Here is a 56,959-nt window from a genome sequence, read left to right on the forward strand (position 1 = left end):
CCCAGGTCGTTTAGCTCAGCTGGGAGAGCACCTCCCTTACAAGGAGGGGGTCACTGGTTCGATCCCAGTAACGACCACCAGATTGAAAAAGCCCGCAGCAATGCGGGCTTTTTTTATGGCCGCTCGGCATCAGGTTCTCAGCCGCTCGAGCTGGGTGGCCAGTGCCGTGGCTGCCTGCTCCAGCTGCTCGCTCAGGTGATGGCTGGCGTTGGCTTCCTGCCCCAGGGTGGTGGCGGCGTCGCCGATCCGCATCAGATTCTGGTTGATGGTGTCGCTGACGGCGCTCTGCTGCTCGGCCGCCGTGGCCACCTGGCTGATGTGATCGTGGATCTGCTGGATCTGGGTGACCACCTGATTGAGGGCCTCAAAGGCCTGCTCCGTCCCTTCCACCGTGCTGGCCGAGCGAGTGATGCCGGTACTCATCAACTGCTGGCTGCTGTTGACCTCGGTCTGCAGGCTGCCGATGAGCTGACCTATCTCGTCGGTGGACTCCCGGGTCTTGTTGGCCAGCGCCCGCACTTCGTCTGCTACCACGGCAAAGCCGCGCCCCATGTCGCCGGCCCGCGCCGCCTCGATGGCCGCATTGAGCGCCAGCAGGTTGGTCTGCTCGGCAATGGCTCTGATCACGTCGAGAATGCGGCTGATGTTGGTGCTGCGCTGGGCCACCTGGGCGACGGCCTTGTCGGCGAGGTGCATGTCTTCAACCAGGGTGTGGATCTCGGTGCGGGCCCGGCTCAGGGTCTGCTGGGCCGTGCTGATGTGATGGGTGGCCGTCTCCGATTCCTGGGCTGCCTGCTCGGCATAGCCCGCCACGCTGACCGCCGTGGTGCTCATCTGATGCATGGCACTGACCACGCTCTCCAGCTCCAGGCTCTGCTCGTCCAGACTGCTGCGCATGGTGTCGGCCGTCTGCTTCATGCCCTGGGCCTGCTGGTGTACCTGCTGGCCGATCTGCTTGCTGCCTTGCACCATGCCGCGCAACTTGCCGAGGAAGGCATTGAGGTGGCCGCCCAGCTCGATCAGCTCCTGGTGGGTGTCTATCCTCATCTGCTGGGTCAGGTCCCCCTCGTTGCTGGAGAGGTGGGATACATGGCGACTGATGAGGGAGAGGGGAGCCGTGATGGTCTGGATGAACCAGATGAGCAGCGCCAGCGCCAGCAGGGTGATGACGACGATGGCAATCAGCTGTTGCTGCTGGGTGGCCTGCAGCAAGTCGCCAAGCTGGTTGCTGATGGTGTTGGCCTGGCTGAGTGCCAGCGCCTTGGGCACCTTGAGCATCAGCCACCACTGGGTGTCGGCTGCGTCGATCCTGACCGGTTGTTGCAGGATGAAGTCGGTCTCGGTGTCCTGCTCCTGGCCGGTGGGGGCGGTGAGGCCGGCTTCCGTCAGCGGCCGCCCCAGCTTGTCGGCGTGACGGTTGCTGCCGACGATGAGGCCCATTTTGCTGACCAGAGTGACCTCGGCCTGGTTGTCATACAGGCTCTTGCCGAGGTTCTCGGCCAGTTGCTGGAAGATGGGCAGGTTCATGTCGACGCCGGTGATGCCGACAAACTTGCCGGCTTTCAGAACGGGCACCGTCAGGCTGGTCATCAGCATCTTGTTGCCGGGGCTTATCTCGTAGAGGTAGGGCTCCATCAGACAGGGGCGCAGGGTGTCGCGGCCGCACAGGTACCATTCGCTGTTGCGGATGCCGAACTCGTTGACCGAGGTGTCGTATTTGGCGGCACTGGTGGCGGCATCCACCGGCTGCTGGCTGATCTGGCCGCCCTGGTCGCGAGTGAAATAAATTTCCAGGCTGCCCTTGCCGGCGACGGAGTGGGAGGCGCCGGCTTGCCAGCTGGCATCCTGGCCGTCGTACCCGTCGGGTTCAAACTGGGCATAGATGGAACTGATGCCGCCCGCTTGTTGCAGTCGACTGTGAAGCAGCGTCTCGACCTGGGGGCGGCTCAGCAGCCTGTCCGGCTGCGCCATGCTGCCCTCCAGCTGGGCCGCCATGCCCAGCGGCACCTGATAGGACTGCTGCAGCAGGTCGGCGATCTGCACCGCATAGCGTTCGGCCTGGAACTGCAGGGTACGGGAGACTTCCTGCTCCAGCGCCTGGCGGGTCTGGCTGACGATGTTGCTGCGCAGGGTGTTCAGCGAGGAGGACTGCATCAGGGTCATGGCGAGACCGCTGGCGAGAAACAGCCCCATGGTGAGCAGTAGCAGCTTGGTTTTGAGGGAACGTTGTTTCATTCGACAACTCCTTTGGCAAGAATGACAACGAATTACTTGAGTATATTCGGACACTTGCGCAGCACCGGATTTGTTGATGGGTTTGTGCGCGGCTTCTGGTTATAATTTTTGCCTTTCCAAGCGTTGATGGAACAGTCGCAATGAGCAATGCACTGAACAATGTCCCGCCGGTAGTCGAGATGGACTATCCGTTTCCGGCCAAGCCCCTTCCCCTGAGTTCCGAGCAGAAGACGACCCTGATCGCAGACATCAAGGCACTGCTCAAGGAGCGCAAGGCGGTGCTGGTCGCCCACTACTACACGGATCCCGAGATCCAGGCGCTGGCGGAGGAGACCGGTGGTTTCGTCGGCGACTCCCTCGAGATGGCCCGCTTTGGCCGTGATCACGCCGCACAGACCCTGATCGTCGCCGGGGTGCGCTTCATGGGAGAGACCTCCAAGATCCTGAGCCCCCACAAGCGAGTCCTGATGCCGACGCTGGAGGCCGAGTGCTCGCTTGATCTGGGCTGCCCCATCGAGCAGTTCTCCGCCTTCTGCGACGCCCATCCCGACCATATCGTGGTGGTCTATGCCAATACTTCGGCGGCGGTGAAGGCGCGGGCGGACTGGGTGGTGACCTCCAGCATCGCGCTGGAGATCGTCGAACATCTGGACAGCCAGGGTCACAAGATCATCTGGGGCCCGGACCGTCACCTCGGTGCCTACATCGAGAAGAAGACTGGCGCCGAGATGTTGCGCTGGCAGGGCCACTGCATCGTCCACGACGAGTTCAAGGCCCGCGCCCTGCGTGAGCTGAAGGAGCAGAATCCGGATGCCGCCGTGCTAGTCCACCCGGAGTCCCCTGCCTCGGTGATCGAGCTGGCCGATGCGGTGGGCTCTACCAGCCAGCTGATCAAGGCGGCCAAGGAGCTGCCCCAGCAGAAGCTGATCGTGGCGACTGATCGCGGCATCTTCTACAAGATGCAGCAGGCCTGCCCGGAGAAAGAGATGGTGGAGGCGCCGACCGGTGGCGATGGTGCGACCTGCCGCAGTTGCGCCCACTGCCCCTGGATGGCGATGAACGGCCTGGTGGCCATCAAGGAGGCCCTCACCGATGGCGCCGAGCGTCACGAGATCCTGGTGGACGAGGATCTGCGGGTGAAGGCCTTGATCCCGCTCGACCGCATGCTCAACTTCGCCGCCGAGCTCAGGCTCAAGACCCAGGGCAATGCCTGATCACCAAGACAAAGAGATGCAAAGAGGGCTCCCGCGGGAGCCCTCTTTATTTATCTGAACCTCATCCAGCTCAGATGATCACGGTGGAGAAGCTGTGCTCTTCATCCGGTGCGACGGTCACGCCTGCCTCGCTGGCGATGGCGGCTTCGACGCAGAGCATGGTGCGATAACCATCATCGCTCATGTCGGCCATGGCGCGGGCACCTTCCAGCCAGGGAGTCCAGACCACCACGCTGTCGTGGTTGCCGCTGACCACCCGGGTCTCGCGTTCGCCATCCTGGATGCTGACGTGGGCCGCAGGCTGCCAATAGACCCGATCCAGCGGTCCGTTCAGGGTCAGAGGGCCCTGCTGCTGGCCATTCTGGCCGGTCAGTTTGTCGGCATAGGGCTCGCCAAGGCCGCTGACGCTCACTGACTCCGGTGAACTTATCTGCAGGTAGGTGTGCAGGGCGCCGCTGTAGACGAGCGGCGCTTTGCCGGTGTTGCGGGTGGTCAGTACCAGAGCCAGCTCCTTGCCGACCAGCACGTCCAGCTCCAGCTCGAAGGCATGAGGCCAGAGCTGACGGGTTGCCTCGTTGTCACGCAGGGATAGGTGTACCAACGTTCCGTCTCCGTGATCGGAGACACCGTCCAGCGTCCACAGGCTGGTGCGGGCAAAGCCGTGGGAGGGCTTGCCGCTGCCGACGCGGGCAGGGGCCGGGCCGAACCAGGGCCAGCAGAGGGGAATGCCGCCACGGATGGGTTTGCTGCCATCCAGCACCGCCTTGTCGCTGAGCCAGATGGAGGCGGGTTCGTCGTGACGCTGGTAGCTCAGCACGTGGGCGCCAAACAGGCTGATTTCTGCCTTGGCGTAACCGTTGTTGACGGTCAGCAGGGGTTGGCCAGCCGGGTGGTGGCTGAGGGTACAGTGGGCAGTCAGAGAGCGTGTCGGTTGCATGAGGGCTCCTGTGCTCGCGCACATTCAGAAGAGAGGGTTGGAAAAATCCCGGTCCAGAATACAAAAAGGCGGCCCATGGCCGCCTTTTTCAAGCTACTTGATTGCGTATCCCAAATTACTTGGAGATGTGAGCGATCAGGTCCAGAACTTTGCTGGAGTAGCCCATTTCGTTGTCGTACCAGGATACAACTTTAACGAATTTGTCGTTCAGCTGGATACCAGCTTTGGCGTCGAATACGGAGGTCTGACGCTCACCCAGGAAGTCGGTAGATACAACTTCGTCTTCGGTGTAGCCCAGAACGCCCTTCATGGCGCCTTCGGAAGCAGCTTTCATCGCTTCGCAGATTTCTGCGTAGGTGGCAGCTTTCTTCAGGTTGACGGTCAGGTCAACAACAGACACGTCCGGAGTCGGAACGCGGAAAGCCATACCGGTCAGCAGGCCTTTCAGTTCCGGGATAACCACGCCAACAGCCTTGGCAGCACCGGTAGAGGACGGGATGATGTTCTGAGCCGCACCGCGGCCACCGCGCCAGTCTTTGGCAGACGGACCATCAACGGTCTTCTGGGTAGCAGTGGTAGCGTGAACGGTGGTCATCAGGCCGGACTCGATACCGAAGGTATCGTTCAGAACCTTGGCGATCGGAGCCAGGCAGTTGGTGGTGCAGGAAGCGTTGGAAACGATGTCCTGGCCAGCATAGGTAGCGTCGTTAACGCCCATTACGAACATCGGGGTAGCGTCTTTGGACGGACCGGTCAGAACGACTTTTTTGGCGCCGGCAGCGATGTGCTTGCGAGCGGTCTCGTCGGTCAGGAACAGACCGGTAGCTTCGGCAACAACGTCAACACCGATTTCGCCCCATTTCAGGTTGGCCGGGTCACGCTCAGCGGTAACACGTACGGTTTTGCCGTTGACAACCAGATTGCCGTCTTTGACTTCAACGGTGCCCTTGAAGCGGCCGTGAGTGGAGTCGTACTTCAGCATGTAGGCCATGTAGTCAACGTCGATCAGATCGTTGATACCAACCACTTCGATGTCAGAACGCTCAGCGGCCAGACGGAAGACGAAACGGCCGATGCGGCCAAAACCGTTAATACCTACTTTGATAGTCATAATTGGTTACCTAACTGTTCAGTAGTCAAAGAAAATTCCGTTTGTAAATTTACTAGAACTCCCCCGTGAGTCAACTAACAATCTGTCTGAAATTGCGCTATATCATGAAAAACTGTGAAATTTATTTTCTGTTTATGTAACTGACTACCAGCTTTTGTCGAAATAACTATCTATCTCCTGGCGGTGCGGTTATCAACAATAGTGCCTGCTCGGTCACACAACCAGCCAGGCAGATGTGTAAAAATGTGCGCGGTTTAGCATGGCCCATAGAGCCACTGTTCAAGTACCACCCATAAAAATTAATCAAAATAGTATAGATAGAATCCACAGCGGGAATTCTCAAACTATGACCACCCTGATTGAACAGCTGGCTGCCGCCAAAGGTATCGCCAGCGAGTATGTTGATGCCTGGGGCCACCCGGCTCAGGTATCCGAAGAGAGCAAGGCCGCCATGCTGGGCGCCATGGGTTACCGCGTCGATGACGAGGCCGCCCTGACCGAGCAGCTTGAGCAGGAGCACCGCCAGCACTGGTTGCGTGCACTGGATCCCGTGATGGTGGTCCGCAGCGGCGAGCCCATTACCCTCGAAGTCCGTCTGCCCATCGAATTCGTCAACGACGCCCTCAGCTGGCAGCTCAAGCTGGAGCAGGGCGGCCTGTTGTCCGGTCAGCTCACCCCCATCGACGGCGAGCTGGTCGGCGTGGCCGAATTCGAAGAGATGGAGTGCCAGGCCTATCGCGTGGCTCTGGATGTGCAGCCCGAGCTGGGTTATCACGATCTGATCCTGCTGGAAGAGGGCAATGACGAGCCGCTCGCCAGCATGCGCCTCATCGTCGCGCCCAAGGCGTGCTACAAGCAGCCTCCCATCGCCAATGGCCGCAAGGTGTGGGGTCCGAGTGTGCAGCTCTACTGCCTGCGCAGCCGCCACAACTGGGGCATCGGCGATTTCAGCGATCTGGGCCAGCTGGTCGAGAAGATGGCTACCTGGGGCGCTCACTTCGTCGGTCTCAACCCGATTCATGCCCTCTATCCGGCCAACCCGGAGAGCGCCAGCCCCTACAGCCCCTCATCCCGGCGCTGGCTCAACGTGGCCTACATCGATGTGGAAGCCGTGCCCGAATTTCTGGCCAATGCCAGGCTCAAGGCCGAGGTGGCGAACCCCGCCTTCCAACAGCACCTGAGCGAGCTGCGTGCCAAGGGCAACGTGGATTACACCGGCGTCATCGAGACCAAGCTCGGCATGCTGCGTCAGGTGTTTGACCAGGCCAGCCTGAGCGCCGAGCGCCAGGCCGCCTTCGATGCCTTCGTTGCCGCCGGCGGCGACAGCCTGCAGCAACAGGCCGCCTTCGATGCCCTGCAAGCCCACTTCTACGCCAAAGGCGAGAATGCTTGGGGCTGGCCGGTGTGGCCGGAGCCGTTCCGTGACTACCACAATCCCGAAGTGGCGGCCTGGATGGCCGAGCACCGCCAGGATGTGAATTTCTACCTCTATCTGCAGTTCCTGGCCGACGAGCAGCTGGCCCGGGCCGACGCCCGTGCCAAGGCGGCCGGCATGGTGATGGGGATCTACCGCGATCTGGCGGTGGGCGTCTCCGAAGGCTCCACCGAGATCTGGGCCAACCGGGATCTCTACTGCCCGAAAGCCTCGGTCGGTGCGCCGCCCGATATTCTGGGTCCGCTCGGCCAGAACTGGGGCCTGCCCCCCATGAACCCGAACCAGCTGTTCGAGGCGGCCTACCAGCCGATGGTGGATCTGTTCCGTGCCAACATGCGCTCCTGCGGCGCGCTGCGCATCGACCACGTGATGGCCTTGCTGCGCCTGTGGTGGGTGCCGCCTGGAGAGTCTGCCGCCAAGGGCGCCTACATCTATTACCCGGTCAACGACCTGCTCGGCATCCTGGCCCTCGAGTCCCACCGCAATCAGTGTCTGCTGATCGGCGAGGATCTCGGTACCGTGCCGGAGGGGATCGACGTGACCCTGAAAGAGAACGGCGTCCACTCCTACAAGGTGTTCTTCTTCGAGCGCTCCAAGGCCGATGGCGGCTTCATCTCTCCGGCTCACTACGCCGAGCAGGCGATGTCGGCGCTGACCACCCACGACATGCCGACCCTCAAGGGCTTTTGGCATTGCGACGATCTGGCGCTGGGACGCGAGCTGGGCTTGTATCCGGATGAAGACGTACTCAAGACCCTGTATGCTGATCGCCACCAGGCCAAGCAGCGGATCCTCGACAGCCTGCACGGCCACGGGGTGATCTCCGGCAACATCAGCCACGACGTGAACTGGGTCGGCATGAACACCGAGCTCAACCACGGTCTGCAACTGCACATGTCTCGTGGCAGCTGCGCCCTGTTCAGCACCCAGCTGGAGGATTGGCTGGAGATGGACAAGCCGGTCAACGTGCCGGGCACCAGTTACGAGTACCCGAACTGGCGCCGCAAGCTGTCTACCGATCTGGAGGATATTTTTGCCAATGAGGCGCTCAAGGCGCTGGCAGGCAAGATGAGCCAGGCCCGTGACGAGGCCAGTCGTTGAGCCACTGCCGACAAAACGTGACTCACTTACATCCGCTTCGGCCCAGGCCGGAGCGGATGCTCAGCTATGAAAGGAAATCTCGATGCTCGTTGAACGTTTGGTTGCAGCCCGCTGTTCCGATCCCTTCTCCCACTTAGGCCTGCAGGCCAATCCGGATGGGCCCGGCCTCAAGCTGACCGTCTGGTTACCCGATGCCCAGGCCGTACGGGTCAGGGATCTCAAGTCGGGCAAGATTGTTGCCACCCTGGCGCCCACCGATGATTCGGGCCTCTTTGAAACTGTTTTCACCCGCCGTAAAAATCCCTTCCCCTACCAGTTGCTTGCCGACTACCCAGATGCCACCGTCGAGGTCATCGATCCCTACCAGTTCCAGGATGCGGGCTGGGCCGGGTTGGCGGAACTCACCTACCAGCCGGAAAACCTCTACCACACGCTGGGTGCTCAGCTGCGTACCGTGGAGCATCTGGACCAGCAAGTGGAGGGGGTGCGTTTTGCGGTCTATGCACCGAGCGCCACCGCGGTGAGCCTCATCGGCGATTTCAACTTCTGGGATGGCCGTCGCTACCCGATGCAGCGCAGCCAGTGCGGTCACTGGGTGCTGTTCGTACCGGGCCTCAAGGCCGGGGATCGCTACAAGTTTGAACTCAAAGACCCGGCGGGTAACCGGCTGCCGCACAAGAGCGACCCGGTCGGTTTCTATTGCGAGCAGTACCCCTCGTTCGCCTCCGTGGTCTATGACCACGACCAGTACCAGTGGCAGGATGCCGCCTGGCGCGAGAGCCAGCTCAACGACAAACGCGAGCAGCCGCTCTCCATCTACGAGCTGCACGTGGGCTCCTGGAAGCGTCACCCCAACGGTGACAGCCTGAGCTGGCGCGAACTGGCGGTGGAGCTGGTGGATTACGTCAAGGGGATGGAGTACACCCACATCGAGTTGCTGCCGGTCTCCGAGCACCCGTTCAGCGGCTCCTGGGGCTACCAGCCGGTGGGCATGTTCTCGCCCACCAGCCGCTACGGCACGGCTGATGATTTCAAATACTTCGTGGACCAGTGCCACCAGGCCGGCATTGGCGTCATCCTCGACTGGGTGCCTGCCCATTTCCCGTCCGATGCCCACGGGCTGGCCCGCTTCGACGGCACCCCGCTCTACGAGTACGAGGATCCGCGCCGTGGCTGGCACCCGGACTGGAACTCCTACATCTACGACTTCGGCCGCAATACGGTGCGCCAGTTCCTGGTGGCCAGCGCCCTGTTCTGGCTCGACAAGTTCCACGTCGACGGCCTGCGGGTGGATGCGGTCGCCTCCATGCTCTATCTGGACTATTCGCGCAACGCCGGCGAGTGGGTGCCCAACGTCGATGGCGGCAACCACAACTACGAGGCGATCAGCCTGTTGAAGTGGACCAACGAGGAGGTGTACGGCAAGTACCCCCACGCCATGACCATCGCCGAGGAGTCCACCGCCTTCGCCGGGGTCTCCCGTCCCACCTTCCTGGGCGGCCTGGGTTTTGGCTTCAAGTGGAATATGGGCTGGATGCACGACACCCTCACCTACATGCAGAAAGAGCCCATTCACCGTCGCTACCACCACAACGACATGACCTTCTCCATGGTGTACCACTATGACGAGAACTTCATTCTGTCGCTCTCCCACGACGAGGTGGTGCACGGCAAGCACTCCATGCTCTACAAGATGCCGGGTGACGAGTGGCAGCAGGCGGCCAACCTGCGCGCCTACATGGGCTTCATGTATGCCCACCCCGGCAAGAAGCTCAACTTCATGGGCACCGAGATCGCCCAGAGCAACGAGTGGAATCACGATGCCCAGCTGCCCTGGCACCTGCTGCAGTATCCCAAGCACGGTGGCCAGCAGCGGCTGATCCACGATCTCAACCATCTCTACCGTCATGAGCCTGCCTTGTATCAGGCGGATTATGAGCAAAACGGCTTCCGCTGGCTGGATCACAACGACGCCGACAACAGCATCTTTGCCTGGCTGCGGGCCGACAAGCAGGGGGCCAACCCGCTGGTGGTAGCCTGCAACTTCACGCCGGTGCCGCGGCTTGCCTATCGGCTCGGGGTGCCGGCGGCCGGTCACTACCGGGTGGTGCTCAACACCGACAGCGAGCATTACTGGGGCAGCAACTATGATGTGGGTCTGGTCTTCGTCGCCGAGCCGACCCCGTGGCAGGGGATGGCGCACAGCATAGTGCTGGATCTGCCGCCGCTCGCGACCTTGTTCATCAAACAGGAGTCTTGATGTTCGTAATGGAAAAGGGGCAGGACCATCCGCTGGGGGCCCTGCTCGACGAGACGGGTTGTCACTTCTGCGTCTGGGCACCGCAATCGGACAAGGTGGAGCTCTGCCTGTTCGACGAGCAGGAGCGGGAGCTGGCTCGCCTCGAGCTGCCTGGCCGGCGCGGCCAGTACCGCTTCGGCCATGTGCGCGGCGTCAAGGCCGGTCAGCGCTACGGTTATCGGGTGCACGGCACGCCCCAGGAGGGGATGCTGTTCGACCCGGACAAGCTGTTGATCGACCCCTACGCCAAGGCGCTCAGTCGCCCGACCCACTGGGATGACGCCCTCTATCAAGGGGACAGTGCGGCCATGGTGGCCAAATCCGTGGTGGTGGATGACACCTTCGACTGGCAGGGAGTGGGCAAGCCCGCCATCGAGCCGGCCCGCACCGTCATCTATGAAACCCACGTCAAGGGTTTCACCCGCCAGCATCAGGGGGTGCCGAGCGAGCTGCGTGGCACCTATCTGGGCATCTGCCACCCGCTCATCATCGAGCATCTCAAGTCCATCGGCATCACTTCGGTGCAGTTGATGCCGGTGGCGGCCTTCATGTCCGAGCCCAGGCTCGAGCAGCTGGGGCTGACCAACTACTGGGGCTACAACCCCATCGCCTTCTTCGCTCCCGAGCCGCGCTATGCGGTGCAGGAGGCGGTGACCGAGTTCAAGACCATGGTGCGCGAGCTGCACAAGGCCGGGCTCGAGGTGATCCTGGATGTGGTCTACAACCACACCGCGGAGTCTGGCTTTGATGGCCCCATGCTCTCCTTCAAGGGCTTTGACAACGCCGGTTACTACGCCTTCGAGGCGGGGGCGCACGGCCCCGATTACACTCGCCACGCCAACGTCACCGGCTGTGGCAACAGTGTCAATCTGGATCACCCCAACAGCCTGCGGCTGGTGCTCGACGCCTTGCGCTACTGGGTCACCGAGATGCAGGTGGATGGTTTTCGCTTCGATCTGGCGGTCACCCTGGCGCGCGAGGCGGGCGAGTTCGACCCCATGGGGGCCTTCTTCAAGGCCATGATGGCGGACCCCGTGCTGGCACGGGTCAAGCTCATCGCCGAGCCTTGGGATATCGGCCCGTTCGGCTATCGGCTCGGCCAGTTCCCGAGCCAGTGGCTGGAGATCAACGACCGCTACCGCGACACGGTGCGCGCCTTCTGGCGCGGCGATGCGGGCAAGATGGGGGACTTTGCCACCCGGCTGGTCGGCTCACGGGATCTGTTCCCGAAGAACTGGCGCTCTCCCCATACCAGCGTCAACTACCTCTGCTATCACGACGGCTTCACCCTGGAGGATCTGGTCTCTTACAACCAGCGCCACAACCAGGCCAACGGCGAGGACAACCGGGACGGCCACGGCAACAACCTCTCCAACAACCACGGGGTGGAAGGGCCGACCCTGGATCCGCGGGTCAACAACCTGCGCCAGCAGCAGAAGCGCAACCTGATCGCCACCCTGCTGCTGTCGCAAGGCACCCCGCACTTCCTCGCCGGCGACGAGATGGGCCGCAGCCAGCTCGGCAACAACAACGCCTACTGCCAGGACAACCAGATCAGCTGGGTCAACTGGCAGTGGCGGCCGGAGGACGAGCGGCTGCTCGCCTTCACCCAGCAGATGCTGGCGCTGCGGGCGGAGTCCACCGTCTTCTCCAACCTGCAACTGAGCGACGACAGCTGGAACGGCGCCCCCAGCAGCTGCCATCAGGTCAACTGGTATCACCCGGACGGCCATCAGCTCACCGATCAGGACTGGCACGCCCCCATGGGGCAGGCGTTCGCCATGGACATCGGCATGCTCGGCTGCGGCGGGGAGCGCTGGTACGTGCTGTTCAACGCCAGCGACTACGACATCCAGTTCCGTCTGCCGCCGCCGGGGGAGGGGCTGGAGTGGATCCAGACCATCGACACCGCCACCAACGACGGGCTGCCGTTCCTGCCTGACGACATCAAGCGGCAGGTGGCGGTGGGCCGGGCTCACTCCCTCAAGCTGCTGGAGCGGGTCGCCCTGAGTGCGGTGGCGCTGGCCGAGGAGGGGGTGGTCGCCACCCCGGATGTTGCCGTCGTGTTGCCAACCGGATCACAGTTCCCGCTGGCGGGGTAGAGCGCGGCGCCCTGACTGGGTATGCTGGGCACCGATATTCACGGCAAGGAGTCAGTATGAGCGGCAACACCCCCAACCCCGAGCAGTGGCGCCGGCAGTTGAGCGCCGAGCAGTATCACGTCTGCTGGGAGAAGGGCACGGAGCGTCCCTACAGCGGCGCCCTGCTCCACAACCGCAAGAGCGGCGACTACCTGTGCGTCTGCTGCAAGCAGGTGCTGTTCCACTCGGATGCCAAGTTTGACTCGGGCTGCGGCTGGCCCTCGTTCGATCGGGCCATCGAGGGGACCGTGACCTACACCGAGGATGGCAGCCACGGCATGAAGCGGGTGGAGATCACCTGCAGTCAGTGCGGCTCCCACCTCGGCCACGTCTTCCCGGACGGGCCGACCGAAACCGGTCAGCGCTACTGCGTCAACAGCCTGAGCCTGGATTTCGATCCCGAGCCCTGAGTCTGGCGCCCGGCATCCATGCAAAAACGGCCCCCTGCCTTGGCAGGGGGCCGTTTCTTTGTGGCCGCAGCCCGGGCCTATCAGGTCAGCAGCAGGGTGGCGACCACCAGCAGGGTGGCCAGCGCCAGAATCGGCAGCTTGAGTCCCCGCAGCAAGTAGAAGCCGATGGCGGCCAGTGCCAGGTCGGTGGGGGCCAGCACGGCGCTCTGCCAGACCGGCTGATAGAGCGCCGCCAGCAGCAGACCCACCACGGCGGCGTTGATGCCGGCGACGGCGCCGGCGAGGCGAGGGCGGGCCAGCCAACTCTGCCAGCAGGGGCCCATGGCCCACAGCAGCAAAAAGCCGGGCAGGAACAGCGCCAGGGTCGCCAACAGGGCGCCGCCTACCGGGGTGGTCGGCAGCAACTGGGCGCCGAGATAGGTCGCCAGGGTGAACATGGGGCCGGGCACCAGCTGGGCCAGGCTGTAGCCGGTCAGAAACTGCTGCTGATTGAGGCTGTGGCCCACGCTCTCCGCCAGCAGGGGCAGCACCACGTGGCCGCCGCCAAACACCAGGCTGCCGGCCCGATAGAAGTCGGCGACCAGCTGGCCGACGGGGCTCCCCAGCAGTGGCAGGCCGACAAACAGCAGGGCAAACAGCAGCAGGGTGGGCCAGTGGGGTTGGCGCACAGGGATGGACTGAGCGGGTGAGGGCTGTGGGCCCGGAGTTTGCGGCGCGCCGGTGCGGGCACAGAGCAGGGCGGCACCCGTCAGCATGACGAGCTGGGTCAGCAGGCCGGGCTGCCACCAGAGGGCGGCCGCGGTGGCGACCATGATCCCCTGATTGCGCGTCGTCTTGCAGAACTGGCGGCTCATGGTGAGCACCGCATCGGCGACCACCACCAGCGCCAGCAGCTTGAGGCCGTGCAGGGCGGCATCGAGCCAGACATTGTTGCCGAGCTGGCCCAGACCGATGGCGGCGGCCAGCAACAGCAGGAAGGAGGGGAGGGTGAAACCGGCAAAGGCGGCCAGTGCCCCACCGAGCCCGGCCCGCTGGCGGCCGATGGCAAAGCCGAGCTGGCTGGAGGCGGGGCCCGGCAGCAGCTGGCAGAGGGCCAGCAACTGGGCGAATTCGGCCTGGGTCAGCCAGCCCAGCCGCTCGACGAAAGTGCGCTGGAAGTAGCCGATATGGGCTGCGGGTCCGCCGAAGCTGACACAGCCCAACCATAAAAACTGAATAAACACCTGCCCCACGTCCTCACTCCCTCGTTGTCATCATCGACCCCGATGATATGACAAAGCGGTGACTTTTTTATGACAAATCAGGGGGCTACTGGCAGGTAGCCGCACCTTGTCAGCCGCAGGTCACTCCATCGGCTGGCCTGGTTGTGGCAGATAGCAACGGCCAGCAAGCCAGCAGGCGATGGCTTATGGGGCCGGCTGGCTTGAGGTCGGCAGATAGCAACGATTCGCCAGCCAGCAGGTGATGGTCTATGGGGTGGGCTGGTGTGGCATCGGCAGATAGCAACGGCCAGCAAGCCAGCAGGCAATGGACTGGCGGCTGGCATCGAAGTGGGGCTCGGGCAGATTGCGCGGGTCGCACCAGATCCAGCCTTCGCATTTCTCCGGCTCCAGCAGCTGGGGCTCTCCCTCTACCTCGGCCAGCAGGGTGACCGAGACATAGTGCAGGCCACTCTCACGCCAGGTCTCCAGGTTGTTGGTGACGGCGATGACGCTGGGGTTGCTGATCTGAAAACTCGTCTCCTCGGCCACTTCCCGGATCGCTGCCGATTCGAACGTCTCTCCCAGTTCCAGATGACCGCCGGCGATGGACCAGTAGGGGGCGTGGCTCCCCTTGCGCTTGCCAAGCAGCACCTGGCCCTGGCGGTTGGTGAGGATTACGCCGACACCGACGCGGGGATAGGGGGTAGACATAAGAAGGACTCCTTGCTGGGATGACGCGAGACAAGCAGGGAACCCATGAGCGGCTCCTTGCACAAACTGCGAATTGCACCATAAAAAACGGGCCCACCTTAGGGCGGATGGGCCCGTCATGCAAGCAGTCTGCGGCGTCAGGCGCCAGTGCTGCGGATCACGCCAGCTTGACCAGCATCTTGCCGGTGTTGCGCCCCTCGAACAGCCCGATGAAGGCCTGCGGCATGCTGGCGAGCCCCTGATAGACGGTCTCTTCGGCCTGCAGGGTGCCGGCGTCGAAGGCCGGGGTCACTTCGGCCAGAAACTCGCCGTAGTGCTGCCAGTGATCGAACACGATCAGCCCCTGCATGGTGAGGCGCTTGCGGATCACCTGGGAGAGATTGCGCGGGCCGCTCGCCTCGCTCTGGCCGTTGTACTGCTCGATGAGGCCGCACATCACAATGCGACCGTGCACCACCATGTGGTTGAGGGCGGCGTCCAGCATGGCGCCCCCCACGTTCTCGAAGTAGACGTGGATCCCGTCCGGTACCAGCCGGGCCAGCTCGGCATCGAGATCCGGGGTCTCACGGTAGTTGATCACCTCGTCGGCCCCCAGGCTCTTGAGGTAGGCCACCTTGTCGGCCGACCCGGTGGAGCCGATGACGCGGGCCCCCGCCCGTTTGGCAAGCTGCACCACCATAGAACCGACGGCGCCGGAGGCGGCCGACACCAGCACGGTTTCACCGGCCTGCAGTTTGGCTATGCGGTTGAGCCCGGTCCAGGCGGTCATGCCCGGCATGCCGAGGGCACCGAGAAAGAGCTGGGGTGGCAGGCGGGTGTCGGGCAGTCTGGTCAGCTGGGCGCCATTGGCGACGAAGCGATCGCGCCAACCCAGCATGCTGCTCACCCGGTCGCCCACTGCGAAGTCCGGGTGACGGGAGGCTTCCACCACGCCGATGGCGCCGCCATCGAGGGGGCCGTTGAGGGGGAAGGGGGGCACATAGCTCTTGGCTTCGCTCATGCGACCGCGCATGTAGGGATCCACCGATAGCCACTGGTTGGCGACCCGCACCTCTCCTTCTTGCAGCTCGGGCAGAGCCACCTCGGTCAGGGTGAAATCGGCCAGGCTGGGCAGGCCGACCGGGCGACGCAGCAGCTGGATCTGATGGCTGGACTGATTCATGGTTTTTTCTCCAGTGTGAGGGGGGTTGGCAACCTGCGAGTCGCCTGCATGGCTATTTCCAAGGGGTTGAGGCTGAACGGGTTCACGCCGTCTCATCCAGCGGGGCGCCGTTGAGCAGCAGCCGGGTGACCACATTGCCCCGCATGGCGTTGGAGAAGGGGCAGGTCTGGTGGGCCAGCCGCACTATCTGCTCGGCCTGCGCCGCCTGTTCAGGTTGGGTCGCGGCGAGCGCGACGTCCAGCGTGATGGCGAAGTTGAAGCGGCCATCGTCCAGTGCCAGCAACTCGACCCCGGTGGTGACGGGAGCACTGGAGAGGGGCGCTCCCAGTTTGTGGGCCACGTGGATCAGCGCATTGGAGAAGCAGGCTGCATAACCGGCGGCCAGCAGCTGCTCCGGGTTGTTGCCCTTGCCATTACCGCCGAGGGCGGTCGGCAGGGCCAGTGCCAGCTGCAGGCTGTTGTCCAGGGTGTGAACCTCACCGTTACGGCCGGCCTGGGCGATGGCTTGAGTGCGATAGAGCGTCTTCATGTCAGGGTCTCTGATTTTATTTGTGTGCAAAGTAAATCCAGACTAATCCCGAAAATACGGGCTGACAACTATTTTGTGTGCAAATTATTCGACCCCCGATTTTCCTAGGGTATACTGGCCCCAGTCGTCAGCGAGGTGCCCCATGAGTGAATTGAAAAAGCAGGTCTGTTTTGCCCTCTACAGCGCCTCCAATGCGGTGATGCGGGCCTATCGGCCGCTGCTGGACAAGCTGGATCTCACCTACACCCAGTATCTGGTGATGCTGTCGCTGTGGGCGCGGGACGAGGTCAGCCTCAAGGAGATAGGTCAGGAGACCGGGCTGGATGCGGGCACTCTGACCCCCATCGTCAAGCGGCTGGAGAGCAAGGGCTGGTTGACCCGCACCGTCTCCAGCGAGGATGAGCGGCAAAAATGCATCGGCCTGACCGAGGCGGGGCGTCAGCTGCAGCAGGAGGTGAGGGAATGCTGTCTGGCGGACAACTTGCGCAATCAGGTGGATCTGGCCGATGCTGAACTGGCCCAGCTCAAGCAGCTCTGCGATCGCATCTCGGCGCAACTGGGGCGCTGAGTGCGGCCCATCCATCCAGCCTGAGGATCCACCCCATGAAACTCCTGTTGCCCCTGTTTGCCCTGTTGCTGACCGCCTGCAGTTCTGGCCCCCATGCCCCTTCGATGGCCATCGACGATGCCGATGCCTGGCAGGCTGTCTGCAAGGACGGTACCCGGGTGCGGGCCGTGGTGGAGGAGGGGATCTGCGCGGATCATCGCGGTGTTGCCATGTGGACGAATAAGCCAAGAGCCGCACGGATGGCAGAGGAAGCCGCCAAATAGTGTGATCCAGGCGCCATAAAATGACACAACCGGCCGACTGGCCGGTTTTTTTCGCGATCCCGTCGGCACTTTGCCATCTTGTTCATGGTGCGCTCAGTTTTCTCTTCCCATACTGGCCCTACAGTTCCAAAAGAGGAGAGACGAGATGCAATCATCGTTGGTTGGGCTCTCCATTCTGTGGGGGCTGGCCAGTTTTGGTGTTCAGGGGGATTTCATCGAGAGCCGTGATTCCGTTGCGCCATCCTGGCAAGCCGAGTCCAGAGTGGAGATGGAAGGTTATCTGATCGAGTCGCTGGGTGAAGATCGCTGGCTGTTCGACAACGGCAGCGAGAGCCTGCTGGTCTCCCTGCCCCAGGGGCAGTGGGTGCCGACCGGCGAGCGGCTGCGGGTCAGCGGCGAGCCCCAGCAGGAGCAGGCCGGCTGGCTGTTGCAGGTACAGGATGTCAGCCAGGTAGCGGTCTGAGTACAGGTCGCTGACTGCAGATATAAAGAAGAGGAGGCCACTGGCCTCCTCTTCTTTTATCCGCCCTGATCCGATGATCAGGGCCGGCGGTCAGCCCAGATGGTTGAGTGGCAGCGCCGTCTTGTGCTTGATCCGGCGCAGCACGAAGCTGGAGCGCACCCCGGTCACCCCCGGAATGTGGGTCAGCTTGTCCAGCAGGAAGTGCTGGTAGTGTTCCATGTCCCGCACCACCACCTTGAGCTGGTAGTCGGCGTCGTTGCCGGTGATAAGGTCACACTCCAGCACTTCGGGCAGCTCACTAATGGCGCGGTCAAAATTTTCGAACCGCTCCGGGGTGTGCCGGTCCATGGAGATGTGAATGTAGGCGGTGAGGGTCAGCCCCAGTTGGCGGGCGTTGAGCAGGGTGACGTGGGTGTCGATGAGACCGGCATCCTCCAGCGCCTTGACCCGGCGGGAGCAGGGGGAGGGGGAGAGCCCGACCAGCTCGGCCAGCTCCAGGTTGCTGATGCGGCCATTCTCCTGCATCAACTCCAGAATATGCCTGTCTATGCGATCAAGTTTCAGCATTCTCCGTTCCTCGTTGCAATTACTAATTCACTTTTCCTAGATTAAGGGTGAACTATTGCAAAAACAACTGAAAATACATGCTACTTCGCAACCACTCACCGGGCCGGCAGGGATACCATGGTTACATCTTCCGGTGGCAAGACAGAAACCCAACCCGGTCTCTGTGGTGAAGGACCTTACCGGGTCAACAACCCCATCAGCCGTCTCACCTTATCGGGCAACGACGGGCTGGAACGAGAGCATCCCCTCCCCGAAGGCAACAAAGCAGGCATCCCGGCGCCTGCTTTGTTGTTTTTGGCGTTTGCGGATCAGGGCTGCGGCCTGATGCGATAGAGGCAGCGGTGATCCCCCTCCAGCAGATACTGCTCCCGCTCCACCCCGGCCGGCGCCAGCAAGCGGCGAAACATCTCCAGCTCACTACGACAAAAGCCCCGGCAGGCCCGCGCCGCCGCACAGATGGGGCAGTGGCTCTCCCACAGCAGCCAGCTGCCATCCTCCTCCTGGCGAAAATCCGCCATATAGCCCTCTCGCGTGCGCTGTGCCGTCAGTGCCGCCAGCCTGTCGGCCAGCGCCGGCTGGGTCAGCTCGGCCTGATAGCGGGCCAGCTGCTGCTGCTCTCGCTGGGCGATCAGCCGCTCCATGCCCACCTCGCCAAACAGCTGCTGGATGTTGTCGATAAGCTGTAGCGTCAGTTCGCTGTGACTGTCGGGGAAGCGTTGCCAGGCCTGCTCGGTCAGATGCCACAACCGTACCGGTCGACCGCGCCCGCGGGCCTCGTCGTTGAAACTCACCCAGCCGTCGGCCTCCAGCGTCATCAGGTGCTGGCGGGCACCCATGGAGGTCATCTGCAACTGCTCTCCCAGCTCGGCGGCGCTCTGTGGCCCGTGGCTCTTGAGCAGAAATAGTATCTTGTCGGTGCTGGCGTTCATGGCAAGGCTCTCATCGTCGGCAGGTGCGACCGCTTGCGCGGCAGCGGTTCTGGCATGGATAAGAGCATTATGGGGAGGGGGATTTTTTAAATCAACAATTCGCTTTACTTAATCAGGATTGATTGCCAACATAAATAAACCAATAGCTTTATTTAATGGGGCAAACATGGAAGGGATCAAGGGGCAGGCCAGCCTGTGGGTATTGGTGATGACGGTGACGCTGGCGGTGGCGGGCTTCAGTCTGCCGTCTCCGGTGCTGGCGCCGCTGATGCTGGATCCGGCTCAGGGCATGCTGACGCCGGCAGCGTCGGACTGGAGCCGCAAGGTGTGGCTGGGGGTCATCATGGGGCTCTACCCACTGTTTCAACTGGTAGGGGCCCCCTGGCTCGGCAAGCTCTCCGATCGTCATGGCCGCAAGCCGGTGCTGACCCTCTGTCTGGTGGGCGTGCTGGTGGGCTACGCCCTGATGGCGCTGGGGATCGCCTGGCGATCCTTGCCGCTGCTGTTGCTGAGCCGGGTGGTTGAGGGCTTCTTCAACGGTGACATCGCCATCGTGCAGGCCATGGCGGCCGACATGAGCACCGCCAAAACCAAGACGCGCAGCTTCGCCTGGATCAACATCGGCATGAACCTGGGCTGGGTGGTAGGCCCCATGATCGGCGGCTATGCCGCCGTGGTGTCCGGCGATTACAGCCTGGCGGCCTGGCTGGCGGTGGCCATGACCCTGGTCAACCTGCTGCTGGTGCTCTGGCTGCTGCCCAATCGGCCGGCGGCGGCCCGCAGTGAGCAGCCACCACCGGCCCTCTCTTCCCGCCAGTTGCTGCTGCAACCGGCGCTGCTGCCCTACTTCGTGCTGACCCTGCTCAGCTACGGCGCGGTGCAGCTCTACTTCACCTACTTCAACGTCTGGCTGGTGGAGCGGCTGGCCTGGGATCCGGTGCAGCTGGCGCAGGCCGCCGTGCTGGTGAGCGTGCCCATGATCCTGGGATCCTGGCTGGGCTCCCGCCTGGCTCGCCATTGGCGCGGCAGCAGTCTGGGGGTGGTCGGTCATCTGGTGATGGCGGCGGGCATGCTGATGTTCGTGCTGCCCGGCCACTGGTGGGGGCTGGCTCTCACCTTTATTCCCACCGGTATCGGCATGAGTCTGGGGGAGCTGGCGACCTCGGTGGCGGTCTCCAACCGCAGCCATGCCGAGCAGCAGGGGCAGGCGATGGGGCTCTATCGCGGGCTGGCGGTGGGCAGCGAGATCCTGGCGGTGGTGGTCGGCAGTCTGGTGCTGCTGGCGGGCACCGAGTGGCCCTTCTATCTGGCTGCGCTGTGCAGCTTGCTCTGTGCCATCGGCTTCTATGGTCTGCGCCGGGCGGCGGATCGGCGGCAGCGGCTCGACGTCCAGATGGAAGCCGGCTGACGGGATCACAGTTCGGCGACGGGATGGCGGGCCGGACTTGCATCGTGGCGCCGACTCTGGGACGGTATGGCTCTTTGCTTCGTTTGCCCGATCGCCCATAGCTCCCCGTTATGCTCAGCCTTTGGCGATGGCGTGAATCGTTATCAGGCCATGGCGTTGAAATCGGGTTGGTATGGCGCTGCATTCATTCGTTTCGACATTTTGGAGGTGATATGAGTCGTTTTCAGGCCATTGCGTTGGATATGGACGGTACCCTGCTGACCCGGGATCACAAGATCTCGTCCGCCACCCGGGCCGCGCTGGCCCAGGCCCGCGCCCACGGCATCAAGGTGCTGCTGGTGACGGGGCGCCACTTCATGACGGCCCGTCCTTTCCATCACGAGCTGGCCCTCGACACCCCCATCATCTGCAGCAACGGTGCCTACCTCTATGATCCGGTGCAGGAGCAGATCCAGGTCGGGGATCCGCTGGCGGTGGCTCCCCTCAGCCGGCTGCTGGCAGAGGTGCAGGCGCACCAGATGGGGGCCCTGTTCCACCTCGACGAGGGGATCGGCTACCTCGGCTGCGAGGAGCATGTGACCCGGATGCGCCATTGGTCGGCGACTCAGCCGGATCATCTCAAGATCTCCCTGCTGCCGGCGGAGGATCTGGCGAGCTGGCTCAGTCGGCCGGTCTGGAAGCTGGAGCTGTTCAACCAGGATCCCGCCCTGCTCCATCACTTCATGGCTGAGGTGGTCGAACAGTTGCCCTTTACCCGTGACTGGGCGGCGCCCTATGCGGTGGAGCTGGTGCAACCCGGCTGCAGCAAGGGCAACCGGCTGGCCCAGTGGGCGGCGAGCGAGGGGATCGCGATGGAGAACGTGGTGGCGTTTGGCGACAACAACAACGACATCAGCATGTTCGAGCAGGTGGGGCTGGCGGTGGCCATGGGCAACGCGGCGTCACAGATCCAGGCGCTGGCGGATCGGGTCACCGCCGATCACAACGAAGATGGCATCGCGCTGGCGCTGCAGCGCTGGGTCCTGCCCGCCTGAGGGACAGCAACAGAAACAGAAAGGGGCCATGTCGGCCCCTTTTTCGTTTGTCAGTTCCCGAAGGAGAACTGGATCACCCGATCCGGGAAACGGATCCGGTTGTAGTCACGGCGTAGCCCCTCGTAGTGACGGATGGCGCGCTCGCGCTGGGCGCGGTAGTAGTCGCGCTGCTTGCTGTCGTTCTCGTTGCGGATCTGGTGCTCCAGCGTCTCGATGTCGCGCTCGGTCCGCTCCATGTCACTCTTGAGGTCGCTGAGCTGTTTCTCCACCAGGTACTCCTGGCGGCCGCGATCGTATTGGGTCAGGAAGCTGGCATCGTTGGGACAGACGCCCTGATACTCGGCGCCGGATTTGCCCTTGCTGTAGGCGAGCTCCGGAATGCAGTAGAGCTCCAGCCCCTTGGCATAACCCCGTTTCCACTCCGCTTCGTCCACCTTGAGGCCGTATTCGCCGCAGGTCGAGACGTAGTCACGGGTGGCGGCCCGGGTCTTGCCCTGCTCGCCGTCCTGATAACCCAGGTTGTACCAGCTCATGGTGCGGCACTCTTCTTCCGACAGCGAGCTGCAACCGGCGAGCAGGAAAGGCAGGGTCAGCAACAGGATCTTGGGGGACATGGACGACGGGCTCCGAGAGGGATGATGGGGGCATTCTAGAGAGGATGCCGGGGCAGGACAAGGGATGAAAAACGGTGCTGGTCGGCGCCGTTTTTTGAGCGGTTTGTCACTATTTGCGCGGGCTGGCGGCGTGGCGACCCGCGCCCTTTCCTTGTTGCCGGTCACGGGGTAAACTGCGCCATCTTTTAACTGGCGCGTAACAAAAATAATGAAAGTCCTGACCGTCGATTACCGCTCGCCCGATGCGGCGCAGCGCTTCACCGAATCCCTGCGGACCACCGGCTTCGGGGTACTGACCAATCACCCCATCCCGAAAGAGCTGGTGCAGTCCATCTATGACAACTGGTATCGCTTCTTCATGAGCGAGCAGAAGCAGGATTTCCTGTTCAATCGCGAGACCCAGGACGGCTACTTCCCGCCCTCCGTGTCCGAGGTGGCCAAGGGCCACAGCCAGAAGGACATCAAGGAGTACTTCCACCTCTACCCCTGGGGCCAGATGCCGGCGGAGCTGAAAGAGCAGGCGATGGAGTACTACCGCCTCGCCAACAACCTGGCGGCCGAGCTGCTGGGCTGGGTCGAGCAGTACACCCCGAGCGACATCGCCGCCCACTACAGCTGCCCGCTCTCCTCCATGATCGAAGAAAGCCAGAAGACCCTGCTGCGGGTGCTGCACTACCCGCCGTTCGACGGCACCGAGGAGCCGGGTGCCATCCGCGCCGCCGCTCATGAAGACATCAACCTGCTGACCATACTGCCTGCCGCCAACGAGCCGGGCCTGCAGGTGAAGGGTTCCGATGGCGAGTGGATGGACGTGCCGTGCGATTTTGGCACCCTGATCATCAACATCGGTGACATGTTGCAAGAGGCCTCCCACGGCTATTACCCCTCCACCACCCACAGGGTCATCAACCCGACCGGTGGCAGCGCCGCTAAGTCCCGCATCTCCCTGCCGCTGTTCCTCCATCCGCGCCCGGACGTGGTGCTCTCCGAGCGTCACACCGCCCACAGCTACCTGATGGAACGGCTGCGGGAGCTGGGGGTGATCTAGTCCCCGAACCAGACTCATCACCCTGTAAAACCGGAGCAAAATTGCTCCGGTTTTTATTTGTTGGCATGATTGCGCGTTAAATGGAATTTAATTAGGCAATGATGCCAATAATGCGCGTTTTATCCAGATAAGCGGCGTTGTGATTGCGCAGCCCCCCCCGTACTCTGAGCGTCATTTTGGGCCCCTTGTGGCGGGCCCCACGGTTGGAGTTCTTATGAAGCAGTCCCAATGGTCATCCCGGCTCGGTTATATCCTGGCCGCCGCCGGTTCCGCAGTCGGTCTCGGCGCTATCTGGAAGTTCCCCTATGTGACGGCCGCCAACGGCGGCGGCGCCTTCCTGCTGGTGTTTCTGCTGTTCAGCTTCACCCTGGGGGTGGCGGTGCTGATGGGGGAGACCTTGCTCGGCAGCCTGAGCCGGCGCGGGGTGGTGGGGGCCTTCGGTGAACTGATGGGCAAACGCTGGCGCTGGGTCGGCGCCATGGGGCTGCTCAGCAGCCTGCTCATCTACAGCTTTTACAGCGTGGTGGGTGGCTGGACCCTGGGCTACACCGGCATGGCGCTGGCGGGCAGTCTGCAGCACGGAGACGGCGCGGCCCTCACCGCCCGCTTCAACGACTATGTGGGGGATCCGCTCTGGCCGGTGCTGACCCACCTGCTGTTTGCCGGGCTCACCTGGTGGTTCGTGCAAGGAGGCGTGCAGAAGGGGGTGGAGCGCACCCTGCGCTGGATGATGCCTGCCCTGTTCATCATGATCCTGATGCTGGTGGCCTTCGGTCTTACCTTGCCCAACGCCATGGCGGGGGTACGCCACTTCCTGATGCCGGACTTCAGCAAGCTCGGCATGTCCGGCGTGCTCGACGCCATGGGGCTGGCGTTCTTCTCCCTCTCCATCGGCCTTGGCATTCACACCACCTATGGCGCCTACCTGCCCTCCAGTGACGGGGTCGGCCGCTCCAGCCTCTGGGTGGTGCTGCTGGCAAGCCTCATCGCCGTGCTGGCGGGCTTGATGATCTTCCCGGTGCTGGCGGCGACCGGCATCGATCCTGCCTCCGGTCCGGGGCTCACCTTCATGACCATGCCGGCGGTATTCCAGCAGCTGCCGTTCGGCCAGGGGCTGGCGGTGGTGTTCTTCGCCTTGCTGGTGGTGGCGGCGCTGTCGTCGGCCATCTCGCTGCTGGAACACCTGCAGTGCTTCGTTAGCGAGAGCCTGGGCTGGTCACGGCGGGCCGCCTGCGGCCTCATCACCGCGCTGGTGATGGCGGGCGGCATTCCGGTCAGCCTGTCGTTCGGACCCTGGGCGCAGGTGACCCTGTTTGGCAAGAACATCTTCGAGCTGCTCGATTTCGTCACCTCCAACCTGATGATGCCCATGTTCGGCTTGGCGCTCACCCTGCTGCTGGGTTGGAAACTGGGTCGCCAGGCCTTGCCCACCGGGCTGGCGCTGCACTGGCGTACTCTGGTGATGGGCTGCTGGCGCTGGCTGGCACCGCTGCTGATCGGCGGCATCCTGGTGCGCGGGCTGGTGTAATCAGGGTTGGCGGATGGGCTGCTGAGCCTGCTGGTGACGGTCCCTGACCTTGTCGATGGCCGCCTGCCAGCGGGCGATCACGGCGTCATCCTCGCTCTTCGAGAAGACGATGTAGAGCCAGTGTTCCTGCAGCAGCAGCCCTGAGTTCACCACGCTGCGGGGGGAGAACTTCATCTTGGCCAGGATGGCCGGCATGATCTGCTCCCCCATGGGGAAGGCATCTATCTTGCCGAGCATCAGTCGTTCGATGGCATCTTCGATGGTCTGGCAGCGCACCAGATTGGTGTAGCCCTCGCGGGTGAGCAGCTCGTCATCGGCGTTGCCGAGCAGCACGCCGACCCGCGCCAGCTGGCGCAGCTGGGCCAGATCGGTCAGCGGCTGGCTGCCCCTGGTCTGGTAGATCACCACCCGGTTCAGAAACAGCGGCCCCACCCACTTGAACTGGGGCTCCCGCTGGGGCGTGCGCAGAATGACGAACAGGGCGAAGCCGGGCTCGACCCGGGTCAGCGCCAGCGCCCGCTTGAGGGGGTAGATCTTGATGGGGTAGTCGACCCCCATCTCCTGCTGGGCCTCCTGCACCAGTTGTACCGCCAGCCCGCCAAGCTTGCCGTCGCTGGTGTGGGTAAAGGGGGGCAGTTCGTGGCTGAGCAGGGTCAGCGGGGGTTGCGTCGCCTGCGCCAGGCCGGGCAACAGTAGCCAGGGCAGCAGCCATTTCATCCAGTATCCGGTCAGGTGCGTCACGTCGGTACATCCATGTTGCGCAAGGGAGTGGCAGGGCAGGTCGGTCCCATCCGGTTAGGTCGAACCCGCTCAAGCTAAGACTATTATCGTTCAAGGCCGTGGGCGGGGAGGCTGCGGCGCTGATTTTTGGCGCCGGCCGGGTGAAAACAAGATTTTTTTGACCACATGAAAAAAAGTTTGGTCATGTTGTGTCAATTTTTCTTTCCATGGTTTAGGCTGTGATCCCTTTTCAGCATTCAGATCAGATTATTCATGTCACGTCGCGTTGCCCTGTTCGGTCGATTTTTTAGCTCGCAAGAGAGGTGACCTTGCACGCGCAGCTTGTCTGAATGTTCATTGCAAAGGTCGCCACCAGGCGGCCTTTTTTGTTGCCCCGCCCAGCGCGGTTACCCATGGAGTATCGATGTGATGTTGTCTTGCCCGGAGGTTGTATGAGCCAGGTTCAGTGGTCTTCCCGTATCGGTCATGTGCTGGCAGCCGCCGGTTCGGCGATCGGCCTTGGCGCCATCTGGAAGTTTCCCTATGTGACGGCCACCAACGGCGGCGGTGCCTTCCTGCTGATGTTTCTGCTGTTCAGCTTCACCCTGGGGGTGGCCGTGCTGGTGGGTGAGACCCTGCTCGGCAGCCGCAGCCAGCGCGGGGTGCTCGGTGCCTTCCACAAGCTGGTGGGGCCGAACTGGCGCTGGATGGGGTACATGGGGATCTTGTGCGGCTTCTTCATCTACAGCTTCTACAGCGTGGTGGGCGGCTGGACCGTGGGTTATGCGGCGCTGGCGGTGAGCGGGCAGCTCAATCTGAGCGAGGGCGCGGCGCTGACCGCCTTGTTCAACGGCTATGTCAGCCACCCCTGGTGGCCGGTGCTGACCCATCTGGTGTTTGCCGGCCTCACCTGGTGGTTTGTGCAGGGGGGCCTGCAGAAGGGGGTGGAGCGGGCGCTGCGCTGGATGATGCCAGCCCTGTTCGTGATGATGATGCTGCTGGTGGTGACTGGCCTCTCCATGCCCGGCGCCATGGCCGGGGTGCGCCAGTTCCTGCTGCCGGACTTCTCCATGCTGACCGGCCAGGGCGTGCTGGACGCGCTGGGGCTGGCCTTCTTCTCCCTCTCCATCGGGCTTGGCGTGCACACCACCTATGGTGCCTATTTGCCGAGCAGCGAGGGCGTGCTGCGATCCGGCGTCTGGGTGGTGACCCTGGCGAGCCTCATCTCGGTGCTGGCGGGGTTGATGATCTTCCCGGTGCTGGCCTCCACCGGTATTGACCCGACTGCCGGGCCAGGCCTCACCTTCATGACCATGCCGGCGGTGTTCAACCATCTGCCGTTCGGCCAGGGGCTGGCGGTGGTGTTCTTCCTGCTGCTCTTGGTGGCGGCGCTCTCCTCCTCCATCTCCATGCTGGAGCACCTGGTGCGCTTCACTACCGAGGAGTGGGGCTGGTCGCGCCGTGGCGCCTGCCGGGTGCTGACCCTGCTGATCATGGCCTCCGGCATTCCGGTCAGCCTGTCGTTCGGGCCCTGGAGCGAGCTGACCCTGTTCGGCAAGACCATCTTCGATCTGCTGGACTATCTCACCTCCAACCTGATGATGCCGCTGTTCGGTCTGGTGCTGACCCTGCTGCTGGGCTGGCGATTGGGTGAGTCCGTGCTGCCTGATGGCCTGTCGCCGCTGCTGCGCGGCTGCCTGCTCTGGTGCTGGCGGCTGGTGGCGCCGCTGCTGATCGCCGGGATCCTGGTGCGCGGGCTGCTGTAACCGCGGCCCGGCTGACCGGGCCTAGTTGGGGGGCGTGGTGGGTAGACGGGGATTGAGGTGGGAGCGGATCTGCAGCAGGGTCTTGTGGTACTCCTCGGCGTGGTGCTCCATGAAGGAGGCGCTGTGGTTGAGGCGCCGCTCCAGCCGATCCACCAGCAGGGCCACCCTGGGGGCGGCCATGCCGGCCGGCCAGCACAGTTGCAGCAGCTCCAGCAGTTGCCAGGCATCGCCCGGCAGGGCGGGGAACTCCTCCTGCAGGGTCAGCGCATACTGCACGGCCAGCTGGTGCTGACCCGCCGCGCTGGCCCGTTGCCGTTCCTGGCGCAGGTAGGTCAGCCGCAGTTCGCGCCGCTCCAGCTGTTTCATGAAATCGCCGATGACCTGCTTGAACAGCTGCTGCACCAGCGGGGCCGGGGCGACCCTGGCCTGATACTGGCTGAGCTGGCTCAGGTAGCGCTTGGCGTGGTGGGGTAGGCCGCAGAACTGGCTGACGGCAAAGCCGAGCAGCTGGTTGAGGTGGTTGTCCCGCGCGCTCTCCGGCGGGTGCTTGGCGAGCAGCAACAGGGCCTCGTCGAAGCGATAGTCCAGGCTCAGCATCAGCGCCTGCAGCAAGGCATCCTCGTGGGCCCGCAGGGTCACCGCCTGGCTGAGGTAGCGATACTCCTGCTGCAAGGCACTGATCCGGGCGGCGCTCGGGTAGTGCCAGAGCACCGCCAGGCTGGCATTGAGGATGAAATTCTCGATGGATACCCGGAACTTGTGATCGGCGAAGAAGTGCAGGCTGAGGGCGTTGGCCTGCTCCAGTGCCTTGCCCTCGTCCTTGAGCAGCAGCGCCAGCAGAATGGCCGCCTGGCGCCACTCCGGTTGCCAGGCTTGCTTTTGCAGCAGCAGGGTGAGCACGTCCCAGGCCCCTTCCCATTGCCGCTCGTGCAGCAGACAGGCCAGCGCCAGCTCCAGTTGCAGGGGGGCAGGCAGCCGTTCCCGGTTGCGGGCCAGATCCTTGCGCGCACTCTCCAGCTTGTTCAGCCCCAGCAGGGCGTGGATCAGCCCCTTGCGCGGCCACCAGGCGTCGTGTTCCGTGGTGCAGACCGCGTAGTGCTGGGCGGCGTGAAAGTGATCCTGCTGCTGCAGCAGCATGTAGCCCTTAATCCGGTCCAGCAACGGCCCCAGCTCCCGGTACTTCTGCTGTTGGTAGAGCAGATCCTCGCACAGGGCACAGCTGACCTGCCACTCCCTGAGCTTCATCGGGGCGGGCAGGGTGCGGGTCAGCCCGGTCAGCTGCACCAGTTCGCGCAGACTGGCGGTGAGCTGATCGGCGGTGAACGGCATGGGCAGCAGCAGCGGAAAGTAGAGGTCGGAAGGGGGGAACTGCAGCTGATCGTGATCCTCGTCCAGCAGCAGCAGCACGCAGCCCGGCTCGAGCAGACCCAGATAGTGGGCCTCCTGCAGCAAGCGCACCCCCTCACGGGCCTGATGGTGATACTGGCGGCAGATGACCACATCGAACGACTGCTGGCGCAGCAGGGTGGGCAGGGTCGCCAGCTCCTTGCAGTGGATCAGCTGGGCGGGGGTGATCCCCTGCTCATTCAGCCCTCGGGAGAGGGCCGTGCTGAGCATGGCATCATCTTCGATCAGGAGGATCTGCATCCTTGGCGCTCCTTGGCTGGTTCAGGGTACGGACAAGTATGGCATGTTGCCGGAGTCAAAGAGAGCTATCACTCTTGGCGCCAGCCTGGGGGCGGTCAATTCCTCCCCGCCATCAGGCACCTGGCGGGTTGATGAGAAACACCACAGCGCCGCGATAGGCCGCCGAGTCGGCCAGCCTGCTTTCCCACGTTGGATCCCACTCGCCTCCCTGCACCAGCCCCACCTTGAAGGGCAGGGTCAGCCGCGTCAGCTCCTGAAGGTAGCGGGCGTAGCCCGGCTCGGTGCGGCGGCCGCGATAGGTCTGCACCACCAGCTCGTCGACCACGCCGGCGAGGGCGTTGAGGGTTGCGACGTCGCCGGTGCGGGTCCAGTCCAGCAGGCCGGTGATGCTGATGGCGCAGTCGGCGGGCAGCTGGCGCAGGAAGTCGCCATAATCCGCCAGCCGGTGGGTGCGGGCATCAAAATCGATCTGGACGCCGCGCACCTCATTGCCTTTGCGCTGCCAGGCCGCCAGCTGGTTGGTCAGGTTCTTGAGCAGGGCCTCATCCCAGTCGAGCCGCTCCACCCGGTAGGCGAGCCAGAGCTCCTTTACCGGCAGCTTGCTCGGCGCTATGCCTTGCCCCTGAAAGCGCACGGGCTGGCGCGCATCGAGCGGGCCTATCTCCCCCTGATGCAGATAGAGCCGCTCGGCCTGCTGCAGCACCGGCTGGGGCCTGACTCCGGCCCACAGCCAGAACTGGCGGTAGTGGCTCGCCTCGACGGCGGCGCTGGTCTCGGCGCTCAGTAGCGCCAGCATCACCAGTAATATTTGAGCTGCTTGGCCCACTGGCTCGTTCCGTACTGGCGTTTGAGGGTGTTGAACCAGCCCTTGCGCTGGCTGAGGGGGATCTCCTGGCTGCCGCAGCTGTTGTTGCCGCTCGGGGCGTAGCAGTTGATGGCGCGGTAGAGGGCGTAGGCCTTCTCCTCCTTGGCGGCCTTGGGGCTGGCGATCACCTGTTGATACCAGTCGAGCCGGCTGCGCTGCTGGCCGGCAAACAGATCCCGGCTGCCCGCCAGGGTGTCAGCCCCCGGTCGCTGCAGGAGCGGATCCCAGTCCAGCCCCTGGCTCAGGAAAAACTCGCCAAGGCAGTTGAGCGCCTTGGGGGATTTGGGGTTGTCCACCAGGGTGGTGACCACCGCCGTGAGGGCCGGGCACTGATACTCCTGGCTCCCTTGCCAGTCGAACGGGGCGGCCAGCGGGGCCAGCGCCAGATCCTGCAGGAAGCCCCGGTAGTCGCCGTGGGTCAGCTGCTTGTAGCGCAGGGTGTGGCCGGCGCGCTGGCGCAGGGTGTCGGAGGCCTGCTCATCCTGCACCATGCGGCGCAGCAGCGGGGCCGGTGCCACGTACTCCAGCAGGGGAATGCGGTAGTGATCGCTCTGGATGGGGCTCTCCTTGGCGAACACCTGCTCCAACCGGCCGGCCCGCTCCAGGGTCATGGCCAGTGCCAGCTGCAACAGCTGATCCTGCAAGGGGGTGGGCTGGCTGGCGAGCAGGGTGCGCCACTGCTGCTCCGCCTCGGGCAGCGCCTGACTGGCCGCCAGCGCCATGCCCTTGAGCACCTGCTGGCTGAAGGCCAGGTTGTCGAGTGGTCCCTTGTCGAGGGCAGGAGCGGCGGCGATGACGGCGGCATAATCCTTGGCCAGATAGTAGCGCTCGGCCTGTTGCAAATAGGCGAGCCAGGCCGGGTTGCTGGCAAACTGGGCGCTCTGCTGCGCGAGCTCGCTGCTTTGCAGCGGCTGCCACTCGTCCCAGCTCTCGTGCAGCCGCAGCCGGCGCAGATCCTGCACCAGGGTCAGCTGCGGCATGGCGGCTGAGCCGGTGAAACCGGGCTGCATCAGCAGCTTGAGGTCTATTTCGTTGAGCAGCTCCGGGTTGCCCGGCAGGCGGCTCGCCTGCTGGAACAGGCCGGCCAGCGCCGCCTCGTCCCCCTTGAACCAGGCGAGCCGGCGCAGCAGCCCGTTGGCGGAGTCGAGATAGCGCCCCTGTGGGTAGCGGCCGCGATAGTCGGCGATGAACTGCTCGGCGCGCTGCACGCCCGCCTGGTCAATCTGGTTGCGATCCAGGGTGCCCCAGTCATCGAAGGCGCTTTGCTGGGACTGGTTGAGGGCGACCCGGATCCGCATGTAATCCGCCGTCTCTTTCAGCCAGGGCTGATCCTGTCCGGCGAGGGCGGCAAACAGCGCATCGGCCTGGGCGAACTCCCCCTGATAGAAGAGTTGGCTGGCGGCCAGGTAGTCGGCAAAGCCCTGGCCGGCGGCCGACAGCGGCGCGGCCTTGGCTTCTGGCGCTGTTTCGGCTTGCTGGGCGCACTGGCCCAGCATGGCCAGCCGCTGGCGGGCCAGCTGGCTGCGCTCGTCGGCGCCCAGCGCCGGGGTGTCTACCAGCACCTGCAGGAAGGCTTCGGCCGCGACCGGATTGTTGCTGATGCAGCGCCCCTCGCTCCAGCCGGCGGCCCGCTCCAGGGCGGCCTGGGTGGTGCTCTGCTCGATGCCGAGACCGGCGGCCAGCGCCAGCAGGGGAGCCGGTCCGGCGGGGGCCGGCTCGGTTTGGGTCGGGTTGAGCAGGGCCGGGTTGAGCAGATCCCCGATGGCGAAGGGCAGCGGCAGCGGCGCCTTGGGCAGCGAGAAGGCCTGCTCATCGGCCAGCAGCAGCGCCAGGTTGGTGCGGGTGTCGTTGTCGGGGGAGAGGAACGGCAGCCCGTTCAGGTGGCACTGGGCGGCGGTCAGTTGCAGGGTGAGCGGCGTCTCGCAGCCATCCGGGCCGCAGGCCAGGGCGGGCAGGCTGCACAGGGCCAGCCACAGGGGAGTCAGTTTCATGGGCGCTTCCAGCAGGAGTCGGGATGCTGGCACGCTACAAGATGGCTTCGCCCCTTTCAACTGACCATAGGGGCAGGTCGGCCGGCGGCGGGCCTATTGCAGACCGGGCCCTTTGGCCGAGAAGGGGCAGTCGCGCTGCTGGATCAGTTGCTCCCCCGAGCCCGCCGCCCCCTGCCAGTGCAGGGCGAGCTGGCCGAGGCGGCCCAGGTGGCGCAGCTCGAACTCGTAGCGCAGGCAGGGCTCGGTTAGGGGCAGGCTGGCCATGTCGACCGGCAGCCGATAGTCGTAGCGCAGCAGGGGGCCGTCTGTCAGCGTGCTGTGGCTGGGCAGCAGTCCTTCCGCCGTGGGGACGGGGGCGCTCAGCCGGCGGCGCAGACTCAAGGGCGCGTCGATCGCCTTCTGGTAGTGCAGGCCATTCATGGCCGCCAGCTCCTCCTCCAGCCGTTGCAACTCCCCCTCCAGCCCGCTCAGCGCCGCCCCCAGCTGTTGATGAACGGGGGCGGCGCAGCCCCCCAGCAGCAGGGTGAGGAGCAACAAGGGGGCGTGGGTCGGGTGCATGGGCTCTCCTTTGAGCGCACGGATGGGCTGGGCCGGGGCTGACTATAGCAGGGTATTGGTGGGCGGCGCGGCGCGCAGCAGGCCGGCGAGCCGCTCCAGCCCCTCGGCGACGCGGGCGTCGGTGGCTGGCTGGCTCAGGCTCAGCCGCACTCCCTGCGGGGCGGCGAACTGGCCGGCGGCGAAGTGTTCCCCGCTGGCCACGCCGACGTCAAGGGCGTTGGCGGCCTCGGCGAACTCCTGGCTGCGCCAGGGCTCCGGTAGCGGCAGCCAGGCGTGCATGGAGCCCGCCTGCCAGCAGGCCCCTGGCAGCAGGTGGCGCAGCAGCTCGCCGCGACGTGCCAGGATCTGCCGCTGCTGTTCGACCAATGGCATGATCTGGCGCTGGCTCACCAGCTTGCAGGCCAGCTCGATGAGCAGCGGGCTCACCATCCAGCTCGACAGCCGCATCGCCTGGGCGAAGGCACCGCGCAGGGCCGGCGGGGTCAGCACGAAGCCAACCCGCAGGCCGCCACAGGCGATCTTGGCTAGGCTGCCCAGATAGATGACTCGTTCCGGCGCCAGGTTGACCATCGCCGTCACCGGTTGCTGGGGCAGCAGGCCGTTGACGTCGTCCTCGATGATCAACAGGTCGTGGCGACGGGCGATGGCGACGATGGCCTCGCGCCGCGCCAGGCTCATGGTGGCGGTGGTGGGATTTTGCAGGGTGGGGGTGAGGTAGAGCAGCTTGGCGCGGCGGGTGCGACAGGCCGCCTCCAGGGCGTCGGGCAGCAGCCCCTCTGCGTCCATCGCCAGCCCCACTACCTGGTTCTTCAGCTGGCGGGCATTGCCCAGCATGCCGGGGTAGCTGAGCCCTTCGCAGAACAGGGTCTCCCCCACGCAGCCGGTGGCCAGCAGGGAGAGCATGATGCCGTGCTGGGCGCCGTGGCTGAACAGCAGATACTCCTCGCTGCCCGCCACCCCCTGCTCGGCCAGCCAGTCGATAAAGAGCTGGCGCTGGCTCGGCTGGCCCGCCTCCTTGTCATAACCGAGCAGGGCGTTGAGATCCCCGTCCGCCACTTCCGCCAGCATGGGGCGGATGATGGCGGCTCGATCCAGCTGCACCGGCAGGTTCTGCCACAACTCGATGCGGTGTCCCTCCTCCTTGCGGATCACCCAGGCGTTGGCCGGATCCTCATGCTCCCCCTTGACCCAGGTGCCGTGCCCCACCCGGGCGGCCAGCAGCCCGCGCCGCTCCGCCTCGCCATAGGCGCGGGTGACGGTGCCGACGGTGACCCCCAGCTTGTCCGCCAGCGCCCTGTGGGTGGGCAGCCGGGTCTGGGGCGGCAGGGCGCCGTCCTGAATGGCCTGCTCGATGGCCTTCACCAGCTTGAGGTAGAGGGGGCCGGCGAAGGGGGTGAGGTCCGGGGTCCAGATTGTCATGGTGACAATAAATCCATTGATCGAAATGTATCGGCAATATAGCGTGATTTTGAACCCGACAACAACCAAAAGTGGCACATTGTATCGATACAATGTGCGCAGTTCAGGAGTACAAAGATGACGATCGAATGGTATGCCACCCTGTTTGGCTTTGCGTTGCTCACCTGTGGCACGCCGGGCCCCAACAACCTCATGCTGACCGCCTCCGGCGCCAACTTCGGGGTGCGTCGCACCCTGCCCCATCTGATCGGTGTCGTGGTGGGACAACCCGTCCTGCAACTGGTGCTGGCGCTGGGGCTCTACCCCCTGTTCGAGCGTTGGCCGCTGCTCAAGCTGAGCCTGCAGGTGCTGGGCAGCCTCTATCTGCTGTGGCTGGCATGGCGCATCGCGGTGGCCGGTGCCCCCGGCGATCCGGAACGACGTTCGCGCCCGCTGACCTTGCTGGAGGGGCTGGGCTTCCAGTTTCTCAATCCCAAGGCCTGGATGATGGGGATCTCCGCCATCAGTCTGTTCAGTCTGCCGGGCAGTGCTTACTGGCCGAGTCTGTGGGGCATCATGGCCGTCTTCCCCATGGCCGGATTGCCAGTCTGCTTTGCCTGGGTGCTGTTCGGTCATCAGCTCAGCCGCTGGATCAACTCTGACAGAGGCTGGCGCCGGCTCAACGGCAGCTTGGGGGCGCTGACCGCGCTCTGCGTGGTGATGCTCTGGTACTGAGTGCTGCCAAGGGCCGCATAAAGATGCGAAGAAAGTGCATCTGCGGCCTTGTCTGACGGGCACCGGCTCTGCATATTAGAAGGCTTGTCGCCGAGTCGGCGCCCTGCATCATCAAGAGGTTGAGATGGATCTGAACTGGTTGCTTCCCCTGGCGGGCTTTGCCCTCATCACTTGTGGCACGCCGGGCCCCAACAACATGCTGCTCACCAGCGCCGGTGCGGCCCAGGGCTTTCGCCGCAGCGTGCCCCTGCTGGTGGGCGTGGTGGGGGGGATCAACCTGATGATCCTGGCCACGGCGCTGGGGCTGGGGGTGATGTTCGAGCAACTGCCGCTGCTGCACGACGGGCTCAAGCTCATCGGCTCGGCCTACCTGCTCTGGCTGGCCTGGAAGGTGGCGACCGCCAGCGGCCCGGCCGAGGGCAACCGGCCGCTGATCCCGGCCCATCAGGGGGCCATGCTGCAACTGCTCAACCCCAAGGCGTGGATGATGGCGCTCTCCGCCATCAGCGGCTTCACCCTGGCGGGGGAGGCCTACTGGCCCTCCGCCATCTGGGTGCTCGGCATCTTCTTCGTGACTGGCCTCTATACCGGGGCCTTCTGGGTGCTGTTCGGTGCCCAGGTGCGCCGCCTCATTCGTACCGCCAGAGGCTGGCGTCGTTTCAATCTCGGCATGGGGGTCGCCACGGCGGCCTGCGTGCTGATGATCTGGATTTAGTCCGGGCCTGTCCGGGCCTTTACCGGCTGTCTTGTTGGCCCTGCGGGGCCTTTTTTATTCACGGGGCGGTGCGATGACGCGCGCCACCCTCTAGTTGGTTTGCACAATCGGTGTACACGATCGGTTTGCACAAGGAGGTCCCATGAAATGTATCGGTCTGCTGGGTGGCATGAGCTGGGAGTCCACCGTCAGCTACTATCAGGCGCTCAACCGGGGCGTGCGCGAGCGGCTCGGCGGCCTGCACTCGGCGCGGGTGCTGCTGAGCAGCGTCGACTTTGCCGAGATAGAGCGGCTGCAGCATATCGGCGACTGGCCCGCCACCGCCCGCCTGCTGGCGGCCGAGGCGCGGGCCATCCAGGCCGGCGGCGCCGATTTTCTGCTGATCGGCACCAACACCATGCACAAGGTGGCGCCCGAGATCGAGGCTGCCATCGACATCCCGTTGCTCCATATCGCCGATGCCACCGCGCGTCAGCTGCAAGCGGACGGGATCCAAAGGGTCGGCCTGCTCGGCACCTGTTTCACCATGGAGCAGGATTTCTACAAGGGGCGCTTGCAGGAGAAGTTCGGGCTGGAGGTGCTGGTGCCTGATACGGCTCAGCGGGAGCGGGTGCACCGTATCATCTATGACGAGCTGTGCCTCGGCGACATTCGCGATGCATCGCGGGCCGAGTATCTGGCCATTATCGAGGGGCTGGCGGCCGCTGGCGCTCAGGCGGTGATCCTCGGCTGCACCGAGATAGCCCTGCTGGTGGGGGAGGCTGAGGCCGCGGTGCCGCTCTACGACACCACCGCCATTCACGCCGAGGCGGCGGTAACCCTGGCGCTGGCTTGACGATAGGAGCCTGCTGGCAAGCAGGTGGGGCAGATAGTGGGTTGGAACATGCCGCACCAGGGTGCCGCTCTACAACACAACCATGGCCATCCACGCCGAGGCGGCAGTCACTCTGGCGCTGGCTTGACGACAGGGGCCTGCTGGCAAGCGGATAAGCCAGAAATTGTCCGGCCGCCGGCTCGACAGGGCTTGACCTTGCCGCAGGGTTGCTGCTTAGGCTGAAGGTCCGCTTTGGCCAACGAGGAACGACTCATGCAGCGTCGCGATTTTCTCAAATTCTCCACCGCCGTCGGTATCGCCGGTGCCCTGCCCTGGTGGGGTCGGGCGGTTGCCGCCGAGCGCCCAGCCCTGCCGATTCCTGCGCTGCTGGAGGCGGACGCCAGCGGTGTGTTTCAGCTCAGGGCCCAGCCGGGCCAGATGCAGTGGCGACGCCAGCCGACTCATAGCTGGGGCTACAACGGCAACCTGCTCGGCCCCACTTTGCGTGCCCGCCAGGGGCAGGCGGTGCGAGTCCGGGTCGCCAACCAGCTGGCGGAGACCACCACGGTGCACTGGCACGGGCTGGAGGTGCCCGGCACCGCCGATGGCGGCCCGCAGGCCAGCATCCCTTCCGGCAAAGAGTGGCAGGCGGCGTTTCGCATCGAGCAGCCGGCGGCCACCTGCTGGTATCACCCCCACACCCATGGGCAGACCGGCCATCAGGTGGCCATGGGACTGGCCGGGCTTTTCATCCTCGACGACGAGGAGAGCCTGCGGCTGCCGCTGCCCCAGCGCTGGGGCGTGGACGACATCCCGCTGGTGCTGCAGGACAAGCGGCTCGATGGGCGGGATCAGGTGGACTACCAGCTGGACGTGATGAGCGCCGCGGTCGGCTGGTTCGGCGATCTGATGCTGACCAATGGCGCCGTCTATCCGACCCACGACGCGCCTCGTGGCTGGCTGCGGTTGCGGCTGCTCAACGGCTGCAATGCCCGCTCCCTCACGTTGGCGACCAGCGATGGCCGCCCCTTGTATGTGATCGGCTGCGATGGCGGCCTGCTGGCGGAGCCGGTGGCGCTGAGCGAGTTGGCGCTGCTGCCGGGAGAGCGCTTCGAGGTGATGGTGGATGCCCGCAACGGCAAGGTGTTCGATCTGCTCACTCTGCCGGTACGCCAGATGGGGATGACCCTGGCGCCGTTCGATGCGGCCCTGCCGCTGCTGCGGATCCGGCCCTCCCTCATCGAGGGCAAGGGACGCTTGCCGGACAGCCTGGTCCGGCTGCCGGCGCTGCCCGCCACTCAAGGCTTGCCGAGCCGCACCCTGACCCTGTCGATGGATCCCGAGCTGGATCGGCAGGGGATGCAGGCGCTGATGAGCCGCTACGGCCACGGCGCCATGGCGGGCATGAGCATGGCCCACGGCGATACGGGTACCATGGCCGGGATGAAGATGGACGGGCAGGGCGACGGGATGGCGGGGATGGATCATGGCGACATGGCCATGCCAGCGGGGGAGATGCAGCACGACACCATGGCCGGGATGCAGGAGGACAAGGGCAGTGCCAGGCCGCTGGATCTGCACGGCGGCAACCGCATCAACGGCCAGGCCTTCGCCATGAACGACCCGCAGTTTGCGGTCAAGCGCGGCCGCACCGAGCGCTGGATCATCTCGGGGGAGGGGGACATGATGCTGCACCCATTCCATATCCATGGCACCCGCTTCCGGATCCTGAGCGAGAACGGTCAGCCGGTTGCCCCCCATCGCGCCGGCTGGAAGGACATCGTCAAGGTGGAGGGCGGGCGCAGCGAGGTGCTGGTGCGCTTCGATCACACTGCGCCCAAGGAGCGGGCCTACATGGCCCACTGCCATCTGCTGGAGCACGAGGATACCGGCATGATGCTCTCGTTCACGGTGGAAGAGTAAAAAGAATGGCCCGAACGGGGCCATTTATTCATTTCACTGGTCAGATCTCACTATCTACGCACGCCACATACCCCTCGGCATAAAAGCGTGTAAAATTGCGCCCTGAATTTTCCGGCCAGCGCGCGCTGGCCGCGACTCCTTACCTGCAAGGCTGACACTGTGACTGAAGTAGATAGATTCGCGGACATTCGCCCCTACCGCGATGAGGAAGTGCCGGCAGCCATCGAACGGCTGATCCGGGATGATGAATTTGTCGGCGCCATCGCCAAGTATCGTTTCGGCTCCCTGATGAGCTGGCTGGGCTGGGCCATCCGCCCGTTGATCCGCCAGTTCCTGCGCTACAAGTGGTCCAAGGTGACCACCATCCATCAGGTGCAGATGGGGGTGACCCGCTACATGAGCCGGATGATCGCCACCTCCACCCAGGGGGTGACCTTCTCCGGGCTCGAGCATCTGAAGAAGGAGCAGGGCTACCTGTTCGTCTCCAACCACAGGGACATCGCCATGGATCCGGCGTTCGTCAACTGGGGGCTGCACACCCATGGTTTCGATACCGTGCGCATTGCCATCGGCGACAACCTGCTGCGCAAACCCTGCGCCACCGAGCTGATGAAGCTCAACAAGAGCTTCATCGTCAAGCGCTCCGCCAAGGGGCCGCGGGAGATGATGAAGGCGCTCGGCGAGCTGTCGGCCTACATCGGCCAGTCGGTGCACGAAGGCCACTCCATCTGGATCGCCCAGAAGGAAGGACGCGCCAAGAACGGCGATGACAAGACAGATCCGGCCATCCTCAAGATGTTCTATGTGGACGGCAAGAAGCAGAAGATCGAGTTCGTCGACTACATGCGCAGCCTCAATATCGTGCCGGTCAGCATCAGCTACGAGCTGGATCCCACCGACAAGGCCAAGGCGCGCGAGCTGTACGAGAAGTCGGTCAACGGCAGCTACGAGAAGGGCGAGTTCGAGGACATCGAGAGCATCGTCGCTGGCATCGTCGGCCAGAAGGGGCGGGTACACGTCTCCTTCGGCGCCCCCATCACCGAGGGCTTCAGCGATCCGGACGAGCTGGCTGCGCTGATCGACAAGGCGATCTGGGGCAACTACCGCCTCTTCCCGGGCAACTACCTGGCTGCAGATGTGTCCGGCAAGGCCAACACCATCGAGCAGGCTGCCTTCCTGAGCCGTCAGTCGGAGGTGCCGGAAGAGCACAAGGCCATCTGGCGCGCCATGTACGCCAAGCCGGTGGAGAACGCCAGCAAGGCTTGAATGGCACCGGTTATCACCGGGTGATGCGAAAAAAACGGGAGCAGATGCTCCCGTTTTTGCGTCTGGTCAAAGTCGACGGTGCTGGAGTAGTGAATAATATTGTTTCAGCTGGTACGATCACTGGGCGAACGCGCTTGCGCCTCTTGGCAAGCCGCGGATGAGTGTGTAACAGTGCACTCATCCCGCTTGATACGAGCAAATGCTCTATCTCTGTCTGCACGGATTGCAGGCGGTGTGACACAAGGACCTCAACAGGGTCCTTTTTCATTTTGCGGCTAAGATGTCGCCTGAATACACCTAAGGAAGCGCCATGATCACCGGCAGTCTGAACACCCTGCAGCGCACGCCGCTGCCCGCCCCGCTGGACCGTATCATGGTCGAGGTGGTGCAAAGCGTCGAACAGTGGCTGCAGGCGCCGCTCGGCAAGCAGGAGATCGACGGCCTCACGCTGTTCTGCCTGGTGAGCGAAGAGCTGACCGAGCCGGCCGCGGATCGCCGTGGCGAGTTCCATCAGCAGTACCTGGACATCCAGCTGCTGCTGCGTGGCGAAGAGTGGATCGGGGTCGGGCCCCATGGCTATGTTGCCGAAGGCGCCGATCATCCCCATCCCGACCTCTGGTTCGTCGAGGACGAACAGACCAGTTATCTGGCGTTGCAGCCCGGCGACTTCGCCATCTTCTGGCCGGGAGAACTGCATCGCCCCCTCTGCACCCCCAACCAGCCGGCTCAGGTGAAGAAGCTGGTGGTCAAGGTGCACCGGGATCTGCTGGCCGGCCTGTGACCGCTGGCGCAGCCTGGCTGAGACGAGTGCCCGGAATCATCCGGATTTGCACTTAACATATTGAAAAATTGGGCGCACTTTCCTGCGACCATAAGCCCCCGGCAGGGGAATCCCATCCACTTTGGATGACACGACACTGTCGGCATAAAGCCGAAGCACAGGAAGATGTAGAACATGAGCAAGTTGGTATTGATCCTTAACTGCGGTAGCTCTTCCCTGAAATTTGCCGTAATGGACGCCGAAACAGGTGAGGACATGCTGTCCGGCCTGGCCGAATGCTTCAATCTGGATGATGCACGTATCAAATGGAAACTCCACGGGGTCAAGGGCGAAGCCATGCTGGGCGCGGGCGCCGCGCACCAGGAGGCCCTCGACCACATCGTGGGTCACATCCTGCCGCAGGATCCGACCCTGGCCGAGCAGCTGGTGGCCATCGGTCACCGCATCGTGCACGGTGGCGAGCAGTTCTCCCGTTCCGTTCGCATCGATGACGGCGTGATTGCCGGCATCGAAGCCGCCATTCCGTTCGCCCCCCTGCATAACCCGGCGCACCTCATCGGCATCCGTGCCGCGCTCAAGGTGTTCCCGGCGCTGGCAGAGAAGAACGTGGCCGTGTTCGACACCGCCTTCCACCAGACCCTGCCACAGGAAGCCTACCTCTACGCGCTGCCCTACAAGCTCTACAAAGAGAACGGCATCCGTCGTTACGGCGCCCACGGCACCTCCCACCGCTTCATCGCGGAAGAGACCGCCAAGGCGCTGGGCAAGCCGCTGGCAGAGCTCAACATCATCAACTGCCACCTGGGTAACGGCGCCTCCGTCTGTGCCATCCGTGGCGGCGAATCCGTTGACACCTCCATGGGCCTGACCCCGCTGGAAGGGCTGGCGATGGGCACCCGCTCCGGCGACATAGACCCCGCTGTGGTCTTCTTCATGCACGACCAGCTCGGTTACAGCGTGGAGCAGATCAACCACACCCTGACCCGTGAGTCCGGCCTGCTGGGCATGACTGAGGCGAGCAGCGACTGCCGCTACGTCACCACCAACTACGCCACCGACGCCGGTGCCAAGCGCGCGCTGGACGTGTTCACCTACCGGGTGGCCAAGTATGTCGGTGCCTACGCCGCCGCCATGGATGGTCGTCTGGACGCCCTGGTGTTCACCGGCGGCATCGGTGAAAACGCCGCCATGGTGCGCGAGATGGTGCTGGCCCGTCTGGCCCTGTTCGGCTTCAAGATCGACAAGGAAGCCAACAACGCCGCGGTGCTGGGTGGTGAAGGCCCCATCACCGCCGAAGGCAGCCGCCTGGCGCTGGTGATGCCCACCAATGAAGAGCTGGTCATCGCCCGCGATGCCCTGAGCCTGGTCGGCTAACGCCCTCTTGCTCCCAGACAACGCCCGGCCCCTGCCGGGCGTTGTCGTTTGTGGCGGCCGTGACGCCGGCTGTCATTTGACATGGGGTGGCAGATACGTACCCTGACCGCAGTTTCACGCACAGGAGGATGGGATGAAGGAGATGTTTTTTCGCTGGCTGGCCGGGCTCGGGCTGGAGGTAACCGGCATGATGGGGCTGGTGATCGCCCTCGGCTTTATCGTGCTCACCTCGCTGCTGCTGCACATGCTGCTGCACCGGGTACTGCTGGTGCGGCTGGTGGGCGTGCTCGGCAAGACCAAGCAGGTGTGGCTGCCGCCCCAACTGCAGCAGCGATTGTTCTACCGGCTCGCCTTCGTGCTGCAGGGGGCCGTGCTGCTCGGCCAGGCCGAGATCTGGCTGCCGCGCAACTCCGACAGCCTGCAACTGATCGAGATGGTGGCCCAGCTCTGGATCCTGCTGTTCTTGCTGCTCTCCCTGTTCGCCCTGCTCGACTGCATGCTGTCGGTGAGCCGCTACACCCGGCTCGGGCGGGATCTGCCCCTGCGCGGCATCTTCCAGGGGGTGAAGCTGGTGGGCAGCATCCTGGTGGGCATCCTGATGATCGCCCTGCTGCTCGGCAAGTCGCCGCTGTTCCTGTTCAGCGGTCTGGGTGCCATGACCGCAGTGCTGATGTTGGTGTTCAAGGACCCCATCCTCGGGCTGGTGGCCGGCATCCAGCTCTCCGCCAACCGGATGCTGAGCGTCGGTGACTGGCTGCAGATGGACAAGTACGGCGCCGACGGCGAGGTGACCGACATCGGTCTCACCACGGTCAAGGTGTCGAACTGGGACAAGACCATCACCACCATCCCCACCTATGCCCTCATCTCGGACTCCTTCAAGAACTGGCAAGGGATGACAGAGTCGGGTGGCCGGCGCATCAAGCGCAGCGTCAACATCGACATGACCAGCGTGCGTTTCCTGACGGCGGACGAGCAGCTGCAGCTCAAGCAGGCCCAGCTGCTGGCGCCCTATCTGAGCCGCAAGGAGCAGGAGCTGAGCGCCTACAACCAGCAGCTGAGCGACGCCATCAGCTGCCCCATCAACGGTCGCCACCTCACCAACCTCGGCACCCTGCGCGCCTATCTGGACGCCTACCTGCGCGCCCACCCCGGCATTCGCAAGGACATGACCCTGATGGTGCGCCAGCTGGCACCGACCTCGGACGGCCTGCCGCTGGAGATCTACTGCTTCACGGCGACCACCGCCTGGGCCGATTACGAAGGGATCCAGGCCGACATTTTCGACCACATCTTTGCCATCATTGAGCAATTTCATCTGCGGTTGCATCAATCTCCCACAGGTTACGATATGCGCGCCTGGCAAAAGGGATAAACCACCGACAGGCAGGGGCTGGCGGCGGATAAAAAAAGCGATATTAATCGCTGACCCGCCGCCACTTGTCAGTTGAAATTTGCCCGGCAGAGGAGAAAAATGGCGGCCTTCTCTTCGCCCCCCGGATCGCCCGCCGCTCCCGGGTCAGCCCAGAGTCTTGAACCACGTCATCCATTACAGGAAAGTTATGAAGCTCCTCCACACTACTGCGGCCGCGCTGTGCTGCAGCCTCCTCTTGGGCGCCGCGCCTGCGCTCGCGGTTGAATACGCCCTGCCTGCGGCCAACAGCCGCCTGGTGGGTGAAAATCTGGAATACGTGGTCCCGGCCGAAGAAAACGGCCAGCCGCTGGAGGCCGCCGCCGCCAAATTCCAGCTGGGGCTGACCAACATGCTGGAGGCCAACCCCAAGGCGGATCCCCTGCTGCTGCAGACCGGCGAGAAGCTGATCGTGCCGCATCAGCTGATCCTGCCGGATGCGCCCCGTGAAGGCATCGTGCTGAACGTGGCCGAGATGCGCCTCTACTACTACCCGAAAGGCAAGAAGGTGGTGGAAGTGCTGCCCATCGGCATCGGCCAGCTCGGCACCGACACCCCGGAAAACTGGGTGACCAGCGTGCAGCGCAAGAAGGCGGGCCCGACCTGGACCCCGACCGCCAAGATGCATGCCGAATATGCCGCCCGTGGCGAGAGCCTGCCGGCAGTGTGGCCGGCCGGCCCGGACAACCCCATGGGGCTGTTCGCGCTCTACATCGGCAAGATGTACGCCATCCACGGCACCAACGCCCAGTTCGGCATCGGCCTGCGGGTGAGTCACGGCTGCGTGCGCCTGCGCAACGACGACATCGAGTACCTGTTCAAGAAGGTACCGGTCGGTACCCGCGTGCAGTTTGTCAACCAGCCGATCAAGGCCAGTGTCGAGCCGGATGGCCGCCGCTACCTGGAAGTGCATCAGCCGCTCTCCCGCAATCAGGAGGAGTTCAACTCCAGCCTGCCTGCACCGCTGCCGATGACCCCGGCGGTGACCCGCTTCATCGCCCACGCCGACAGCGACTCCCAGCTGGTCAAGCAGGCGCTGGAGCAGCGCAGCGGCATGCCGATCGCGATCAATCGCTGATTGGTGCTTGCCGACATAGCCCCGACCGCTGGTCGGGGCTTTTTTTTTGCGGCCGTGGCGGGGCTGTGCCACGGATCGTGCCCGGCGGATAAGCAGTTGCTGCGTCAGGATAAAATCTGGCGGAACGGGGCAAAGCTGGTCTGTTGGTTAAAGATGAAACGTTTATATTGTGTTTTATGTTTGTTAAAAAAGGTTGAGGTCATGGGATCTGCTGATTAAGCTAGGGCGGTTTTTTTAAGGAAGAGCCCGTCGTCAGAACGGGTACACACGTCACATAACGGAGTTTTGAATGACAGCCAGCACCCCCATGCTCATCACCTTTCTGGTGTACATCCTCGGGATGGTTCTGATCGGCTTCATCGCCTATCGCGCCACCCGCAACTTTGACGACTACATTCTCGGCGGCCGCCGGATGGGGAGCTGGGTGACCGCCCTCTCCGCCGGCGCCTCCGACATGAGCGGCTGGCTCCTGATGGGCTTGCCGGGCGCCGTCTTCATCGGCGGCATCTCCGAGAGCTGGATCGCCATCGGCCTCACCCTGGGTGCCTACCTCAACTGGCGCTGGGTCGCCGGCCGGTTGCGGGTGCATACCGAGAAGAACCGCAACGCCCTGACCCTGCCGGACTACTTCACCTACCGCTTCGAGGACAAGAGCCGGGTGCTGCGCATCCTCTCCGCCCTGGTGATCCTGCTGTTCTTCACCATCTACTGCGCCTCCGGCGTGGTGGCCGGTGCCCGCCTGTTCGAGAGCACCTTCGGCATGAGCTATGACACCGCCCTCTGGGTCGGCGCCGCGGCCACCATCACCTACACCTTCTTCGGCGGCTTCCTCGCGGTGAGCTGGACCGATACGGTGCAGGCCACCCTGATGATCTTCGCCCTGATCCTCACCCCGGTGTTCGTCATCATCGCGGTGGGCGGCATCGACACCGCCATGGTGCAGGTGGCGGTGCAGAACGCCAGCAACCTCGACATGTTCAAGAACCTGGACTTCATCGCCATCATCTCGCTGATGGCCTGGGGCCTGGGCTACTTCGGCCAGCCCCACATCCTGGCGCGCTTCATGGCGGCGGATTCCCACCACTCCATGGCCAATGCCCGTCGCATCAGCATGACCTGGATGGTGCTGTGCCTGGGTGGCGCCGTGGCCATCGGCTTCTTCGGCCTGGCCTACTTCTCCACCTTCACCGAACAGGCGGCCGGCGTCACCGGCAACCCGGAGCGGGTCTTCATCGAGCTCTCCAAGATCCTGTTCAACCCCTGGATCGCCGGCGTGCTGCTCTCCGCCATCCTGGCGGCGGTGATGAGTACCCTCAGTTGCCAGCTGCTGGTCTGCTCCAGCGCCATCACCGAGGATCTCTACAAGCCGTTCCTGCGCAAGAACGCCTCCCAGCAGGAGCTGGTGTGGGTCGGTCGTGCCATGGTGCTGGTGATCGCGCTGATCGCCATCGCCGTTGCCATGAACCCGGAAAACCGGGTGCTGGGGCTGGTGAGCTACGCCTGGGCCGGCTTTGGTGCCGCCTTCGGCCCCGTGGTGCTGCTCTCCGTGCTCTGGTCGCGGATGACCCGCAACGGCGCCCTGGCGGGCATGCTGGTGGGCGCCCTGACCGTCATCGTCTGGAAGCAGTTCGGCTGGCTGGGGCTCTATGAAATCATCCCGGGCTTCCTCTTCTCCGGACTCGCCATTGTCGTGTTCAGCCTGCTGGACAAGGCCCCCTCCAAGGCCATGCTGGAGCGTTTCGACGACGCCGAGCGCGAGTTCCAGACCCCGCCGGATGCGCTGGGTCAGCCGGTTGCCGTCAACTGAGTTGGTTATTGCCCATAACAAAAAGCCCCGCGATGCGGGGCTTTTTTATACGGTATTGGGAAGGGCGGGGCCCAGACCTCTGTAAATGAAAATAAACCTAGCCGAGCGCTTGGATTGAGTTGGTCATGATAATAAGACTATTGCCAGTATCTGTTACAGCAAGGCACCTGCTCAAGGCTGGTGTCAGGTGATTACTCGAGTTGTACATACCAGAGATTAAAAATCACTACTTGATGCATTGCGATGCTTTAACCTGGCATCGATTTTATCAGAAAGATCGTGGAAACCGTCCAGATCAAAAGGGGTGTAAATACGCTTGAGGCTGTTGGTTCGAATGACCATGCAATCGACGATGAGCACTTTTCCCCCACCATCTCGGTATATGGTATGGATACTTTTCGGAAAAGTTTGTTTCCACCTACCACATCCTCAGATCTCAATTCGACGGAAAACAATCTGGAGGCTTGCGCCATCATGAACAATACAGCGAAGGCTGCTAGCAGTATTTTCAGATATTGGTAAAAGAGCCAGACGCCCAACTCCATGTTGAGTTGCGTTTTGTATGTGGAGAGTACAACACCCCCTGCAAATATCAATGTGATAAATATAAAGAACCGCTTGCTCATTGATAGCAATGGCTGCTTCCAATTTAATAGGTATTTCATTACTTATTCCAGTTGGATGAAAATATCACGAAAGATTAACCAGTGACTGACAAAAGACTCCCACCATATCAGGAAAGTCTGCTATCGAGATGGTGGGTAGCACGGATTTTTTTGGTCGAGTTATTAATAATTGTCAGAATATGCTGCACTATTCGAACCTGTGAGCTTAAAATAATTTTTATGAGCGAAGAGCCCTAAGCAAAGTCAAGTTTACTCGTTGTTCCAGTTGTACGCTTGAGAAATATTCCTCGATTTTTATCAAAAATGAATCAAGCCATTCATAAAGTTCTATCTCGTCATGAGACACCCACATTCTATTTTTTACTTCTAAATCTAGGTGCGCACTCATAAAAAGGGGGCTGTAATATTCATCATCATACTTCGTTAGTTCAGGAGAAATGAATGTTGCGAATCCCTCAAATTTAGGGCGAAAGGTCATTTTAAATATTTTGCTATTTATTACCAAGTACCCTTTTTCATTTCTATCTAACGAACATCCAGGAGGGAGTTCTAAGCTGATTCGCTCATAAATAGCTCCATTTTTTCCACCGGAATGAGAGTATACGACCCCTTCATCAGGGTCATCCCCATCATTAATAAATGCTTCTCGCTCACACATATCTTTTGTGATTAAATCGATCACTCTATTTTTTAAAATATTACTTCCTAGATCACTTCGCTCAAGGCATTTGATTTTGTTACTTTCTATTTCATTTTCTACAAAGTATGAGTTTAAATGGTAGTCTAGTTGTTTTAGAAACATTAATTCACAAACGCTGTTCATTATGCTGTAGTAATCTACTTGATCTAAGTTTAATGTGTTTGCTTTTTTTATTTCATCGCTATTTGTTTTTATGAATGCTTTTTTGTAGGCCATGTTTTCATTTAGAAAGCCAACAAGATACTCTATGAAATCATCATTGAATTCATAGCTGTAGATGGGTTTTTTTATGATTTCATCGTCCTTGATGATGAATGCGACAGCTCCTGGTAAATTTATTTTCCTATGCTGGCCAGCTCCCAAAAGCTTGTTTGCTAAGTAGAAGGCAATGATTAATACAACTGTAGCCGCAAAAAAAGAAATAGGCATGTACCCTATTAATTCATAAATAGATGTGGATAATAAGTTTATCCCAAGCGAAAATATAATCGCTGTAACTAATAGAAGTGAAAGTTCATTTCGACTCTTCTTAATTTGTGCTATTGGCCTCAATTTTTCATCCTGATATTATAAGTTAGTGGGGTCGCTATATTTTTGTTAGGTTTTTAAATTTAAAGGATATTTATGTAGCGAGGTTCTGTTATTCACTCGTGCCATATTGATTATTTGATATAAGAGAAAAAGGTTGTTGTGCTCCTGTGATGGTGGATGTAAATAAATTTTTATGGAAAGCAAATTTATTAGGTTTTGAAAATATACATTGATAATGCATCATGATGCAGAGCTTTATTATTTAAGAACAAACCACCATGTCACTTAAACAATATTAATAGATACTAGTGAATAATGAAGGTTAGAGTTCTCTTTTAAGTTTAGGTAGAACATGTTTATTGTGTATGGCACATATTGGATCTTTTAAATTACTGGTATCCCATTCTATTTATCAAATCGAATTTCCACCGATTTTTCGCTGCGCCTTGCCTCGCCGTGATAAACCGCCTCGATATTATTGCCGTCCGGATCGAGGACGAATGCGGCGTAATAGCCGGGGTGATAGACCCGCTCGCCGGGGGCGCCGTTGTCTTGGCCGCCGTGGGCCAGCGCTGCCTGATAGAAGCGATCCACCATAGCCCTGTCTTGTGCCTGAAAGGCGAGGTGGTGGCGGCCGGTCAATGCCCCCAGTGCCGCCGGGCTGTCGATGGCGGTGACAAACAGCTCGTCTGCCCAGAAGTAACCCTCACCGGTGCCGCCTATGGGGATGTCGAGGGCGGCCAGTGCGGCCGTATAAAAGTGCTGGCTGGCGGCCAGGTCTTTCACCACCAGCTGGAGATGGTCGATCAGACGACCGCGATGCAATATTTGTGTTTCCATACACCACCTTGCTTTGCATGTTGTGGAATGAGTCACCAGCCGGCGCCTTGCTGTGAGCAACAGGGGTTGGCCAGCCGATGGCATGGCTACCGCCCCTGAATTTCAGCCTCCAGTCTGCTGCTTTGTAACCAACGGGAGTGGCGGAGAGGGCTCATGGGTGACTCCGACGAGGCTTGGATTGCCATTCGGGTATGGTAGCGAGAGAGGAGCGCAGGGGAAGGGCGAGGTGATAAATGTTGGGGCGGGATCAACAAATTGGTCAGTACGACAGGGAGTGGTGCCCTTGCCGGGGGAGAGAAGCTTGTCCAGGCGTGGGGAAGGGCCGCAGCCCCTCCCTCAGGCCAGTGCCAGTGGCTGGCGGGCGCGCCACAGCCGCTCGTGGAAGAAGAACACCACTGTGTTGATGGCCGGTTCGATCATCGCCATCACGCCGCCGGTGAGCAGCTCGCCGCTCAGCAGGAAGGCCACACCGAAGGCCACCGAGAAGTGGACCACCGCGAAGCTGCTGGTCTTGGCCTGCAGGCTGTGATTTGGTTTGAGCTTGTGCCAGCCAAGGTCATGAAAGTAGAAGGCGACCGTGTTGACGGCGGGCTCGATCAGGGCGATCAGGCTGGCGGTCAGCAGCTCACCGGTCAGCAGGTAGGCCACGGTAAAGGCGACACCGAAGTGCAGGATGGCAAAGCTGATGGTCTTTTTCATGATGGCGGCTCCCTCTGTTGATGATGAGAGTATCCGCCAAAATGAGACTAAATGAAAACCATTCTCATCTATTGCCCGGATAGGGAAAACCTATCAAAGGAAAAGTGCCTCCGCACTGTCGTGAAGCAGGCTCGCGGTGTGCCAGCATTTCGGGCAGGCCGGATAAAAACAGGAAGCCCCGTGACGGGGCTTCGCTTTTCTGTCTACCGTGGCACAGGGCCGCTATTACTCTGCGACCTTGTTGAGCCACTCGACCCTGTACAGAAGACCTTGGACACCCATCTTTTGGGTTCGGGCTATGCTACGCCTTGCTCAAAAAGGTGGGTGTCCCAGATTTGTGCCTCTAAGACTGAATTTAACTCATCTGTTATTTTGATCATGACTTCCTCAAAAATTGTAACGTCAAAGATCAGCGGCGCCGGAGGCGTCCGCCTGAATCGCCTTGTTAGACCCATCCACGATAAACTTGGCCCTTTCTCGTAATTCATCATAGAGGATTATTTCAATATTGCGCATATTGCGCCTGTACAATTCAAAGGTTGATGTTTTGATTTCGGCCTCCTTATTATCGCCAGCAAATTGCCCACTAGTGCCAATGACAAGTATGCAGTCTACATCATGAGTTTTTTCAGTTATCCTTTTCCCATCTCCCGTGAAGCAGTTGCCTGTGGATTCAATTTGCCATTGAGCCTTCTGGCTTAGAATTTGGCTAACCGCATGGGTTAAGTCGTCACTAAGCTGCCATGATTCTGAGCGATTTTGTTTATTCTTGAATAACGGGGTGTCGGGTCGTTTCAGTTCAACTAGTTTTGTGAACCGCGTGTCTGAAAGCAAGAAGTCAGAGATGACTGAATTGCCCCCGTCAAGATCGGTACCTGAAACACGGCATTCCCTTTGAAGGATGGACAGGTAGCAATAGCGTAAGCCATATCCAAGTATCCAGTCATTCTGTTCCAAAAACTGCTGATATTCTGGTTCTGTATGCGGTGGATCATCGTTCAGCATTTGATTGAATTTATCCCACGCTTCTCGTCGCCCCAAAATAGTATTTAAGTCATCATCGGACAGGTTCTCCTTCACTACTGCACGTAATGCCGGGATAACCTGTTCGTGATTCGATGCTTGCAGGATAGCAATCAACTCTTCGTTACCCTTCGCAACTTGAACGAAAGTACCGGATTTTCTCTTTGACTGCTCCTTGATCATTTCGTACTGACCTAGAAAGGCGTACAGCCCAGACAACTGGTCAATAGACAGTGAGCACGTAAATTTCGAGGTTCCAGTTTTGGAGCATGTCGCATACAGATGGGCAGCAAGCTCTTCCTTATTGCGTTCATCTGCATCTAGCCCTGAAATGTTGACGCGCACATCGCTAGTGCCATCGTTTGCAATGACATAGGAATGATCAACAGACATGACTACACTTTCGCGATTATGAATGTGTAGCCATCCCATTCAGGGTTATAATTTTCGTCAACCTCAAAAGTAGGGGAATCGACCTCTACCGTAGCGTGTGATATCTCACCTAAATCAAACATTCTGAAACTGGGAAATTCTTGGCCGCTATCAGTGACGCCACCTACCTGAACAATGTGCACCTTTGTGCTCTCCGTTCCATCCTTTTTCCGCATGACCCAAACTGCATGAGGATTCCCAATTCGTCTGCCAGGGGTCTTTCCCGGCTTGTTATATTCAAACGCAATTGGCTTCTTTTGTTCAATTGCTGAACGGATTACATCGAGTGACATTGGTATCTCCTTTGGTGAGGGTCTAACAGTGATTAGATAGAAGGCGGCACTAATCCGTTAGCAGAGCATTCCATATAACTCCGTAACATTCTCACTGCCGCCAAGTAAAAATTATCATTAAATCAACACATTACCAGCTTGCTTCTCGTGCTGGGCGTATTCGCTTGACTTCCTCTTTTTGCGCCACCGTTACTACTGTATGAAAAATCAGTGCTCAGCGCAGTCGTGGAAAGCGCCGCCAAAGCACGCCTGCATGAACAGGTCAGAAATCAGCATAAGGCTGTCACCATGTTGAGTGGGTCGTAGGCAACGTTCGCTTACCCATTCCATCCGGTATGGCTACCGCCCCTGAATTTCAGCCTCCGGTCTGCTGCGTTTAACCAACGGGATGGGGTTGGCATGGCTCATGGGGTGACTCCTACGAGGCTTTGTTGCCAATCGGGTATATTAGCGGCGGGTAGGCGGAGGGAAAGGACCAGATGGCCGATTTCTGATCTGGATCGACTAATTAGTCAATAACGACTGATCTGGTGTGCAGATGGAGCGGGTGCTGCCATTGGTGAGGAAAACAGTTAGTGGGTAAAGCGGTAGCGGGTAAAAAACAAAAAGCCCCTGAACGGGGCTTCTCTTTGCTGGCCATGCCGCCACGGTGAACGGCTTGGGTGAGCGACTTGCTGGCGCGTTGACCGGGCGCCAGAGCGGGTTGATACGAGCTTACGCTTCAACCTTGTTGAGCCACTCGACCTTGTACTGGGCGCCGGCGCCCTGGGCCAGCTTGGCACAGAGGGGTTTCAAGAAGGCTTCGATCTGCTCGTCCAGCAGCCAGGGGGGGCTCACTATCAGCATGCCTGAGCCGTTCATGCCCCAGTCGGCGGTCTGGCCGGCCACTTCCAGCTCGGCCACCAGGACGTTACCGAAGTTCTCGCGCTTGATGGCGCGCAGCATGTCGCGGGATTTGTCCGCCTCTTCCCCCAGAATGGGATACCAGAGGGCGTAGATGCCGGTGGCCCAGCGTTTTTGCGCCTTTTTCAGGGTATCGACCACCGCGAAGTAATCTTCCTTGAGCTCATAGGGCGGGTCGATCAGTACCAGGCCGCGGCGTGGCGTGGGCGGCAGCAGGGCCACCAGCCCCTCGAAGCCGTCACGGTGGTGGACGGCGACGCGGGGGTCGTAACCCATGTTGGCGCGCAGATCTTCCACTTCGTTGTTGTGCAGCTCCATCAGCGCCAGCTTGTCCTGCTCGCGGGCGAGGCGGCGCGACAGCTCCGGCGAGCCGGGGTAGTAGTGCAGCTGGCCGCCGTGCTCTCCCTCGGCTGGGTTCATCTCCTCGATGACGCCGAGATAGGGGGCCATGGTGGACCATTGGGCCCGCTCGTCCCACAGCCTGCCGATGCCGTCGGCATATTCCGCCTTCTTCTGCGACCAGTCGCCGCGCAGGTCGTAGAGACCGCCGCCGGCATGGGTGTCCAGCACGATGAAGGGTTTCTCTTTCTTCTTGAGGGACTCGATGATCAGGGCCTGAACGGCGTGTTTCAGCACGTCGGCGTGGTTGCCGGCGTGAAAGGCGTGGCGATAACTCAGCATATTAGGTCTCTGAGGGGGCCCTGCTGGGCCCCCAGTAACAATAGATAGTTCAACAGGTTGCGGCTGTTGCCGCGAAACAGGGTGAGGCTGCGCAGGGTCTGCAGCAGCACCCCTTGTTGCAGCCGCTCCAGCTCCAGCTCGTGGGCCAGCATGGCCTGATACTCCTGCTCGCCGAGCCGCGCCTTGGCGCTCGAACGCAGGGTACGCCAGGGGCCGAGCACCGCCTCGGTCTGCACCAACGCCGGTTGCAGGTCGGTCAGATCGACCGGGATCCCGCACAGATCCAGCCGGTGCAGCAACAGGGCCAGGTTGACGTTGCCCCCCTGCGCTTGCACGCTCAGCCAGTCCTGGCTGCGCGCGCCGTACACCTCGCCGCTCCACTGCCAGAAGTCGAGCGGGCCCGGCAGTTCGTGGGCGGCGATCCGCTCGCTCGCCATCAGCTGTTCGTCACGCAAGGAAGGCCTGCTCCATGGTTTCCAGCTCCTCACTGAGGCTCATCCACTCCAGCTCCACCCCTTCCAACTCCTCCTTGATGGGGCCCTGGGACTTGAGCAGCTCGGAGAGCTTCTGCTTGGCGCTCTCTTCGTAGATGGCGGGGTCGGCCAGCTGCTCTTCCACCGCGGCCAGCTTGGCCTGCAGTTTCTCCATGCTGGTTTCGAGCTTCTCCAGCTTCTGGCGCAGCGGCCGGGTCGCTTGCCGGAACTCCGCCTCGCGCCGCTTCTGATCCTTGCGCGCCACCGCCGAGTTGGCGGAGACAGGGCCATCGTCCGGTTTGGCGTTGGCCTCTTTTTCCTGCTCGCCAAGCCACTTGTGGTAGTCGTCCAGATCGCCGTCGAACGGCTCGACCCGGCCACCGTGCACCAGATAGAAGTCATCGGTGGTGGTACGCAGCAGGTGCCGGTCGTGGGAGACCACCACCATGGCGCCCTCGAAGCCTTGCAGCGCCATGGTCAGGGCGTGGCGCATCTCCAGATCCAGGTGGTTGGTCGGTTCATCCAGCAGCAGCAGGTTGGGCTTTTGCCAGGTGATGAGGGCCAGCACCAGCCGCGCCTTCTCGCCGCCGGAGAAGGGGGCCACCTTGTCCAGCGCCTTGTCACCGTGAAAGCCGAAGCTGCCCAGATAGTTGCGCAGCTCCTGCTCGGTCTTGTCCGGCGCGAGGCGCACCAGGTGATCGAGGGGCGAGTCGTCCAGACGCAGGGTCTCCAGCTGATGCTGGGCGAAGTAGCCGATGCTGACCCCGGCGCTCACCTCGAGCTTGCCGGAGAGCGGCGGGTTGGAGCCTGACAGCATCTTGATGAAGGTGGATTTGCCGGCGCCGTTGCGACCGAGCAGGCCGATGCGCGAACCCGGCACCAGGTTGAGTTTGATCTTCTCCAGGATCACCTTGTCGCCATAACCGGCGCTGAGGTTCTCCATGGCAATCAGCGGGGTCGGCAGGGCCGACGGCTCGCGAAACTCGAAGCTGAACTCGGAGTCGGCGTGGGCGGGCAGGATCTTCTCCATCCGCTCCATCGCTTTCAGTCGGCTCTGGGCCTGGCGCGCCTTGGAGGCCTTGTAGCGGAAGCGGTCCACATAGGCCTGCATGTGGGACATCTCGCGCTGCTGCTTCTCGTACATGGATTGCTGCTGGGCCAGGTGTTCGGCGCGCTGCAGTTCGAAGTCAGAGTAGCCGCCGGTGTATTCGTTGAGCTTGCCGTTCTCGATGTGGATGATGCGGCTGATGACCGAATCGAGGAAGTCGCGGTCATGGGAGATCAGCACCAGCGTGCCCTGATAGGCCTTGAGCCACTTCTCCAGCCAGATGACGGCGTCGAGATCCAGGTGGTTGGTCGGTTCATCGAGCAGCAGCAGATCGGAGCGGCACAGCAGCGCCTGGGCCAGGTTCAGGCGCATGCGCCAGCCACCGGAGAAGCTGCGCACCGGCGAACTCAGCTGCTCGTCGCTGAAACCGAGGCCGTGCAGCAGTTCGGCGGCGCGGGCACGAATGCTGTAGGCGCCTATGGTGTCGAGCTTGCCGTGCAGCTCGGCCACCAGCAGCCCGTTGTCATCCTGCTCGGCCTGGGCCAGCTGGGCCTCCAGCGCGCGGAACTCCTTGTCGCCGTCGATCACGTAGTCGAGGGCGGAGCAGTCCAGCGCCGGGGTCTCCTGCGCCACGCCGGCAATCTGCCAGCCGGCGGGCAGGCTGAAGGTGCCGCTGTCGATGGCCAGCTCGCCCCGTACCAGTGCAAAAAAGGTGGACTTGCCACAGCCGTTCTTGCCCACCAGACCCACCTTGTGGCCGGGATGAATGGTGGCGGATGCGTTGTCCAGCAGCTTGCGGCCGCCGCGGATCAGTTCGATTTGACTGGCAACTATCATGGATTGGTCTGCTTGGCTCAAATGGAGGAGAAAAACTGGCGCGGATCTTACGTGAAACGGCGCAGATTTGCACTTGAGGCGGGGTGCAACCACTGGCTGGGGGGGCAAAAACATGCCATAACAGAGCAATCAGTCAGGGTTGGGGAGGTTAGCATGCTTATCAGGGACATCATGACGACCCGGGTCGCCACCGTTTCCATGGATGACCGGCTCAATGTGATCAAGGAGATCTTCGAGCAGGCTCACTTTCGCCACCTGCTGGTGCTGGAAGAGGAGGAGCTGGTGGGGGTCATTTCGGACCGGGATCTGTTCCGCGCCATCAGCCCCTATCTGGACTCCGAGGCCGAGATGAGCCGCGACACCGAGACCCTCAACCGGCGCGCCCACCAGATCATGAGCCGCCATCCCATCACCATCGCCCCCCAGCTCACGGTGCGGGACGGGGTCAAGATGATGCTGGAGAAGAACGTCTCCTGCCTGCCGGTGCTGGAAAACGGCGCCCTGGTCGGCATCATCAGCTGGAAGGATCTGCTGCGCGCCGCCCTCGACAGCGACGCCTTCTAGGCCCGCCGGCACAGTTTGCAAGACAGCGAAAAGGGCTCTGAGGAGCCCTTTATTGTTGGCGGTCATGGCGCCGTGCCCCTGTGTCAGGGCAGCGGCTCCACCAGCAAGATATGGGAGTCATGCCCCGTCACCCGCACCTTGCTGCCGGCGAGCAGTGGCTGGTTGCAGCGCACCGTCCAGGCGGTGTCGTCCAGGTGCACCCGGCTCATCCCCTGAGACACGTCATCCAGCAGCACCAGCTCGCGGCCCAGATAGCCCTGCATCCGCTCGTTGATGGGGGCGGCGGCATCCCGGCTGGAGCGATCCCGGCGGTGCTGCCAGCGCCACCAGGCCCAGGTGGTGAGCAGGGATTGCAGGCCAAACAGCAGCAGCTGCGCCTGCCAGCCGAAGGGCCAGACCAGCAGCAGCAGGCCCACTTCCAGCGCGGCGATGCCGGTCCAGAGCAGAAAGCCCACCGAGCCCAGCACCTCGATGGCCAGCAGCGCGAAGCCGAGCCCCAGCCAGTGCCAGTGGGTCAGCCCCTCGAACAGGGCTGTCATGACTTGCCGCCCTTGCCATCCTTGAACAGCTCGGCCATGCCGGCGACGGCGCCGATCAGGCTGCCCGCCTCCAAGGGCATCATCACCACCTTGCTGTTGGGGCCTTCGCCGATGCGGGCCAGCGCCTCGGTGTATTTCTGGGCCACGAAGTAGTTGATGGCCTGCAGATCCCCTTCGGCGATGGCCTTGGAGACCATGTGGGTCGCCTTGGCTTCCGCTTCGGCGGCCCGCTCGCGCGCTTCGGCGGCGAGGAAGGCGGCCTGACGCTCACCCTCGGCCTTGAGGATCTGGGACTGCTTCTCCCCTTCCGCTTTCAGGATCTTGGACTGGCGCACCCCTTCCGCTTCCAGTACCTCGGCCCGTTTCTGGCGCTCGGCCTTCATCTGGGCGTTCATGGCTTCGACCAGTGCCAGCGGCGGACGTACATCCTTGATTTCGATCCGGGTCACCTTGATGCCCCAGGGAGCGGTGGCGGCATCCATGGTGCGCAGCAGCTTCTCGTTGATGGTGTCGCGCTGGGAGAGCATCTCGTCCAGCTCCATGGCGCCGAGCACGGTCCGCATGTTGGTCATGGTGAGATTGCGGATGGCGCTGGTGAGATCGTTGACCTCATAGCCCGCCTTGCGGGCATCCACCACCTGCACGAAGCTGATGGCGTCGATGGTGACGTTGGCGTTGTCGCGAGAGATCACCTCCTGCGCCGGGATGTCCAGCACCTGCTCCATCATGATGATCTTGTGGCCGACCCTGTCCACATAGGGGATCAGCAGGTTGAGGCCCGGCACCAGAGTGCGGGTGTAGCGGCCGAAGCGCTCCACGGTCCAGTTGTAGCCCTGCGGCACTATCTTGATGCCGGCGCTCAGGGTCGCGAGCACCAGAAACACGAAGATCCCCAGCACAATCAATGACTCATTCATTATTAAGCTCCTTATGAAACACTTTCACTAGCCTATGGCCTTGCGCCTGGCACCACAAGCGCCTTGCTTCGCCTTTGTCATCATACGGCTTTGTT

50 protein-coding genes and 1 tRNA gene are annotated in these 56,959 nt (G+C 62.2%); 25 read left to right on the forward strand and 26 right to left on the reverse strand.

Translation table 11 applies throughout. The annotated features are described in order from the left end of the window. The first annotated feature begins 4 nt into the window (after positions 1 to 4). Positions 5 to 80: transfer RNA gene (locus PG900_RS16110), tRNA-Val, on the forward strand. Positions 81 to 129: 49 nt separating this feature from the next. On the opposite strand, the gene PG900_RS16115 is transcribed toward PG900_RS16110, so the two are convergent. Next, positions 130 to 2,235 carry a methyl-accepting chemotaxis protein gene (locus tag PG900_RS16115; RefSeq protein WP_270831799.1) on the reverse strand — a complete coding sequence of 702 codons (2,106 nt, stop codon included), beginning with the start codon at positions 2,233 to 2,235 and terminating at the stop codon, positions 130 to 132. A gap of 140 nt (positions 2,236 to 2,375) precedes the next feature. On the opposite strand from PG900_RS16115, the gene nadA reads away from it, so the two are divergent. Continuing rightward, positions 2,376 to 3,449, forward strand: a complete 1,074-nt coding sequence (nadA, locus tag PG900_RS16120; RefSeq protein ID WP_029302198.1) for a quinolinate synthase NadA — start codon at positions 2,376 to 2,378, stop codon at positions 3,447 to 3,449. A gap of 70 nt (positions 3,450 to 3,519) precedes the next feature. Here the strand turns inward: nadA and PG900_RS16125 are convergent, their stop codons facing one another. Further along, entirely contained in the window at positions 3,520 to 4,386 is an 867-nt protein-coding gene (locus PG900_RS16125; protein ID WP_270831801.1) for a D-hexose-6-phosphate mutarotase, read from the reverse strand. 115 nt (positions 4,387 to 4,501) lie between these two features. Continuing rightward, positions 4,502 to 5,497, reverse strand: a complete 996-nt coding sequence (gene gap / locus PG900_RS16130; protein ID WP_011707358.1) for a type I glyceraldehyde-3-phosphate dehydrogenase — start codon at positions 5,495 to 5,497, stop codon at positions 4,502 to 4,504. Positions 5,498 to 5,843: 346 nt separating this feature from the next. Between gap and malQ the strand changes: the two genes are divergently transcribed. The 4 genes from malQ (at position 5,844) to msrB (ending at position 12,883) form a co-directional block, all read left to right on the forward strand. Further along, positions 5,844 to 8,033 carry a 4-alpha-glucanotransferase gene (gene malQ / locus PG900_RS16135; protein WP_270797971.1) on the forward strand — a complete coding sequence of 730 codons (2,190 nt, stop codon included), beginning with the start codon at positions 5,844 to 5,846 and terminating at the stop codon, positions 8,031 to 8,033. An 82-nt stretch (positions 8,034 to 8,115) separates the two neighbouring features. Beyond that, on the forward strand, positions 8,116 to 10,293 hold the full coding sequence (gene glgB, locus PG900_RS16140) for a 1,4-alpha-glucan branching protein GlgB (protein WP_270797972.1): 2,178 nt from the start codon (positions 8,116 to 8,118) through the stop codon (positions 10,291 to 10,293). Continuing rightward, a complete protein-coding gene (glgX, locus tag PG900_RS16145) occupies positions 10,293 to 12,434 on the forward strand; it encodes a glycogen debranching protein GlgX (protein WP_270831802.1) in 2,142 nt (713 codons plus the stop codon). Before glgB ends, glgX begins: the two co-directional genes overlap by 1 nt. Positions 12,435 to 12,490: 56 nt before the next feature. Beyond that, positions 12,491 to 12,883, forward strand: a complete 393-nt coding sequence (gene msrB, locus PG900_RS16150) for a peptide-methionine (R)-S-oxide reductase MsrB (RefSeq protein ID WP_017411114.1) — start codon at positions 12,491 to 12,493, stop codon at positions 12,881 to 12,883. A gap of 80 nt (positions 12,884 to 12,963) precedes the next feature. Here msrB and chrA read toward each other — a convergent pair whose 3' ends face one another. The 4 genes from chrA to PG900_RS16170 form a co-directional block, all read right to left on the reverse strand. Continuing rightward, positions 12,964 to 14,115 (reverse strand): chromate efflux transporter, encoded by a 1,152-nt coding sequence (gene chrA, locus PG900_RS16155; protein WP_270831804.1) that lies wholly within the window; start codon positions 14,113 to 14,115, stop codon positions 12,964 to 12,966. Positions 14,116 to 14,352: 237 nt separating this feature from the next. After that, positions 14,353 to 14,796, reverse strand: a complete 444-nt coding sequence (locus PG900_RS16160; protein WP_270831805.1) for a nucleotide triphosphate diphosphatase NUDT15 — start codon at positions 14,794 to 14,796, stop codon at positions 14,353 to 14,355. A 157-nt stretch (positions 14,797 to 14,953) separates the two neighbouring features. Further along, positions 14,954 to 15,958: an NADP-dependent oxidoreductase gene (locus tag PG900_RS16165; RefSeq protein ID WP_017411111.1), complete on the reverse strand. Its 1,005-nt coding sequence runs from the start codon at positions 15,956 to 15,958 to the stop codon at positions 14,954 to 14,956. An 82-nt stretch (positions 15,959 to 16,040) separates the two neighbouring features. Continuing rightward, complete coding sequence (locus tag PG900_RS16170; RefSeq protein ID WP_202004386.1) at positions 16,041 to 16,487, reverse strand: organic hydroperoxide resistance protein; 447 nt, start codon at positions 16,485 to 16,487, stop codon at positions 16,041 to 16,043. Between the two features lie 142 nt (positions 16,488 to 16,629). Between PG900_RS16170 and PG900_RS16175 the strand changes: the two genes are divergently transcribed. The 3 genes from PG900_RS16175 to PG900_RS16185 all read left to right on the forward strand — a co-directional run bounded on the left by PG900_RS16175 (position 16,630) and on the right by PG900_RS16185 (position 17,781). Then, positions 16,630 to 17,055 (forward strand): MarR family winged helix-turn-helix transcriptional regulator, encoded by a 426-nt coding sequence (locus tag PG900_RS16175; RefSeq protein ID WP_016351946.1) that lies wholly within the window; start codon positions 16,630 to 16,632, stop codon positions 17,053 to 17,055. Positions 17,056 to 17,090: 35 nt separating this feature from the next. After that, positions 17,091 to 17,318, forward strand: a complete 228-nt coding sequence (locus PG900_RS16180; RefSeq protein ID WP_043160384.1) for a hypothetical protein — start codon at positions 17,091 to 17,093, stop codon at positions 17,316 to 17,318. A 145-nt stretch (positions 17,319 to 17,463) separates the two neighbouring features. After that, positions 17,464 to 17,781, forward strand: coding sequence for a hypothetical protein (locus PG900_RS16185; RefSeq protein WP_005304873.1), 318 nt, complete (start codon positions 17,464 to 17,466; stop codon positions 17,779 to 17,781). A 90-nt stretch (positions 17,782 to 17,871) separates the two neighbouring features. Here PG900_RS16185 and PG900_RS16190 read toward each other — a convergent pair whose 3' ends face one another. Next, positions 17,872 to 18,348 carry an Lrp/AsnC family transcriptional regulator gene (locus PG900_RS16190; protein ID WP_005304871.1) on the reverse strand — a complete coding sequence of 159 codons (477 nt, stop codon included), beginning with the start codon at positions 18,346 to 18,348 and terminating at the stop codon, positions 17,872 to 17,874. A 308-nt stretch (positions 18,349 to 18,656) separates the two neighbouring features. Continuing rightward, positions 18,657 to 19,277, reverse strand: a complete 621-nt coding sequence (locus PG900_RS16195) for a helix-turn-helix transcriptional regulator (protein WP_011707347.1) — start codon at positions 19,275 to 19,277, stop codon at positions 18,657 to 18,659. A 166-nt stretch (positions 19,278 to 19,443) separates the two neighbouring features. Between PG900_RS16195 and PG900_RS16200 the strand changes: the two genes are divergently transcribed. Then, positions 19,444 to 20,685, forward strand: coding sequence for an MFS transporter (locus PG900_RS16200; RefSeq protein ID WP_270831806.1), 1,242 nt, complete (start codon positions 19,444 to 19,446; stop codon positions 20,683 to 20,685). A gap of 212 nt (positions 20,686 to 20,897) precedes the next feature. Beyond that, positions 20,898 to 21,719 carry a Cof-type HAD-IIB family hydrolase gene (locus tag PG900_RS16205; RefSeq protein WP_016351941.1) on the forward strand — a complete coding sequence of 274 codons (822 nt, stop codon included), beginning with the start codon at positions 20,898 to 20,900 and terminating at the stop codon, positions 21,717 to 21,719. A 50-nt stretch (positions 21,720 to 21,769) separates the two neighbouring features. On the opposite strand, the gene PG900_RS16210 is transcribed toward PG900_RS16205, so the two are convergent. Further along, positions 21,770 to 22,333 carry a DUF2799 domain-containing protein gene (locus PG900_RS16210; RefSeq protein WP_270831809.1) on the reverse strand — a complete coding sequence of 188 codons (564 nt, stop codon included), beginning with the start codon at positions 22,331 to 22,333 and terminating at the stop codon, positions 21,770 to 21,772. A gap of 208 nt (positions 22,334 to 22,541) precedes the next feature. Between PG900_RS16210 and PG900_RS16215 the strand changes: the two genes are divergently transcribed. Next, complete coding sequence (locus tag PG900_RS16215) at positions 22,542 to 23,381, forward strand: isopenicillin N synthase family dioxygenase (RefSeq protein WP_011707343.1); 840 nt, start codon at positions 22,542 to 22,544, stop codon at positions 23,379 to 23,381. 214 nt (positions 23,382 to 23,595) lie between these two features. Then, entirely contained in the window at positions 23,596 to 24,909 is a 1,314-nt protein-coding gene (locus tag PG900_RS16220; RefSeq protein ID WP_045789024.1) for a sodium-dependent transporter, read from the forward strand. Here PG900_RS16220 and PG900_RS16225 read toward each other — a convergent pair whose 3' ends face one another. Next, positions 24,910 to 25,626: a substrate-binding periplasmic protein gene (locus tag PG900_RS16225; protein WP_016351939.1), complete on the reverse strand. Its 717-nt coding sequence runs from the start codon at positions 25,624 to 25,626 to the stop codon at positions 24,910 to 24,912. Positions 25,627 to 26,081: 455 nt separating this feature from the next. Between PG900_RS16225 and PG900_RS16230 the strand changes: the two genes are divergently transcribed. Further along, entirely contained in the window at positions 26,082 to 27,395 is a 1,314-nt protein-coding gene (locus PG900_RS16230) for a sodium-dependent transporter (RefSeq protein WP_011707340.1), read from the forward strand. A gap of 21 nt (positions 27,396 to 27,416) precedes the next feature. Here the strand turns inward: PG900_RS16230 and PG900_RS16235 are convergent, their stop codons facing one another. The 5 genes from PG900_RS16235 to PG900_RS16255 all read right to left on the reverse strand — a co-directional run bounded on the left by PG900_RS16235 (position 27,417) and on the right by PG900_RS16255 (position 33,875). Beyond that, positions 27,417 to 29,042 carry a hypothetical protein gene (locus PG900_RS16235; RefSeq protein ID WP_270831811.1) on the reverse strand — a complete coding sequence of 542 codons (1,626 nt, stop codon included), beginning with the start codon at positions 29,040 to 29,042 and terminating at the stop codon, positions 27,417 to 27,419. 112 nt (positions 29,043 to 29,154) lie between these two features. Beyond that, a complete protein-coding gene (locus tag PG900_RS16240; protein ID WP_270831812.1) occupies positions 29,155 to 29,868 on the reverse strand; it encodes a DUF3142 domain-containing protein in 714 nt (237 codons plus the stop codon). Further along, complete coding sequence (locus tag PG900_RS16245; protein ID WP_270831813.1) at positions 29,838 to 31,898, reverse strand: hypothetical protein; 2,061 nt, start codon at positions 31,896 to 31,898, stop codon at positions 29,838 to 29,840. Before PG900_RS16245 ends, PG900_RS16240 begins: the two co-directional genes overlap by 31 nt. A gap of 93 nt (positions 31,899 to 31,991) precedes the next feature. After that, positions 31,992 to 32,456, reverse strand: a complete 465-nt coding sequence (locus tag PG900_RS16250) for a hypothetical protein (RefSeq protein ID WP_270831814.1) — start codon at positions 32,454 to 32,456, stop codon at positions 31,992 to 31,994. 42 nt (positions 32,457 to 32,498) lie between these two features. Then, positions 32,499 to 33,875 (reverse strand): aminotransferase-like domain-containing protein, encoded by a 1,377-nt coding sequence (locus PG900_RS16255; protein WP_270831815.1) that lies wholly within the window; start codon positions 33,873 to 33,875, stop codon positions 32,499 to 32,501. Positions 33,876 to 33,992: 117 nt separating this feature from the next. On the opposite strand from PG900_RS16255, the gene PG900_RS16260 reads away from it, so the two are divergent. The 10 genes from PG900_RS16260 (at position 33,993) to putP (ending at position 45,758) form a co-directional block, all read left to right on the forward strand. After that, on the forward strand, positions 33,993 to 34,589 hold the full coding sequence (locus PG900_RS16260; RefSeq protein ID WP_016351932.1) for a LysE family translocator: 597 nt from the start codon (positions 33,993 to 33,995) through the stop codon (positions 34,587 to 34,589). 124 nt (positions 34,590 to 34,713) lie between these two features. Further along, positions 34,714 to 35,304, forward strand: coding sequence for a LysE family translocator (locus PG900_RS16265; RefSeq protein ID WP_017411093.1), 591 nt, complete (start codon positions 34,714 to 34,716; stop codon positions 35,302 to 35,304). 142 nt (positions 35,305 to 35,446) lie between these two features. Next, entirely contained in the window at positions 35,447 to 36,139 is a 693-nt protein-coding gene (locus PG900_RS16270; RefSeq protein WP_270831816.1) for an aspartate/glutamate racemase family protein, read from the forward strand. Positions 36,140 to 36,391: 252 nt separating this feature from the next. Beyond that, complete coding sequence (gene cueO / locus PG900_RS16275) at positions 36,392 to 38,041, forward strand: multicopper oxidase CueO (protein WP_270831818.1); 1,650 nt, start codon at positions 36,392 to 36,394, stop codon at positions 38,039 to 38,041. 159 nt (positions 38,042 to 38,200) lie between these two features. Then, on the forward strand, positions 38,201 to 39,307 hold the full coding sequence (locus PG900_RS16280; RefSeq protein WP_073351671.1) for a 1-acyl-sn-glycerol-3-phosphate acyltransferase: 1,107 nt from the start codon (positions 38,201 to 38,203) through the stop codon (positions 39,305 to 39,307). Between the two features lie 310 nt (positions 39,308 to 39,617). Then, entirely contained in the window at positions 39,618 to 40,088 is a 471-nt protein-coding gene (locus PG900_RS16285) for a YhcH/YjgK/YiaL family protein (protein WP_011707329.1), read from the forward strand. A gap of 174 nt (positions 40,089 to 40,262) precedes the next feature. Beyond that, positions 40,263 to 41,462 (forward strand): acetate kinase, encoded by a 1,200-nt coding sequence (locus PG900_RS16290; RefSeq protein WP_011707328.1) that lies wholly within the window; start codon positions 40,263 to 40,265, stop codon positions 41,460 to 41,462. 133 nt (positions 41,463 to 41,595) lie between these two features. After that, positions 41,596 to 42,837 (forward strand): mechanosensitive ion channel family protein, encoded by a 1,242-nt coding sequence (locus PG900_RS16295; RefSeq protein ID WP_011707327.1) that lies wholly within the window; start codon positions 41,596 to 41,598, stop codon positions 42,835 to 42,837. Positions 42,838 to 43,024: 187 nt separating this feature from the next. Further along, positions 43,025 to 43,951: a L,D-transpeptidase family protein gene (locus PG900_RS16300; protein ID WP_016351926.1), complete on the forward strand. Its 927-nt coding sequence runs from the start codon at positions 43,025 to 43,027 to the stop codon at positions 43,949 to 43,951. Between the two features lie 289 nt (positions 43,952 to 44,240). After that, on the forward strand, positions 44,241 to 45,758 hold the full coding sequence (gene putP, locus PG900_RS16305) for a sodium/proline symporter PutP (RefSeq protein ID WP_270831819.1): 1,518 nt from the start codon (positions 44,241 to 44,243) through the stop codon (positions 45,756 to 45,758). A gap of 843 nt (positions 45,759 to 46,601) precedes the next feature. Here putP and PG900_RS16310 read toward each other — a convergent pair. From PG900_RS16310 to PG900_RS16345, 8 genes are all read right to left on the reverse strand, one after another. After that, the gene (locus PG900_RS16310; RefSeq protein ID WP_270831821.1) at positions 46,602 to 47,636 is read right to left on the reverse strand and encodes a hypothetical protein; all 1,035 of its coding nucleotides are present in this window, start codon (positions 47,634 to 47,636) and stop codon (positions 46,602 to 46,604) included. Between the two features lie 384 nt (positions 47,637 to 48,020). Then, on the reverse strand, positions 48,021 to 48,455 hold the full coding sequence (locus tag PG900_RS16315; protein ID WP_270831823.1) for a VOC family protein: 435 nt from the start codon (positions 48,453 to 48,455) through the stop codon (positions 48,021 to 48,023). Between the two features lie 336 nt (positions 48,456 to 48,791). Next, positions 48,792 to 49,154, reverse strand: coding sequence for a DUF2061 domain-containing protein (locus PG900_RS16320; protein ID WP_270831825.1), 363 nt, complete (start codon positions 49,152 to 49,154; stop codon positions 48,792 to 48,794). A gap of 402 nt (positions 49,155 to 49,556) precedes the next feature. Further along, positions 49,557 to 50,570 carry a Shedu immune nuclease family protein gene (locus tag PG900_RS16325; RefSeq protein WP_044800749.1) on the reverse strand — a complete coding sequence of 338 codons (1,014 nt, stop codon included), beginning with the start codon at positions 50,568 to 50,570 and terminating at the stop codon, positions 49,557 to 49,559. A gap of 2 nt (positions 50,571 to 50,572) precedes the next feature. Beyond that, a complete protein-coding gene (locus PG900_RS16330; protein WP_215783444.1) occupies positions 50,573 to 50,902 on the reverse strand; it encodes a hypothetical protein in 330 nt (109 codons plus the stop codon). 714 nt (positions 50,903 to 51,616) lie between these two features. Continuing rightward, positions 51,617 to 52,486, reverse strand: a complete 870-nt coding sequence (locus tag PG900_RS16335) for a 23S rRNA (adenine(2030)-N(6))-methyltransferase RlmJ (protein ID WP_270831829.1) — start codon at positions 52,484 to 52,486, stop codon at positions 51,617 to 51,619. Further along, complete coding sequence (locus tag PG900_RS16340) at positions 52,480 to 52,941, reverse strand: DUF2390 domain-containing protein (protein ID WP_024946401.1); 462 nt, start codon at positions 52,939 to 52,941, stop codon at positions 52,480 to 52,482. Before PG900_RS16340 ends, PG900_RS16335 begins: the two co-directional genes overlap by 7 nt. Then, the gene (locus PG900_RS16345; protein ID WP_029302229.1) at positions 52,934 to 54,844 is read right to left on the reverse strand and encodes an ABC transporter ATP-binding protein; all 1,911 of its coding nucleotides are present in this window, start codon (positions 54,842 to 54,844) and stop codon (positions 52,934 to 52,936) included. Before PG900_RS16345 ends, PG900_RS16340 begins: the two co-directional genes overlap by 8 nt. Positions 54,845 to 54,997: 153 nt before the next feature. Here PG900_RS16345 and PG900_RS16350 point away from each other — a divergent pair, with 153 nt between their 5' ends. Next, positions 54,998 to 55,408, forward strand: coding sequence for a CBS domain-containing protein (locus tag PG900_RS16350; protein WP_011707313.1), 411 nt, complete (start codon positions 54,998 to 55,000; stop codon positions 55,406 to 55,408). An 83-nt stretch (positions 55,409 to 55,491) separates the two neighbouring features. Here PG900_RS16350 and PG900_RS16355 read toward each other — a convergent pair whose 3' ends face one another. Beyond that, entirely contained in the window at positions 55,492 to 55,947 is a 456-nt protein-coding gene (locus PG900_RS16355) for an NfeD family protein (protein WP_269384920.1), read from the reverse strand. Beyond that, entirely contained in the window at positions 55,944 to 56,864 is a 921-nt protein-coding gene (locus tag PG900_RS16360; protein WP_011707311.1) for an SPFH domain-containing protein, read from the reverse strand. The genes PG900_RS16355 and PG900_RS16360 overlap by 4 nt, the downstream gene beginning before the upstream one ends. Positions 56,865 to 56,959 lie beyond the last annotated feature (95 nt).

Origin of the sequence: Aeromonas sp. QDB03, from assembly GCF_027707985.1 — a bacterium.
Classification (GTDB): domain Bacteria; phylum Pseudomonadota; class Gammaproteobacteria; order Enterobacterales; family Aeromonadaceae; genus Aeromonas; species Aeromonas hydrophila.

Bases quoted from the DNA above. Each gene is read 5' to 3' on its own strand.
- PG900_RS16115 (WP_270831799.1), bottom strand. From the start codon at position 2,235: ATGAAACAACGTTCCCTCAAAACCAAGCTGCTACTGCTCACCATGGGG.
- nadA (WP_029302198.1), top strand. From the start codon at position 2,376: ATGAGCAATGCACTGAACAATGTCCCGCCGGTAGTCGAGATGGACTAT.
- PG900_RS16125 (WP_270831801.1), bottom strand. From the start codon at position 4,386: ATGCAACCGACACGCTCTCTGACTGCCCACTGTACCCTCAGCCACCAC.
- gap (WP_011707358.1), bottom strand. From the start codon at position 5,497: ATGACTATCAAAGTAGGTATTAACGGTTTTGGCCGCATCGGCCGTTTC.
- malQ (WP_270797971.1), top strand. From the start codon at position 5,844: ATGACCACCCTGATTGAACAGCTGGCTGCCGCCAAAGGTATCGCCAGC.
- glgB (WP_270797972.1), top strand. From the start codon at position 8,116: ATGCTCGTTGAACGTTTGGTTGCAGCCCGCTGTTCCGATCCCTTCTCC.
- glgX (WP_270831802.1), top strand. From the start codon at position 10,293: ATGTTCGTAATGGAAAAGGGGCAGGACCATCCGCTGGGGGCCCTGCTC.
- msrB (WP_017411114.1), top strand. From the start codon at position 12,491: ATGAGCGGCAACACCCCCAACCCCGAGCAGTGGCGCCGGCAGTTGAGC.
- PG900_RS16160 (WP_270831805.1), bottom strand. From the start codon at position 14,796: ATGTCTACCCCCTATCCCCGCGTCGGTGTCGGCGTAATCCTCACCAAC.
- PG900_RS16165 (WP_017411111.1), bottom strand. From the start codon at position 15,958: ATGAATCAGTCCAGCCATCAGATCCAGCTGCTGCGTCGCCCGGTCGGC.
- PG900_RS16170 (WP_202004386.1), bottom strand. From the start codon at position 16,487: ATGAAGACGCTCTATCGCACTCAAGCCATCGCCCAGGCCGGCCGTAAC.
- PG900_RS16175 (WP_016351946.1), top strand. From the start codon at position 16,630: ATGAGTGAATTGAAAAAGCAGGTCTGTTTTGCCCTCTACAGCGCCTCC.
- PG900_RS16180 (WP_043160384.1), top strand. From the start codon at position 17,091: ATGAAACTCCTGTTGCCCCTGTTTGCCCTGTTGCTGACCGCCTGCAGT.
- PG900_RS16185 (WP_005304873.1), top strand. From the start codon at position 17,464: ATGCAATCATCGTTGGTTGGGCTCTCCATTCTGTGGGGGCTGGCCAGT.
- PG900_RS16190 (WP_005304871.1), bottom strand. From the start codon at position 18,348: ATGCTGAAACTTGATCGCATAGACAGGCATATTCTGGAGTTGATGCAG.
- PG900_RS16195 (WP_011707347.1), bottom strand. From the start codon at position 19,277: ATGAACGCCAGCACCGACAAGATACTATTTCTGCTCAAGAGCCACGGG.
- PG900_RS16200 (WP_270831806.1), top strand. From the start codon at position 19,444: ATGGAAGGGATCAAGGGGCAGGCCAGCCTGTGGGTATTGGTGATGACG.
- PG900_RS16205 (WP_016351941.1), top strand. From the start codon at position 20,898: ATGAGTCGTTTTCAGGCCATTGCGTTGGATATGGACGGTACCCTGCTG.
- PG900_RS16210 (WP_270831809.1), bottom strand. From the start codon at position 22,333: ATGTCCCCCAAGATCCTGTTGCTGACCCTGCCTTTCCTGCTCGCCGGT.
- PG900_RS16215 (WP_011707343.1), top strand. From the start codon at position 22,542: ATGAAAGTCCTGACCGTCGATTACCGCTCGCCCGATGCGGCGCAGCGC.
- PG900_RS16220 (WP_045789024.1), top strand. From the start codon at position 23,596: ATGAAGCAGTCCCAATGGTCATCCCGGCTCGGTTATATCCTGGCCGCC.
- PG900_RS16225 (WP_016351939.1), bottom strand. From the start codon at position 25,626: ATGAAATGGCTGCTGCCCTGGCTACTGTTGCCCGGCCTGGCGCAGGCG.
- PG900_RS16230 (WP_011707340.1), top strand. From the start codon at position 26,082: ATGAGCCAGGTTCAGTGGTCTTCCCGTATCGGTCATGTGCTGGCAGCC.
- PG900_RS16235 (WP_270831811.1), bottom strand. From the start codon at position 29,042: ATGCAGATCCTCCTGATCGAAGATGATGCCATGCTCAGCACGGCCCTC.
- PG900_RS16245 (WP_270831813.1), bottom strand. From the start codon at position 31,898: ATGAAACTGACTCCCCTGTGGCTGGCCCTGTGCAGCCTGCCCGCCCTG.
- PG900_RS16250 (WP_270831814.1), bottom strand. From the start codon at position 32,456: ATGCACCCGACCCACGCCCCCTTGTTGCTCCTCACCCTGCTGCTGGGG.
- PG900_RS16255 (WP_270831815.1), bottom strand. From the start codon at position 33,875: ATGACAATCTGGACCCCGGACCTCACCCCCTTCGCCGGCCCCCTCTAC.
- PG900_RS16260 (WP_016351932.1), top strand. From the start codon at position 33,993: ATGACGATCGAATGGTATGCCACCCTGTTTGGCTTTGCGTTGCTCACC.
- PG900_RS16265 (WP_017411093.1), top strand. From the start codon at position 34,714: ATGGATCTGAACTGGTTGCTTCCCCTGGCGGGCTTTGCCCTCATCACT.
- PG900_RS16270 (WP_270831816.1), top strand. From the start codon at position 35,447: ATGAAATGTATCGGTCTGCTGGGTGGCATGAGCTGGGAGTCCACCGTC.
- cueO (WP_270831818.1), top strand. From the start codon at position 36,392: ATGCAGCGTCGCGATTTTCTCAAATTCTCCACCGCCGTCGGTATCGCC.
- PG900_RS16285 (WP_011707329.1), top strand. From the start codon at position 39,618: ATGATCACCGGCAGTCTGAACACCCTGCAGCGCACGCCGCTGCCCGCC.
- PG900_RS16290 (WP_011707328.1), top strand. From the start codon at position 40,263: ATGAGCAAGTTGGTATTGATCCTTAACTGCGGTAGCTCTTCCCTGAAA.
- PG900_RS16295 (WP_011707327.1), top strand. From the start codon at position 41,596: ATGAAGGAGATGTTTTTTCGCTGGCTGGCCGGGCTCGGGCTGGAGGTA.
- PG900_RS16300 (WP_016351926.1), top strand. From the start codon at position 43,025: ATGAAGCTCCTCCACACTACTGCGGCCGCGCTGTGCTGCAGCCTCCTC.
- putP (WP_270831819.1), top strand. From the start codon at position 44,241: ATGACAGCCAGCACCCCCATGCTCATCACCTTTCTGGTGTACATCCTC.
- PG900_RS16315 (WP_270831823.1), bottom strand. From the start codon at position 48,455: ATGGAAACACAAATATTGCATCGCGGTCGTCTGATCGACCATCTCCAG.
- PG900_RS16320 (WP_270831825.1), bottom strand. From the start codon at position 49,154: ATGAAAAAGACCATCAGCTTTGCCATCCTGCACTTCGGTGTCGCCTTT.
- PG900_RS16325 (WP_044800749.1), bottom strand. From the start codon at position 50,570: ATGTCTGTTGATCATTCCTATGTCATTGCAAACGATGGCACTAGCGAT.
- PG900_RS16330 (WP_215783444.1), bottom strand. From the start codon at position 50,902: ATGTCACTCGATGTAATCCGTTCAGCAATTGAACAAAAGAAGCCAATT.
- PG900_RS16335 (WP_270831829.1), bottom strand. From the start codon at position 52,486: ATGCTGAGTTATCGCCACGCCTTTCACGCCGGCAACCACGCCGACGTG.
- PG900_RS16345 (WP_029302229.1), bottom strand. From the start codon at position 54,844: ATGATAGTTGCCAGTCAAATCGAACTGATCCGCGGCGGCCGCAAGCTG.
- PG900_RS16350 (WP_011707313.1), top strand. From the start codon at position 54,998: ATGCTTATCAGGGACATCATGACGACCCGGGTCGCCACCGTTTCCATG.
- PG900_RS16355 (WP_269384920.1), bottom strand. From the start codon at position 55,947: ATGACAGCCCTGTTCGAGGGGCTGACCCACTGGCACTGGCTGGGGCTC.
- PG900_RS16360 (WP_011707311.1), bottom strand. From the start codon at position 56,864: ATGAATGAGTCATTGATTGTGCTGGGGATCTTCGTGTTTCTGGTGCTC.